Here is a 57,671-nt window from a genome sequence, read left to right on the forward strand (position 1 = left end):
CTGCTGCTGCATGCGCCCCTGGGCACGCAGCTGCGCCATCGCCTCGACGGCCAGGCGCTGCTGCTCAGCCAGCACCGCAGCGGCACGCCGGGTCGGCCGCCCGCGATCGTCGCGATGCTCGGCCTCCAATACGAACAGCATCTGGCCAGCAGCGACAACCTGGCCCTGCACGGCGCCGACCTGCACCACCACGCCCGACTGCGGCGTGGTGAGTGCGATCATTCCGTCTGCCGGGACAACCGTGCCATGCAAGGTCTTGCTACGGGCGAAGCCCAGACGGAAGAATCCGATCAGCAGCAGGATCACCGCTGCCATCAGCAGGCCTACGCACCAACGCAGCGCGCGATGCTGGCCCAGCACCACCGGCCCGAGCCGACTGCGCTGCCGGTAGTCCATTGCCTCGCGTCGGAACAGTGTCGTCATCCGCCCGCAGCCGCCGACGCCCGGCCGTGCTGCCCGCCTGCTCGGTAGTGCCGTCGGCGCGCCGCCGTGCGTTGCCAAGCCACGTGTCTGCTCATACCAGCAGGGCTCCATGCGAGGGTTCGCTTTCCCAGAAGGCAAGCTCCTGCAGCCGCTCGAACAGCGCCGGCGGCAACACACTGCGCCGGGGGACGTAATGCACCCCGCGACGGACACGATGCAGGCCTGGCATCTGCAGTGCGGTATCGAAGCGATCGGCCTCGGCCTGGACACCGGCATAATCGTGCGCGAACCCCGGCAGTTGCAGGAAGGCATAGACCTGCTCCATCGCCTGCGCCGGCCGCTGTGCCAGTGTGTCGTAGCGCAACAGCAGCAGGCGATCGGCATGGTCGCCGTAGAACGCCTGGCGCAACCCATCCAGCGCATAGCCGACCACGCCGCGCGGTGCGGTCAGCAGGTCAGCGCGCATCGAAACCGAGTCTTCCGGGTCGTAGCCGAACACCGCCGACAAGCGCAGGGGCTGGGTCTGCGCCAGGCGCTCGAAGCTATCGACGACCCAGCCGATATCACGCACGCAACAGATGATGCGGCTGTGCGGGAACAGCGTGGCCAGACCCGACAGGCGACTGCACCAGGCGCGATTGGTATCGAACACCGTGCCAAGCCCCTGGCGATCCCGGTAATAGGCGTCGAATACCGAACGCAACAGCCGCGACCGCTGCGCGTCGTCGATCTGCACGTTGGAGGGATGTTCCTCGCTCATGCCCATCAGCATCGCCGCATACAGCCGCGCGACCGGCGAGGTGACGTCGGCATGCACTCGCGGGTTCTGCCGCAGCAATGCGGCCAGCAACGAAGAGCCTGCACGCGGCAGCCCGGAGATGAAATGGTAGTCCACGTCGCGCTTCCCCTGTCCGATGCTGGTCGGCGGCGGCATGCCGGCTGAACGCATCGCTGACCAAGCTTGCATGGTGTGCCACAGCGCACGCGGACACGCTGCGCAAATACGCTGCGCTTTGCGAATGCCGACGCTCCGGCCATGCCGTGGCAGCGCTTGCAGTGACCGGCATCGCACTGCCTTGTAGCGCCGCGCACTTGGCAGATGCGACGTTCGTTACCGCACACACACCCTCGTGCGCCGGTGATGTGTCGCTCCGAAGACCGCGCAGGCTGGGGCGCATGGTCGTACCCCGCGCGGAAGGGCCAACGGTCCAGCGGTCCAGCGGTCCAGCGGTCCAGCCATATTTAGTCTCACCGGCCACCGGGCAGATGGCCGAGCGGTTACGCCGCCGTCCCTTCGGGCAGCGTGACGCTGCGTATGAAGGGCACAACCTGCGAGGACGTCAACATGAAACTATTGAAAAAATCGCCATCCAATGGCGCGGGATCGCTCCAGCGGTCGGCCGGCGCCAAGGGCCGGCTAGAGCCGCTGGACCAGCGTCTGTGGAAGCATGTCGGGGGTGGGGACTATGCCCCGCCGGGCTCGAATGACCGCCACGACCCACCAAAGCCGCCGCCCAAAAAAGGGAACCCTTGATCCGACTGCACTGGCAGGATCGAGCGGGCGCTGCAGTCGCCGGACCACCGGTTAGCGGAGGTGACCGCGGCCCCTGAGAACTTGGAGACCGGACGAGGCGACTCGCCCGGTCTCCGGCGGTCGATCGAGCCGCGCAGCATTTCGCCAAGCGGCTGGGCGCTGGCTATACTAGCCAGGCAACACGGTGGGAGAAGCGGCACTGCCGCTGCCGAAGGCGCAACAGCCCGTAATCGCTCAGGCCCGATACCATCCGCAGTACAACTCTGGAGAGACCGGCCGATGCCGGCGCCGAAGGGGCACGAAACGCAGGCAGGCCATGCGCCTTGCCGCGTTTTTAAACTCTCAGGCAAAAGGACAGAGGGGCGCGAGGAAGACCGTCGCTGCGGCAGGTCGTGGTGCGCACATGCGCGTCATGCCGGTTGCGGTGCGGGTCGACCATTCGTCTGCCCCTGCCCCGGATGCCCGCCATGTCCCAGACCCCGTCTTCCCTGCGCGACCTCGAACACCACAGCGCGTTCGTCGAACGCCACATCGGCCCCAACGACGCGGAAATCGCGCAGATGCTGGAGGTGGTTGGCCACGCGTCGCTGGATGCGCTCACCGACGCCATCGTGCCGGGCAACATCAAATTGCCGGCTGCGCTCGCGCTGCCCGACGCGATCACCGAAGAACAAGCGCTGGCCAAGATCCGCGCGATTGCCAGCAAGAATCAGGTGCAACGCACCTTTATCGGCCAGGGCTATTACGGCACCCATACGCCGAAGGTGATCTTGCGCAACATCCTGGAAAACCCGGCCTGGTACACCGCGTACACACCGTACCAGGCAGAGATTTCGCAAGGCCGCATGGAAGCGCTGATCAACTTCCAGACCTTGTGCGCCGATTTGACCGGCATGCAGATCGCCAATGCCTCGCTGCTGGACGAAGCCACCGCCGCGGCCGAAGCGATGACGCTGGCCAAACGCTCGGCCAAGTCCAAGTCCAGCACCTTCTTCGTGCACGACGCGGTGCACCCGCAAACGCTGGAATTGCTGCGCACGCGCGCCGAGCCGCTGGATATCGTGTTGCGCGTCGGTACGCCGGAAGAAGCGCTGCAGGCCGAATGCTTCGGCGTGTTGCTGCAATATCCGGACAGCTTCGGCCATATCGGCGATCACGCCACGCTGGCCGATGCCGTACATGCGCAAGGCGGCCTGGTCGCTGTGGCCACCGATCTCCTCGCACTGACGTTGATTGCCGCGCCCGGCGCATGGGGCGCAGACATCGTGGTCGGCAATTCGCAGCGCTTCGGCGTGCCGTTCGGTTTCGGTGGCCCGCATGCGGCCTTCATGGCGTGTCGCGATGCCTACAAGCGTTCGATGCCGGGCCGTTTGATCGGTGTGTCGGTCGATGCTGCCGGCAACCCGGCGTATCGCCTCACCTTGCAGACGCGCGAACAGCATATCCGCCGCGAAAAGGCCACTTCCAACATCTGCACCGCGCAGGTGCTGCTGGCGGTGATGGCCTCGATGTACGCGGTGTATCACGGCCCCGATGGGCTGACCCGCATTGCGCGCCGCACGCACCGCCTGGCTGCCATCCTGGCCGCCGCATTGCGTAGTGTCGGCGTTACCGTGGGCGAGCATTTCTTCGACACGCTGCACGTCAAGGCGATCGATGCCGAGGCCATCCACGCCCGTGCGCGTGCGGCCGGTATCAACCTGCGCGCCATCGATAGCGAAGCGGTCGGCATCAGCCTGGACGAAACCACCACGCGCGCCGATGTGGTTGCGCTGGCGCAGCTGTTCGGTGCCACTGCCGATGTGGATGCACTCGATACCGCCACCGCCGATGCCTTGCCGCAGGGTCTGCTGCGCACCAGTGCCTTCATGACCCACTCGGTGTTCAACACCCACCACAGCGAACACGAACTGCTGCGTTACATGCGCTCGCTGGCCGACAAGGACCTGGCGATGGATCGCACCATGATCCCGCTGGGCAGCTGCACGATGAAGCTCAATGCCACCGCCGAAATGATTCCGGTGACCTGGCCCGAGTTCGGCGCCATCCATCCGCTGGCACCGGCAGAACAATCGGCCGGCTACGCGCAGCTGATCGACGAGCTGGAAGCGATGCTGGTCGAATGCACCGGCTACGACGCAGTGAGCCTGCAGCCCAATTCCGGCGCGCAAGGCGAGTACGCCGGCCTGTTGGCAATCCGTGCGTATCACCGTTCGCGCGGTGAAGCGCATCGCGATATCTGCCTGATTCCCGAATCCGCGCACGGCACCAACCCGGCTTCGGCGCAGATGTGCGGCATGACCGTGGTGGTCACCAAGTGCGATGCCAACGGCAACGTCGATGTCGAAGACATCCGCGCCAAGGCGGAAAAATATTCCGACCGTCTGGCCGCGCTGATGATCACCTACCCCTCTACGCATGGCGTGTTCGAAGAGGACGTGGTGGCGATCTGCGAAGCGGTGCATGCGCATGGCGGCCAGGTCTACACCGACGGCGCCAACATGAACGCGCTGGTCGGCGTGGCCAAGCCCGGCAAGTGGGGCTCAGACGTGTCGCACCTCAACCTGCACAAGACCTTCTGCATTCCGCACGGCGGCGGCGGCCCGGGCGTGGGCCCGTGCGCGGTGAAGTCACACCTAGCGCCTTACCTTCCTCGTGCCGGCATCCATGCCGGCGAAGGTCAAGATGTCGCCGCCCATGGCGGCGGACTCAACTCCGAAAGCGGAGCTGCCGGCTCCTTGCGCACTGGGGGCATGGTCAGCGCGGCGGCTTATGGTTCTGCCTCGATCCTGCCGATCAGCTGGATGTACATGACCATGATGGGCAGCGCCGGTCTGCGCAAGGCAACGCAGGTGGCGTTGCTCAACGCCAACTACATCGCCAAGCGACTGGCCCCGCATTACAAGACGCTGTACACCGGCCGCAACGGGCTGGTGGCGCATGAGTGCATTCTCGACGTGCGCCCGCTGGAAAAGACCAGCGGCATCGGCGCCGAAGACATCGCCAAGCGGCTGATCGACTTCGGCTTCCATGCACCGACGTTGAGCTTCCCGGTTGCCGGCACGCTGATGGTGGAACCGACCGAAAGCGAATCGCAGCATGAGCTGGACCGCTTCATCGACGCGATGATCCAGATCCGCGAAGAGATCCGCGCCATTGAAGACGGCCGCCTGGACCGCGAGGACAACCCGCTCAAGCACGCACCGCATACCGCAACGCAGGTGTCGGCCAGCGAATGGACGCATGCCTACCCGCGCGAATTGGCGGCCTTCCCGCTGCCCAGCCTCAAGCAGCAGAAGTACTGGCCGCCGGTGGCACGCGTGGACAACGTCTACGGCGACAAAAACGTGATGTGCGCATGCATTCCGGTGGATGCGTATAAGGAAGACGCCGAGGCCTGATCGCAGCACCGGCGACGTCAGACAAGAGAGCCCAGCCGGTAACGCGGCTGGGTTTTTTATTGCGCTACGCGTGAATGGTGATCGCGATGCGCGCTCCACCATGTGGCCCTGGCACTGCGGTTTCAATGCGAGCCGCGAGCTCGCTAGTTGGAAAGAGTGTCCGTCGCTGTCGCTACAGATGTCATTACCGAAACATCTGCCTTGAGCGAGATGCGACGCATAGATGACGAATGAGCTCGCACGTCCGTTCGGCAAATGGCGCCTACCACACCCACCAACTGCTGCTCGGGCGCGGAAGCCTAGTTTGCCTGGCCTACACGTGCCATCAGGATGATGACGGACGCTCACTCCCACAACAGACCCTAGCGCATGCGTGAACTGAAATACTTTGGCGCCGTGCTGATGGCCGCCTGCCTGCTGATCGGCTGCGCACCACGTCGTCCCGGCGAAGTGCCGGCGCTGGTCCATGCGCCGGATGCACGCGCAGAGGTGGTGCAGACCGCAGCCGGTCCGGTACGCGGCGTTGCCAGTGCGCAAGCGATTCCAGCGTGCCGCAGCGCGAAGCAGAAAGCGGCGGTGTGCGCATGGCGCAGAAGTTGGGCTGCACGCAGACCAGCGATGTCGCCGCCTGCCTACGCGCATTGCCGGCCGACACGCTGGCCGATGCAAAACCACAACGACGCGGGCTGACCGGCAGCGATGCGTGGGCGCCGATGTCCGGTGGTGAGGTGTTACCGCTCCCACCGAGCGCTGCAATTGGCAACGGTCAACACGCGCAGGTACCGGTGCTGATCGGCAACAATCGCGACGAGGGGCGTTTGTTTGCGCAGCTGCTGTCGTACATCGGCAAGCTCAACCTGCGCAGCGGCTATGACGCACGCGTGCAGCGCATGCATGCGTCGCCCGAGCCGATCCTGGCGCAGTACGCGGATGTCGCCGCGCAATCGCGCTGGGAGGCGTTCGCCGACATCGTCACCGATGGTGGCTTCGCCTGCCCCACGCGTCGGCTTGGGCAGGCATTGCGCACGCATGCGCCGGTGTACGCCTATGAATTCGACGACCCGCAGGCGCCGTATGGTTTGTTGCGCCTGCCGTTTTCGCGTGCATTGGGCGCTTTTCATGCGTCCGAATTGGTGTATCTGTTCCAGCGCCCATGGGTACTCAGTGGCGATGCGCCGTTCACTCCAGCGCAACAGGCGCTTGCCAATACGCTGCAGGATTACTGGGGTGCGTTCGCACGCACTGGCGATCCCAACGGTGGTGGGCGGCCACTGTGGCCGCGCTTCGATGGTGAGACACCGCTGACGTTGTCGCCGCACAGGATCGGCACAACGCCCGACTTCGTGCAGCGTCATCGTTGCGCGTTCTGGGATGCGCATGCAGACACTGCGGCAACATCAGAGCAGCCATCGTCGCGGTAACTTGGCGACATCGGCGTCATGCAGTCGTCATTCTCATACCAACGCGACAGGAGCCACTCATGCCCGAATCCACTGCATCCCCCTGCGCACAGGTGCGACTGCGCAACGGCCGCAGAGTGCCCGCATTAGGCCTAGGCTCCTGGAATCTGGGCCAGGGCCGGCATGCGCCGCAGCAGGAAATCGAAGCGCTGCAACTCGGGCAGCAATTGGGCATGCAGCTGATCGACACTGCGGAAATGTATGGCAATGGCCGCTCGGAGCAATTAATCAGCCAGGCCATCGGCCGCGCGCAGCCGCCTTATGTGGTGTCCAAGGTATTGCCCAGCAATGCCAGCGCACGCGGGATTGCGCGTGCCTGCGAAGCCAGCTTGCAACGGCTGGGCGTGCGTACGCTGGATCTGTACCTGCTGCACTGGCGCGGCGGCAGTAACTTGGCCGAGGTGGTGGAGGCGTTCGAAGCATTATGCGATGCCGGCAAGATCCGCGATTGGGGGGTGTCGAACTTTGATGTCGACGATATGGAAGAGCTGTGGGCAATCGATGGCGGTTCGCATTGCCTGGTCAACCAGGTGCTGTATCACGCTGGCAGCCGCGGCATCGAATTCGATCTACTGCCATGGTGCGCCGCGCACGATGTCGCAGTGATGGCCTACTCGCCGCTTGGTAGCCGCGCGTTGCTCGATCATCCAGTGCTGCGCGCCATCGGCGACCGTCGTGGCGTGGCAGCAACCGCGGTAGCGCTTGCGTGGGCGATCCGCAGCGGCAGCGTCGTCGCCATTCCCGAATCCGGGACACCGGCTCATGTGCGTGCCAACGCCGCCGCCTGCACGCTGCGATTGAACGCAGAAGATCTTGCCGAGATTGATCGCGCATTCGCGCCGCCTACGCGTAAACAGCCGCTAGATTTGCTCTAAAGCTCGCAATGGTCGCGTTCGTTGCGTAACGCACTACATGGCGGTACGCAATGTGTGACCAATGCAGCATGCAACCGCGACGCCGCGCAATGTTGGCTATGCATGTGAGTATTCGTTCGCATGCAGACACATACACTTAACAGCACCACTCCCAGGCTCCATTGCTCAGCCCGCATCCCAAGCGCGCCAGAGTTGAGCCCCACATGACCAAGCTCCCCAATAAATCTGCGCAGATTTCTGCCCTCCCACCTGCAAGCGCAACGGCCGATGTGTCGCGCGGCACCGGCGATGAGTTGCACCAGAAGGCCGGCGGTACGCATCCGCAACTGACCACCAATCAAGGCATTCCGGTTGGCGACAACCAGAACTCGCTGCGCGCGACGCCGCGCGGACCGACGTTGCTGGAAGATTTCATCCTGCGCGAGAAGATCACCCACTTCGATCACGAGCGCATCCCTGAGCGCATCGTGCATGCGCGTGGCAGCGCTGCGCACGGCCACTTCGAGCTCACCAAGTCGTTGAGCCAATACACCATCGCCAAGATCTTTACCGAAGTCGGTGAAAAAACGCCGCTGTTTACGCGTTTTTCTACCGTTGCGGGCGGCGCCGGCTCGGTGGATACGCCGCGTGATGTGCGCGGGTTCGCGGTGAAGTTCTACACCAAGGAAGGCAACTGGGATCTGGTCGGCAACAATATCCCGGTGTTCTTCATCCAGGATGCGATCAAGTTTCCTGACCTGATTCATGCAGTGAAGATGGAGCCTGATCGCGGCTTTCCGCAGGCCGCTAGCGCACACGACACGTTCTGGGATTTTATCTCACTGACGCCCGAATCGATGCACATGGTGATGTGGGCGATGAGCGACCGCACCATTCCGCGTTCGCTGCGCATGATCGAAGGCTTCGGCATCCACAGCTTTCGCTTCCTCAACGAAAAAGGCGAGAGCACCTTCGTCAAATTCCATTGGCGTCCCAAGCTGGGCCTGCAGTCGACCATCTGGGACGAGGCCGTCAAAATCGCCGGTGCCGATCAGGATTTTCACCGTCGCGATCTGTTCGAAGCGATCCAAAGCGGCGACTTCCCGGAATGGGAACTGGGCGTGCAGTTGTTTACCGAGGCCGAAGCAGAAGCCTTCCCGTTCGATCATCTGGACTCGACCAAGGTCATTCCCGAAGAGTTGGTGCCGTTGCAGATCGTCGGCCGCATGGTGCTCGACCGTTGGCCGGACAACTTCTTTGCCGAAACCGAACAGGTTGCTTACTGCCCGGCCAACATCGTGCCCGGTATCGACTTCAGCAACGATCCACTGCTGCAAGGGCGCCTGTTCTCGTATCTGGATACGCAGCTGAGCCGATTGGGTGGGCCGAACTTCCATCAGATTCCGGTCAACGCACCCAAGTGTCCGTTCGCCAACAATCAGCGCGATGGTCACATGCAGATGGGCGTGCCGAAGGGCCGTGTTGCCTATGAGCCCAGCTCGCTGCAGGCCGATGCGCCGCGTGAAGCGCTGCGTGGATTCCCCAGCCATGCAACCCCGGCCGAAGAGGGTGCGAAGGGTCGCGTGCGTGCAGAGAGCTTTGCCGATCATTACAGCCAGGCAAGACTGTTCTTCCGCAGCCAGACTGCACCGGAACAAGCGCATATGGCATCGGCATTGGTGTTCGAATTGTCGAAGGTGGAAACCGCACACGTGCGCGAAGCCATCGTTGGGCATCTGCGCCACATCGACCAGGAGCTCGCACAGCGTGTGGCCGATGGCATGGGCATGACCACCTTACCGCCAGCACCGCCGGCTGCCGTGGCCCCGATCGACATGCCGCTGTCGCCCGCCTTGCAGGTCATCGGCAAGATGAAGGACACCTTGAAGGGACGCACGGTTGGCATCCTGATTCACGACGGCTCGGACGCAGCAGCGATCAAGGCAGTGCGCAAGGCGGCGGAAGCTGCAGGCGCAACGGTCAAGATCGTCGCCCCCAAGCTCGGTGGTGCCAAGCTCAGCGACGGCAAGCAACTGGCCGCCGATGGACAGCTGGCCGGCACGCCGTCGGTGGTGTTCGATGCCGTGGCGGTATTGCTGTCTTCGGAAGCGGCCAAGTTGCTGACCCGCGAATCGGCAGCACTGGATTTCGTGAGCTTTGCCTGGGCGCATTTGAAGGCCATCGCCTTCGACGATGGTGCGCAATTGCTGTTGAAGGCCGGTAATGTCGGCAAGGATGCCGGCGTCGTTCCCGCAGCCGATACCAAGGCGTTCATCACCGCCGCGAAGACACGCCAGTGGGCACGCGAGCCGAAGGTGCGCATGCTGGCGTAATCGCGCGCCCAGGGAAGGTCCGAGAACCCGGCTTAGAACCGAGGGACGCCACATCGCCGCGCCGGCGGCCTTACGCCCCTCGGTTTTCGCCGCTACCACGCGTTTGCGGGGCAGTGGCGGGTTACCGCGCCCATCCCAAGGAGAGCGTCACCTGTTTCGCTTTAGTCAAAGCTTTCGATAGTGCAAACAGCATGAGCATTTGCGCAATGTTCGCTACCAAGCCGCGATAGAGCATCTTGTCGCGAGCGATTTTTGCATGCCGCTCGCGTTCAGATCATGGGGTAGCGTTGATGATGATGCTCGGTCGATATTCGATTACCGGATGACGATTGCGCCAAGCGGAGTTGCTTGGGATTGGCCGCATTGCAGAATGTGCCGCTAGTCACTGGAGCACGGTATGGAACCTCGCATCACCCCGACCTCTGGCGCAGCAAGTTTGCCGCTCCCCGCAGCCTATGACGCGGCGTTACCACGCAGCCCGGCGACCGCCGACGATCGGCAACATGGCACTGCTTCCCGATTGGCTGGACTAACGCCCCGCCGCAACGTGGCGCAATCAAGCACGGCCGCCGTGCTTGATTGCGTAACTCCGGACGCAGCGTGCAGCAAAAGCATACTTGCGCTTGCCGCGGCTCCAGTCGTAAACCTGCGGATAAGCCTATATTCTCGATCATTCGGCCTATAGCGTTTCTATCAACCAAGGCCGACATTGGCGGCATTGGCCCCACGCTGAGCCTTTCCGGAAGCGCTGTTGTCTTCTCGCGCTCCAAGGCGACGTTGGAAGGCAGCGACGTGGGCATGGTCGGGATGCTCGATAGCCAGGCGCATCTTGTCAAAACCGGAATTTCCCGAAGCCTGTTGGGTTAAGCAGTGGAATGTTGCGCGATGGGGCAAGGCGCGGAGGACAACAAGCGCTTGGGTTACATCGTCGGCTCGGCAGTCAGGCTGGTTGAGGGCACCATGGACAAAGAGGCCACGCAACAATGGCTGACAGTGGCATTCCATGCTTTCTCGATACCGAGAAAGGTAAGAAATTGACGGAAAGGCGAAAACGGATGCACTGAACATCGACGATGTCTGCGAGATTCACGATAGCCTGGTTGCCGCTGATCCTCGCTTGCGCAATCCGCTTGGCATCCCTGTCTTATTTGACGTCATCCATGTCTGGCGCGGATTGGATGCCGGATGCCGCGCTGGTGAACCAGGTGTTGGAATGCAATTCCTCTTTCCTCAGCAACGTGGTTGAGAAAGCCCGGAAATGAAGACCGCAGCAAGTAGTATTGCAGACAGCGATATACATAATATCAGTCCTGCCGACGGCGACATCTCGCATGAGCCACGTCGCGCCTCACGTCAGCCAACCTTCGGGCTGCTTACAGCTTTTGACATCGGCTTTCTTCGTGCAAGTATTGTCAGGACAGAAAGACCCTAAGATCCCAACCTGCTCGATCCGGAGCTATCGGATGATTACAGTCTTCAGATCTTTGCCAAGCCTGCTGCAGCGGGGAGAGTACATGCAGTCGGCCACGTCTGTGTCTGTTGCCTCCCACGACGCCCAAGCACGCCACACCGCCCTTGCCTTCCTCACTCCTGCGCCCGTCCGACGGACACGAACGGGGACGCATTCGCTCAGGGCCAGCGCCTCAAGGCCTCAGGACGTAAACCCCGAGCAGATGGATGCGCTTGGCATCATGGATGCGCTTGGCATCATGGATGCGCTTGGCATCGACCACGCCAGCCGAATGGCAGAGCCGAACAACTATGTGGACATCATTCCACTCGAGATCAAACGGCACATACTATACGGGGATGAATCTGGAAGTGGTGGGCATATGTGGCCAGGACAGCAAGGAAAGAGCGTGTTCCCGCAGTCGTGGGGGGCAGATAAGATCATCCATCAAATTGGCGACATCGCCACATCTCCTGAAACGACCTGGTATGCGCAAACTGGTAGTGGCGAAACCTATACGCGCCGCGGTGATCCAGCGAAGTGGGTCGCATTTGAAGTGCGTGGGGGTGTTCGTATTCGCGTTATTTATCAGCCGGCGATTGGGAAGGTCATTACGGCCTTCCCTGACGACACGCCAATGCCTTGGTTAAAAAAGATTGAATAAATTTATGATTAATCAACTAATACATGACCTTGGGCGCAAATTCTCAGGCAGGCTTGAAAATTCGCTTATCGATGGCGCCCTGAATTATATTGATCATGGAGAAAGCGCACTGGCTTTCGAGATTCTATGCGACCATCTCTTGGAGCATAACGTCGATCTTGATCCAAACGAATATGAAGAGATTATGGAGCTGGTTTCACATTTGGGATTCGATCCAGGGCGTCCACCATTTATTCACTTGGCGGATTTGAGGATTTAGTTTTTCCGCTTGAAGAACATTCTCCTGGGCGGCGAGGCTGGCCATGCACGTTGAGTGAGTAGGCCGGTCGTGGGGCGTTCTTTTCCGGAGATCTCTTTCCTTGGCGAGGACAGACGGCGCGTCGTGGTTACTGTTGCCCACCAGTACCAGCCGCTAAAAGCTTGCCCAGCAGCTTGGAGCCGATGGTTGCCCGGTGCACCTTGGCCTCGGTATTTCCCAGGGCGCGCATCATCTCCTCCCAGCGTGCGCCCAGGTTGACTTCTCTCTCCGTCTTCAGGTGGACGGCGGCCAAGTCCTTATAGTGGAGCGCGCGCAGCCCGGCGGCGGTTACCGGTTTTCCGGTATGTACGTGGACGAACCAGGGCCGCGGGATGTCTCCATTGGATTGCGGCATGTGGTCGATACGCACTTCGAACAGCGTGCCACGGTCGCCAATGTCGTCCTCCGAGCGAAGGCGGTTCGGCGCCGTGACGCGTGCCAGTCCATGCATCGCCAACAGGCGCTCAAGGTGTGGCGCACGTGGTTGCGGATCGGTCTTGAGCGCATCGGCTTCGCGCCGTTTGAAATCGTGCTCGATCCTCTGGAGAAAACGCAGCCGCGTGTCGAGTTGTGCGATGCGCTCGTCTCCTGCGCGGAGCTTGCTTTTGAGCTGCAGCAGACGCTCACTCGATCCGAACCAGCCCTGCATGGTGATCCTGGCAGAATCGAAGGCCGTCGCCGCGTCATATCTGGAGTCGCCGATCAGGCGCTCTACGTCGGTCGTGTCCTTGCCAAGGCGCTTGGCGAGCGCGATGAAATCTCCCTCGAGTTCTGCTACTGGCAACGACTCCAAGGCGATGCTTTTCAGTATCTCGTCGGCCTGCTTTTGCGCCGCGCTGCGCTCATCGATGACCTGCCGCACAGGCACTGCCGCCGAGCTGGAAGCATCAGGCGTGCGTGTGCGTGCCTTGCGTGACCTGCTCGATTTGCCTGTTGTCGTCGTGGCTTTCGGCACGCTTGGTGTGATCGATGCCAGTGCTTGCTCTGGCGAAGGCGCTGCTGCGCCAATCAGCTGTCTGTCCTGGACGGCGAACTGGCACATATCAAGAATCGCCTGGCGTTGGTCGGCAAGTGCCTGTGCAAGATCGAGCATCGTTGGCCATAGATGATCTCTGGCATGCCCCCCGTCTTCGATGAGCGCGGCGGCATCCATACACAGCTGCGTCGCCGCTCGGCCACGCAGCTCGGCGTATTCGACAAGCACTTCCTTGTACATGGCCAGCATCTGCGGCGTCAGTGAGTGCTCGGTTGAGAGAAAGCGTTCAATATGAATCTTAGTCAGCTCCGTGAACGCTTGCCCGACCCTGGCTTCCATGCACCTGTCTACTTCATCGAGCGCGCTCAATCGATCCATCACCTGTGGCAAGCCGCAACGACTGGCTTGATCGAAAAGTCTTCTTGAATATATTTCGTACAGCACTGCACGAACGGTTTGCATCCGCGTGTGACAAGACCCCATCGTGATCCTGATGATCGGCAGCTGGGCCTTCAGCACGTCGGACGGCGCCCGATTCGTCATCGGCGACTTGATACGTCGGAAAACCTCTTCCAATGCTGCAATGACATCAAGAAGATGCGTGCGTAACGCATGCCATGATTCCGGCTGCTGCAAACGGATGGCCTGGACATTAAACCGCGCATAATGGCTGCTTTGCGCAAGCGCAGAACCCATTTACCGGGTCAATTTGTGATCGATCATTCTTTGGCACGACAAATAGTTCATCGCTGCGGCTTGTCCGAGAGACGAAACCAATCGATCCTCATGCGCTTCGATGTCGGAGCATGACATGCGGCGTTGAATCTCGAGCTCGCTCAGCGCCTGCAAGCCCTGTCGCGCGGATGCGATCGCCGATGCGCCGGACCTTAACCTTGCTTCAAGGGATCTGGTGTCTGCTACCCCCGTTGGCGCCACGTTTGTGGCCAGGTGATTGAACAGTTGCAGCCTGGCCGAAGCCGTGTGCAATACCTTGAGCTGATCTGGCCCTCCTGAGACAGGCGCCGGGTTGAAGGGCAGCGCCCTGACGCCCCTGGTGTTAGCGGATGATGCTGCGGGCGCACTCGCTCTGGACGCACTGGCCGGCCTGGGCGCTCTGATGGCAAGCCCACTGAATTGCGCGGAGGGCGCCACTAAGTCGTCAGGCACGCTCGCGTTGGTTGACGCATCCTGTGGCGGCGCCGCTGGTTGAGCGGACTGCGCGGGATCCACTGGGGTTTGATTGGTCGCTCGAACTCTCGGCACGGTGCATCCTCCGATATTGCCACCCATGACGCCCAGATGCGCCTGTTCTCTGCAGATGCGAGACCTGGTGGTCTAGGTGTGCGACGGCACGTGGACCGTTGTGGCTATCGCTGTCCACCAGAGCCAAGCGCCAAAAGCTGGCCAAGCAGCTTGGAGCCGACGGTTGCCCGGTGCACCTTGGCCTCGGTATTTCCCAGGGCGCGCATCATCTCCTCCCAGCGTGGGCCCAGGTTGACCTCACTGGCCGTCTTCAGATGGACGGCGGCCAGGTTCTTAGGGTGAAGCGCGCGCAGCCCAGCGGGCATCACCGGTTTATCGGTATGGATGTGGACGAACCAGGGCGCGGGAATGTCTCCATTCGACTGCGGCGCGTGTTCGATACGCACTTCGAACAGCGTGCCACGGTCGCCACGGTCGCCCTCCGAGCGAAGGCGGTTCGGCGCCGAGATGCGTGCCAGTCCATGCATCGCCAACAGGCGCTCCAGGTGTGGCGCACGTGGTTGCGGATCGGTCTTGAGCGCATCGGCTTCGCGCCGTTCGAAATCGTGCTCGATCCTCTGGAGAAGACGCAGCCGCGTGTCGAGTTGTGCGATGCGCTCGTCTCCTGCGCGGAGCTTGCTTTTGAGGTGCAGCAGGCGCTCACTCGATCCGAACCAGCCCTGCATGGAGGTCCTGGCAAAATCGAAGGCCGTCGCCGCGTCGTGCCTGGAGTCACTGATCAGGCGCTCTACGTCGGTGGTGTCCTTGCCAAGGCGCTTGGCGAGCGCGATGAAATCTCCCTCGAGTTCTGCTACTGGCAACGACTCCAGGGGAGCGGCTCTCAGTAACTCGTCGGCCTGTTTCTGCGCTGCGCTACGCGCATCGATTGCCTGCGGCGCTGGCACTGCCGCCGAGCTGGAAGCAGCAGGCGTGCGCGTGCGCGCCTTGCGTGACCTGCTCGACTTGCCTGCTGTCGTTATCGGCACGCTTGGTGTGACTGACGCCGGTGCTTGCTCGGGCGAAGGCGCTGCTGCGCCAATCAGCTGTCTGTCCTGGACAGCGAACTGGCACAAGTCAATAATCGCCTGGCGTTGGTCGGTAAGCGCCTGTGCAAGATCGAGCATCGTTGGCCATAGACGATCTCTGGCATGCCCCCCGTCTTCGATGAGCGCGGCGGCATCCATACACAGCTGCGTCGCCGCTCGGCCGCGCAGCTCGGCGTATTCGACAAGCACGTTCTTGTACATGGCCAGCATCTCCGGCGTCAGCGAGTGCTCGGTTGAGAAATAGCGTTCAACATGAATCTCGGTCAGCTCATTGAGCGCTTGTCTGACCTTAGCATCCATGCTCCTGTCTATTTCTTCCAGCGCGTTCAGTCGATCCATCACCTGTGGCAAGCCGCAATTGCTGGCTTGATCGGAGAGTCTTCTTGCATATATATCGCATAGGACTCCACGGACGGCTTGCATGCGCGTGTAACAAGATCCCATCGTCATCCTGACGAGCGGCAGATGGTCCTTCTGCGAGTCGGACGGCGCCCGATTCGTCATCGGCGACTTGATACGTCGGAAAACCTCTTCCAGTGCTGCAATGACATCAAGAAGATGAGCGCGTAACGCATGCCATGGTTCCGGCTGCACCAGTCGGATGGCTTGGGCATCAAATTGCGCTAAACCGCTGCTATCGGTAAGCGTCGCACCCAACTCCTGGGCCAATTTCTGATCGATCAGTTGTTCGCATGCCACATAGGTCATCGCTGCGGCTTGTCCGAGAGACGAAACCAATCGATCTTCATGGGCTTCGATGTCGGCGGATGAAATGCAGCGTTGAATCTTGAGCTCACTCAGCGCCTGCAAGCCTCGTCGCGCGGATACGATCGCAGACTTTCCGGTCCCGATTCTTGTTTCCAAGGCTCCGATATCCTTTGTATCCGTCCGCCCTATTGTTTGTGCCCAGTCGTTGAAGCGTATCAGTGTGGATGAGGCATTGTTCAATACTGCGAAAGGATCTGGTGCTTGCGGAACCGACGGCGCACCAAACAACGCCGCCATGACGTCCCTGGCGTTGGCAGAGGATGTCCCTGGAATATTGGCTCTGGAGGCTCGGACCGTTCTCCGCGGCCTGATGGCAAGCCCGCTGAGTTGCGCGGAGGGCGCCACTATGTCGTCAGGCACGCTCGCGTTGGTTGCCGCATCCTGTGGCGGCGCCGCTGGTTGAGCGGACTGCGCGGGATCCACTGGGGTTTGATTGGTCGCTCGAACTCTCGGCACGGTGCATCCTCCGATATTGCCATTCAATTGCCACGCATGACGCCAGATGTGCCTGTTCGCAGCAGATGCGAGACCTGGTGGTCTGGGTGTGCGACGGGACGTTGACCGTTGTGGCTATCGCTGCCCGCCAGCGCCGGCCGCCCAAAGCTGGCCTAGCAGCTTGGAGCCGATGGTCGCCCGGTGCACCTTGGCCTCGGTATTTCCCAGGGCGCGCATCATCTCCTCCCAGCGTGCGCCCAGGTTGACTTCTCTCTCCGTCTTCAGGTGGACGGCGGCCAAGTCCTTATAGTGGAGCGCGCGTAGCCCGTCTGGGGTTACCGGTTTTTCGGTATGTACGTGGACGAACCAGGGCCGCGGGATGTTTCCATTCGACTGCGGCATGTGGTCGATACGCACTTCGAACAGCGTGCCACGGTCGCCAATGTCGTCCGCCGAGCAAAGGCGGTTCGGCGCCGTGACGCGTGCCAGTCCATGCATCGCCAACAGGCGCTCCAGGTGCGGCGCACGTGGTTGCGGATCGGTCTTGAGCGCATCGGCTTCGCGCTGTTCGAAATCGTGCTCGATCCTCTGGAGAAGACGCAGCCGCGTGTCGAGGTGTTCGATGCGCTCGTCTCCTGCACGGAGCTTGCCTTTGAGCTGCAGCAGACGCTCACTCGATCCGAACCAGCCCTGCATGGTGATCCTGGCAGAATCGAAGGCCGTCGCCGCGTCGTGCCTGGAGTCACTGATCAGGCGCTCTACGTCGGTGGTGTCCTTGCCAAGGCGCTTGGCGAGCGCGATGAAATCTCCCTCGAGTTCTGCTACTGGCAACGACTCCAAGGCGATGCTTTTCAGTATCTCGTCGGCCTGCTTTTGCGCCGCGCTGCGCTCATCGATGACCTGCCGCACAGGCACTGCCGCCGAGCTGGAAGCATCAGGCGTGCGTGTGCGTGCCTTGCGTGACCTGCTCGATTTGCCTGTTGTCGTCGTGGCTTTCGGCACGCTTGGTGTGATCGATGCCAGTGCTTGCTCTGGCGAAGGCGCTGCTGCGCCAATCAGCTGTCTGTCCTGGACGGCGAACTGGCACATATCAAGAATCGCCTGGCGTTGGTCGGCAAGTGCCTGTGCAAGACCGAGCATCGTTGGCCATAGACGATCTCCGGCATGCCCCCCTTCTTCGATGAATGCGGCGGCATCCACACACAGCTGCATCCCCACTCGGCCGCGCCTCTCGGCGTATTCGGTGAGTAGCTTTTTGCCCAGAGCCAGATCCTCCGGCGTGAGCGAATGCTCGGTTTGGGACAGGCATTCAACATGGACCTGGATCACATGCTTTAACGCTTCGGCCACCTCATCATGGTTAAGGCTGTCGATTTCATCAAGCTCCATCAGTCCGTCAAGCACCTGGAGCAGGCCGCAATCGCTGGCCTCATCGGCAAGTCGCTTTTCATGTATTTTGAAGAGCATTGCGCGCACCGTCTGCATCCGTTCATAGCAGGATCCCATCATCCCCCTGACGACCGGGAGCTTATTCCTGAGCGAATCAAGCGACCCCGGACCCGTCATCGGCGCCTTGATGCGCTGGCAAAACTCCTCCAGCGCTGCAAGCGCATCAAGAAGATGATCGCGTAACGTAAGCCATGGTTCCGGTTGCTGCAGACGGATGGCATCAGCGGACACCTCCACCATCTCGACCCTTCGGGTGGTCACATGGCCCAATTCGGTGGCCATTTTCTGATCGATCATGTCCTTGCATGCGTCGAAGTGCAGGGATGCGGCTATTGCCAATTGCCGCGCCAAGTCACCCTCGTGTTCTGCGATTTTTTCGAGCGACATGCGTTTTTGGATCTTCAGCTCGGCCAGCGCCTGCAAGCCTTGTCGAGCGGATTCGATCGCGGACTTTCCGGTCCGGAGTCTTGCTTCCAGGGCTCTGATATCCATTGACCCTGTCGGCGCTATGTTTTCTGCCAAGTCGTTGAAGCGTTTCAGCCTGGATGTGGACTTGGTCAATACTTCGATAAGATCTGGCCCTTCCGGAATTGATGGCGCGGCAAAGAGCGCCGCCATGACGTCCTTTGCATTGGTCGACGATGTCGCTGGGGGATTGGCTCTGGAGGCTCGGCCCGGTCTGCGCGGTCTGATGGCAAGCCCGCCGAGTTGCGCGGAGAGCGCCACGCTGTCGGCAGACGCGCTTGTGGTTGCTCCCGAGCCCGATGGTGTCGGTGCAGTTTGAATCAATTGCGCGGGATCCGGTGCGGCCTGCTTGGTCGATTCAATTTTAGGCACGGTGCATCCTCCGATATTGCCATTCAATTTGCTCGCACACGACGTCCTGATGTCACCCAGTCCCGGAATGTGCGTGGAACGTGGTGGTGCAGTAAACCAGGCCTTGCGAGCCAGCAGCGACGCGTGTTGCCAATGCGTCGCGCAGTGATCGCGTTACCTGTGCCATGGTGCTCGATCCGACTGCCTTCTCGTGCTACATGTTGCGTGCCTGCGTCCCTCGCTGCCGGCTCCGCCAGGCATGTTTGATCATGCAATTCCGCAATGACGTGTGCGGCGAAATCCGTATTACCGTTTCAACGCAAGAAGCCCGACCCACTCATTTTGATGTGCGTGACATCGCTGCTTTAGTAAACCACCGAATGCCGCGCTGTTGGCATGCCGCGCGAATGCGTGGTGACTGATACGAAGACGACCCGGCTGCGCACGCCGTTATTCAAGGACCAGACAAGGCTATCAAGGTATCCCCCAATCACTTGGGCACCTATCAAGACCCGTTACCACGTCTGACGCCCTTTGGAGCGCGCTATGCACTTTGAGGTGAGTGCGAGGCGACCTGTGGCGCGTCGAGACAAGGCGTGCGCTGCTGCCCAGGCTCGCCGCCTGGGCCAGTTGCACAACGCGGTATCGGCGCCCCACAGGACACTTGTTTGAAAAACACCTCATCAGGCAGTGCAAGAGATTCAGGCTCAACCCACGTCTTGCGCATGCACGTTGAGGTTGCCCCGCCCTCTACACGGCTTCGGTTGAAAACTGCTGCGCATTCGCCAACGCACGATATTCGCGTGGCGTCATGCCCACCGCTTGCTTGAATTGCCGCGCAAAAGCGCTTTGATCGCTGAAACCGCAGGCATGGCCTATTTCGGTCAGGCTCTTGTTTCCATGCAGTAGATGCATGGCCATCTGCAGGCGCAGCTTGGCCAGCACTTGTTGCGGCGTCAGTTGAAACACCTTGCGGAACGAGCGTTGCAGCTTGGACATCGAAAACCCGGTGATCTCCACCAGAGCCTGCATGCGGACGTTCTGCGCGTAATTGGCGTTGAGATACGCCAGCGCTAGCCGCAGCTTTTCGTATTGCGATTCGTGGCCATCCTGCGGGCCCAGATCGCGCGAGATACCGATGATGCCCTGCACCTTACCGTTCACCAGCAACGGCCGCTTGCAGGTCAGGCACCAGCCGGGCTCACGGTTGGCGAACAAGTGGAGCTCCAGCAGGTTGTCGATCACCTCGCCGGCCAGCACCTGCTCGTCCTGATTGGCGTAATTGGCACCCAGGCCACTGGGATAGACCTCGGCAACACGCTTGCCGATCAGTTCCTTGCGCGATTTCAGCCCCAGCCGCCGCAGCATGGTCTGGTTGACGTGGGTGTAGCGGCCTTCGCGATCCTTGACGAAGAACAACACGTCCGGCACGGCATCGAACAACGCTTCCAGATCGGCAGGATCGATGCTCTTCATGCGCAAGGGTTCATGCAGTGCAATGGGCTCGGGAGCGGGGAAGGCGCATCAAACGCGGCGCGTGATCGTAACAATCCGCCCCTGCCGCGCCATGATACGCCGCATGCGCGATCGGCCTGCGGCCGGGGGACTCAGCGCGAGTTGTTGCCTGCGTGCACTCCTGCCGATGCAGGCTTGGCATCTCCCGCCGCAGCGGTCGGGTTGCCGATGCGATCCAGTGGCACCTGTCGTGCACGCCAGCTCTGCACTACCGCCGCACCGGCCTGCGAGCCCACCTGCACGCGCAAGCGCGCACTGCCACCGGGCGCAATGAACTCAACTTCGCAGTCGCCAGCGGCCATGCAGCTATCGGCCGCGAGTGGATCCACCAGCTGCCAGCCCTGCTCCATCATCGCCTGCGCAAACGCGCGATACCCCATGCCGGATGTCAGCGTGGCCGGCAATGGCACGCTCGCATCGCTGCCTGGCTCGGACGCAGGCAGCGCCACCGACGCACGCGCAGGCGCAGGCGCAACCACAGGCCGCGATGCGGCGCCCAGGGCAGGACTAAAGATGAGAGCGATTACCCACAATGCGGGGCGGAACGAGGTACGCATGCAAACGGTCCTTGCGATCCTGGCAGGGAACTGGGAAGAGGAAGATGCGCTAGTTTGACACGCCTGTGATGCAGTGCGGCAAAACGGATCTGGGATGCATTGGCCCGTCATCCGGATGGCAGTGCCGCGATGTATCCATCACAAACGAGCTCATCCGCATTTAGTGCGTCAGCGGAGTGACACGTCTGCGATGCGCCGCTCCGGATCGCAACCGCAGCCGCCGGCATCCGTCATTCCAGCGACTGATGACTTGATCGATACCATCGCAACTTGCGCTTGCAGGTCACCAAGCGCAAGGCACTCACTTAACGACCCGACACGCCGCACCAGGCGGCGTGTCGGTCGCACATTACTGGCCGATATGCTGCTTCAGCCAGCTGTTGACGGTGTCGTGCCACAGGATGCTGTTATCCGGCTTGAGCACCCAGTGGTTTTCGTCCGGGAAATACAGGAACTTGGAATCAATGCCCTTGCGCTGCAGCGCGGTGAACGCGGCCAGGCCCTGCTCCACCGGGATGCGGAAATCCTGCTGGCCGTGGATGACCAACATCGGCACCTTCCACTTGTCCACGTGCAGCACCGGGTTGAACTTCTCGTAGCCGGCCGGGTTCTGCCACGGCGTGCCGCCGTTTTCCCATTCGCTGAACCACAATTCCTCGGTGGCGTAGCCCATGGTGCGGTTGTCGAACACGCCGTCGTGGTCGACCAGGCACTTCCACGGGTGATTCCCGTCTTTGTCAAGCCACGTCCCTGCCATCCAATAGACCATGTAGCCGCCATAGCTGGCGCCCAATGCGCAGGCCTTGTCGCCGTTGAGGAAGCCGTATTGCTTCTGCGCGGCAGTCCAGCCTTTTTGCAGATCTTCCAGAGGGCGGTCGCCCCAATGCTGGCTGATGGCGTCGGTGAATTCCTGGCCGTAGCCGGTGGAACCATGGAAATCGATCATGACCACCGCATAGCCCTGGCCGGCGTAGGTCTGCGGATTCCAACGGTTGCTCCAACCATTGCCGAAGCTGCCCTGCGGGCCGCCGTGGATCAGGAACGCCACCGGGTAGGTCTTGCCTTCCTGGTAGTTGTAGGGCTTGACCACGTAGCCATGCACGGTGTCGTTGTTCCAACCCTTGAACTGGAACTGTTCGTAGTCGCCGAACTGCACGTCGGGCAGTAGTTCAGCGGCGCTCTGGCTGATCGCGCGCAGACTCTGGCCTTGCGTGTCGCTGACGAAGATCTGGTCGCCACTCTTGAGCGAGCTACGGGTAAACGCCAGCGTATTGCCGGCCAGCGTCGGGGCGTGCACGCTACCCTCGCCCACCAGCTTGGTCGCCTCGCCGCTGGCGATATCGATCTTGAACAGCGGGTGCTCGCCAAGATCGTCAGCGCTGGTGTAGAGGCTGCTGCCGTCGTCGCTCAACACGATTTCGCCAGCCGAGCGGTCCCACTTCGGCGCGATCTCGCGCGTCTTGCCGCTGGCCACGTCCATCGCCATCAGGCCGAAGCGGTCGGCCTCGAAGCCCGGGCGCTTCATGGCGCGGTAGTACAGCGTCTTGCCGTCGGTGCTGAACACCGGGCCGGCATCCCAGGCCGGGTTAGCCGCAGTCAGATTGACCGGCGCAGACTTGCCGCTTGCATCCAGGCGGTACAGATCGAAGTTGGTTTGCCACGGCTCGTCATTGCCGGTGGGCTTGGCGCCGGTCTTGGCATTCTTGCCTGCTTCCGGGCCATGCGACTGCGGAATGCGCACGCTGGCCACCACGCTGGCGCCATCGGGCGACCAGGTGTAATCGTCATTGCCACCGAACGGCTTGGACGGCGCATCGCCGGCCAGCGTGGCGCTGATCGCCGACGCCCCGACCACTGCCCTGGCACCAGCAGCGGGCAACTCGGCCACGAACAAGGTATTGCGGCGGCCATCGTTCCAGGTATCCCAGTGGCGCACGAACAACTGGTCGTACACCACGCCGCTGGCCTTTTTGTTCTTGAGCTCGCCTAACTTCTTCTTGGTGCAGCCCAGATCCGAACCGCAGTCCTGGAACACACCTGCACTGAAAGCGATGCGCTTGCCGTCGGGCGAGAGCTTGTAGCTATCCACATCCACCGCAAACGCGGTGAGTTGCTGCGGGGTGCCGCCGGCCATCGGCTGCGCGTAGAGCTGTTGGCTGCCGGTTTTGCTGCTGAGGAAGTACACCGTCTTGCCGTCCGGCGACAACGCCGGGCTGTTGACGTTCCAACCCTCCGGCGTGAGCCGCTTGGGCGGCGACAAATCGCGGGTACGCAGATTGCGCACCCACAGGCTGCTGGCCGGCTTGCCATTGGCGGTCTTGGCCTGGCGCTTGGCGAACAGCACCACGCTGCCATCCGGGCTGAGCGTGGGCGAGGACACCCGGTCCAGCGCCACCATGTCGCGCACATCGAAACCGCGCGCGGCGGCTAGGCTTGGCAGGGCAGCCAGCAAACACAGGGGCAATACGGCGTGACGCAGCTTCATCGAGCTCTCCGGCAACGGCAAAACGTCGATGTTAGGCGTTGCTGCGGCGCACGCGCAAAGGCAGGAGGTCATGCGGCGCGACATCGCGCGTCACGCCGTCAATCGCTTGCCCATGCCGCATCCCTGCGACATGGGCGACTGAGCGCTTTAGAGCGGCTAACAAAATGTAGCGAGCAGTCGTCAGGTAGGCGTGGACGGCGCGGAGTAACCGCGGTGTACGAGTGGTACATGCCGCACCGAGCACCGGCCGCGCCCGTCTGGCGGCTGCGCAGTAATTTTGTTAGTTGCTCTTAGAAGCGGTGCGACAGGCCTATGTAGACCTGCGTGTCGGGCGTGCGGTCGTTGAGGCCGAAATTGGCGCCCACATCCAGCTGCAACAGCGGGTTGAGCAGATACGACGCTGCGATATCGGCCGAGTATTGCTCGACGGTCTGCGCAGGATCGCGGTTGATCGAAGACCACAATTCCACCGCCATCGACAACTTCGGCGTGAGCGGACGCGCCAGATTGATCACGTTGACGATGGCGACATGCTTGCCGCTGCCATCGCTGTCGGCCAACCAATCCAGTTCCGGACCAAACGTCAGCGAGAAGCTGCTGGGCATCACGAAGTTGACCGGCAGCGCGAGGCCGCCTTCCCAGGTGTCGTTGCCCAGGCCGCTACGTGCGGTGGGTGCCTTGACGAACGGCAGCAACGCCACGCTGGCGGTGTCGCTCTCATAGACGCGTGCCTTCATACGCAGATACAGATCACCGCCGCCGCTCAGGCTGCTGCGTTCGCCGGTGGCGCGGTCGGTGGTCTTGACCTGCAGCTGCGGCGCCCAGTTGAGCTGCAGATCGATACGGTCGCTGACGCCGTACTTGAGCGTGGGGCTGGTGAAGTACGAGGTTTCCGTGCGTGTGCCGGGCTGGCTGTCGCGCGTGTAATTGCCGATGTCGGTTTCCAGCTGCCAATCGCCAGCCGGCACGGTGCAGGTGGCATTGGACTTGGTCGGCCGATCGGTGCAGAGCGCCGCTTCGGTGGCGTCTTGGGCGTGCGCCTGAACTGCGAGGCTGCCCAGCGCTGCAGTGACGATGACGGCGAGCAACGATGCAGGTGTCTTGCGGAACGACGAACGCGAGGTGATGGTGGGCATTGCGGTGATTCCAGGGCAAAGCGCGGCACAGATCGCATGACCGTGCAGCGTTGAAGAGTGGGATGTGTGAGGCGTTACTACGCACGGTATGGCGGCGCTGCGTCTTGGTCGGCGGTGCCGCAACTGCGTTTTTCAGGGCGGCGTCAGTGCGGTCGCTGTGCGATGCGTACGCCCACTGCAGAGAAGTGCGCAGGCTTGCACTGTCAGACACCTGCCTGCCTTTGCGGCGTCACGCAGCGCGTGAGCGCGCCATGGCCTACAGCGTGGTTGGGATCAGGATCAGTCCAGGCATGCAGCACTCATGGCGCACCGTTCGTGCGGTAGACGGCACGATAAGCAGGATCGGCATAAAGTCGCTATGCACGGCAGCTGCGCAGGGCGTAAAGCCGGCGCAAATGTTGAAAGCCGATGACTGGTAGCTGCGTATTTCTAAGGTCACACAGGTCAGCTAGCCGGTGACTGCGCGTGAATCCATCCCATCACTGATGGATCAAGCCTCGCATGCAGCAATGCGCGGCTTGGCGATGGCTCATGCACCCTGCATGCGCCATCCAACACCTGAGTTAGGCAGCTATGCGAGATCCCGCAAGAATTGACGAAATGCTGGAGTTGCTCGGAGAGGTCTAGCGACTCGAACCAGGTCTGCGCCTTGGTGAACTGGTCCAAAATGCGGCTCGCTTTCTGGATCCCGATCTTATCGACATACACGCGATAGAAGATGGGGATCTAAGGATGGTCTGATCAACGCGACCGGAAAACGAAGCAACCGCATCCGCCGCGCTGAGGGCGCTCAAATCGCCGATTTTTTGCCGGTTTCGGCACGTTTGCGGGGTGTTGCCTGGATTACAGGCACAGCTTCCCCGCAGCAGGCATTAACGCTTTGCGCGTCAGCCACAGATTCGATAGTGCAAACAGCGTCAGCACCTGTGCGGTGTTCTTCGCCAAACCGCGATAGCGCACCTTGACGTAACCAAACTGACGCTTGATCACCCGAAACGGGTGTTCCACCTTCGCACGCAGGCTGGCTTTGGTGTGCTCCCAGCGCTTGGCCAACTTCAGTTCGCGCTTATTCTTGATCTGCTTCAGCTTCGAGGGCTTCTCCGCGATCAGGTAGCGCAGCGTGCGCTTGCCCTTCATCTCATCGCGCTTGTCCAGCCCGGTGTAGCCGCTGTCGCCGCTCACAGTGTCTTCCTTGCCGTGCAGCAGCTTGTGCGCCTGCGTGATGTCCGCTGCGTTGGCCGCCGTGCATTCCACGTGGTGCACCAGGCCCGACTCATCGTCCACCCCGATGTGCGCCTTCATCCCGAAGAAGTACTGGTTGCCCTTCTTGGTCTGGTGCATGTCCGGATCGCGCTCGCCATCCTTGTTCTTGGTCGAACTTGGCGCCGCAATGATCGTGGCATCCACGATCGTCCCGCCCCGCAGACTCTGCCCTTTACGCGACAGGTGCGCGTTGACCCGGTTGAACAGCTTGCGCGCCAAATCATGCCGCTCCAGCAAATGCCGGAAGTTGAGAATCGTCGTTTCATCCGGCACCTCATCCAGCCCGCCGATCTTCGCAAAACGGCGCATCGACACCGTGTCGTACAGTGCTTCTTCCGCCGATGGATCGCTCAGTGCGTACCACTGCTGCAAAAAGTGGATGCGCAGCATCGTCTCCAGCCGATACGGCTGTCGCCCCGGCTGCCCCGACTTCGGGTAGTGCGGTTCGATCAGTGCCAGCAGATCCTTCCACGGCACGACCTGGTCCATCTCGGCCAAGAACACCTCACGCCGCGTCCGCTTGCGCTTGCCGTTGTACTCCGCATCGCCGAAGGTCAGTTGCATCGTCGTTGTCCCGTTGCGTCTGTGTGATTGTCGCAGGATCAAGGGGAGTTGTTCAGAGTTTCCTTAAGAAATATTTTTCTGTAGACATATAGGAACCTCAGTAGCGGAGGATAGGCACACTTAGCTCAAGATGCTTACGCAGGCTACAACTAGTGGTGATGAGGGGGGGGCAACGATGCCTGTTTAAAAACTTTTGAATAGCCAAATTGTGGCAGGCAACAAGTTGGTGTGCTGCAGTTGCTCTATATATAAATTTAATTAATATAAAATATGATGCATATCATGATATACGCACACACCGAGCCCAGTGTGCGGAGACATGTGATAATTTTGAGAAGAAACCGCGCGATGACGGGCTATGTAAAAATTACTCGATCTTCTTGGCCAGAGTATCGCGTTGCTGCTGCGTCGGGTTCAAATCGATGACGCTCGCAAACACAGGATCAGTGCGCTGGAGATCGGCGGCGCCGATCATTTTCTTCTTCAAAGGAATTGAAAAATCGGCAGCCGATCGCAACAGGCAGCCGATCGCAACAGTGATGTTACATGTCACCTCCGTGACGGCCACATCGGTTGACCAATCACGCTGGCCAACCTTCACCTTGTGAGCGGCTGCAATTTTCTCATCCAATGAGTAAGAGCACTCACAGCCAGATTTTATATGCCGCGACAACAATGTCAGCGGATTACTGAAGTCCTGGCGTCTGGCATGGCGTTGTTCAAGGGAAAAATTCATTTGGATAGCTCTCTGTCGGCATCAGCACCAATCACAATGTTCCTACTCTACCGAATCCTTTCTAATTTCAATAATTTCAATATTAGGTTAGCCTAGGTTTGATTATATGCTTCGGATGAGCTGGCGCAAGGTAATTTTGCAATCGCATACATGAGATTTTGTTATTAAAATTTTCGTCATGATCGTTGTGCGCGTCCCTTTAGCTTTTATATGAGATATCCATCTAATAATCTCCTGACAAACAGCTGAAATACCAACGCCGATCTACTGTGGCTGGAGCATTGCTGCGTGACCTCCCCCTGCGTTAGGGAACCTCTGAACAACACACCGCAGATGAGCGACACTCTCCGCTCACGTATAGGGACGCGACATACAACTGACGTAGGTGGCGCTGAGGACCTAGGGAAGGTCTGATCAACGAGGCCTGAGAGTGCGAGATGTCGCGTCGTTCCGAAGAGTGGCGTTTGGATCTTCGGAATTTCGCCATTTCTGGCGCTTTCCGCGGGAATTCCCCGGTTTACAGGCGCACGCTCCCCATAGCCGGCAGTAACTGCTTTCGCTTCATCCACAGATTGGAGAGCGCAAACAAGGTGTGGTGTACTTGGCCAGGCCGCGATAGCGGACCGTGGTGTAACCGAACTGGCGCTTGATCACCCGGAAGGGATGCTCCACCTTCGCGCGCACGCTGGCCTTGAAGTGTTCCCAACGTTGTTCCCGGGCACGCTCGCGCTTGCTGCCGATGCCTTGGATCGTCGAGGGCCTGGCGGCGATGAAGAATGCTGCTTCGCAGTCCTGCAGCTCTTCGCGTTTGTCTGCACCGGTGTCGCCGCTGTCGCCGAACACGCTGTCTTCTTTGCCATGCAGCAACGTGTGCATCACCGTGACATCGGCGACATTGGCCGCTGTGCAATGGACGTGGTGCACCAGCCCGGAAAACTCATCCACGCCGATGTGCGCCTTCATTCCGAAAGACCACTGATTGCCCTTCTTGGTCTGATGCATCTCAGGGTCACGCGCGTGATCGGCGTCTTGGTCGAGCTGGGTGCAGCGATCAGCGTCGCATTGACGATCGTGCCCGACCGCAGGCTCTGGCCCGTGCGCGCCAGATGCGCGTTGACCGCTTCCAGCATCCGCGCGGCAAGGCCATGGGTCTCCAGCAGACGCCGAAAGTTGAGAATCGTGGTCGCGTCGGGAATGTCGTCCAACCCGCCTGTCGACTTGTCGACTCCCCGCAGTTCAGTGCCAGCCAAAATTAGAGGTCTGCGGTTGATGTTGATCACGGAACTCGGCGGGCGTTAGCCCGCCCAGGCTGTCGTGCGGGATCTGCTGGTTATAGTCGGCCAGCCAGTGTTCGGTCTGTTGGCGGACCTCGCTGAGCGTGCGGAACAGATGCATGTCCAGCACGCCACGCCGGTAGCTGCCGTTGAAGCGCTCGATAAAACCGTTTTGCATTGGACGCCCCGGCTCGATGAAGTCCAAGGCGATGCCCTTGCGCTCGGCCCACTCGGCCAAGGCCAATGCGACAAACTCCGGGCCATTGTCCAAGCGAAGTTTGGCGGGGTAGCCGCGCCAGGCTGCGATGGGTTCCAAGGTGCGCATGACGCGGGCGGCCGGAAGATTCAAGTCCACTTCGATCGCCAACGCTTCCCGGCTGAAGTCGTCGATGACATTGAACGTACGGAAGCGCCGACCATCCCACAGCGCATCGGACATAAAGTCGATTGACCATCCAGCATTGGGTCGCTCTCCGCATGCCAGCGGCTGTGGATGACGGGTCGGGACCCGGCGCCTGCTGCGGCGACGTTGATTGAGCTTCATCAGGCAGTACACGCGCCACACCCTTTTATGATTCCACACATGTCCGCGACGGCGGATGATCTGAAAAAGCTTTCCAAAACCACGCTCGGGAAAGCGCTCGGCCAATTCGGACAACAGCGCAATGACCTCCTCGTCGCGATCGGGACGACGCCGATAGCGCGCTGTCGAGCGCGCTACGCCAACGACCGCACAGGCCCGGCGCTCGCTCCAGCCATGCTGCTCGACGAGCCAGGCAAGAAGCGGGCGCTTGTGCGCCGGGTCTACAGTTTTTTTGCGATGACATCCTTCAATGCATGGTTTTCCATCGCGAGCTCGGCATACATGCGCTTGAGCTTGCTGTGCTCGGTCTCCAGGTCGCGAAGGCGCTGCACATCAGCGGCCTCCATGCCACCGTACTTGGACTTCCAGACGTAATACGTCGCATCGGAAATACCCAGCTCTCGGCACACATCCTTGACCTGGCGGCCGCCCTCCACCTGCTTCAGCGTGGCGACAATCTGGCTCTCGGTGAACTTGCTCTTGCGCATCGTTGGTCTCCTTGGTGGCTAGTGTGCCGGAGACCTCTAACTATGGATGGATCAATTTTACGGGGAGTCGACACGCCGAGCTGGGCAAATCGCCGTAAGGTCGGAATCTCGTGCAGCGCTTCTTCCATTGCCGGATCGCTCAACGCATACCACTGCTGCAGCAGATGAATCCGCAACATCGTCGCCGGGGCGTATGGCTGCCGCCCTGGCCGCCCCGACACCGGATAGTGCGGCGCGATCAGCCCGAGCAGTTGCTGCCACGGAACGACCTGCACCATCTCGCCAGGAAGATCTCCCGCCGGGTCTGCTTGCGCTTGCCCAGGCCCTCCGCGTCACCGAACGTCAGTTGCATGGATGAATCCTCAACATGAGGCGGGTAGTGTCGCGTATCTGTGGTGCGTTGATCAGACCTTCCCTAGGCAAGCGCAAGCAGACCCGCCGCGAGATCTTCGTGGCCGAGATCGAGCAGGTCCCCTCGACATCCCCCGTCGCTGGTTGCAGGCAGTAGCACTTCTGCGTCGTGCACTGACCAAACTGTTCAAGCCTCCTAGAAAACAGCGCGAAGGAGGGTTGTCAGCGTTGCTTGGTATGCGGTGGCGCTTCGGCCTGCTGGGTTTCCGGCATCAATTCCAGTGCCGACGGCGTGGTGCGCAGCATCGGGCGGAAGGCGATCGGATGGGTGCGGCGGCGGGTGAAGCGTAACAGTCGCGACAGCGTGAATCCGGCCAGTGCCAACAGCATCACGGCGAAGTACACCGGCAACGCGGCTGGGCCGAATTTCTGCATCGCACCGCCGGCCAACGCTGGGCCGACCGCCGCACCCACACCATGCACCAGCAACAAACTGCTGCAGCCGGAAAGCAGGTCTTCGCGCGGCAGGTAATCGAGCATGTGCGCCACCGCAAACGGATAGAGCGAAAACGCCAGCCCGCCATAGACGAAGAACAGCACGAACAGCATGGTCGTCTGCGTCTGCACCATCGGCAATGCCGCAGCGATGGCGATGCCGGCGGCCATCACACTCACCGTCACCAGGCCGATGCGGCGGTCATGCCCGTCGCTGATGCGCCCGATCGGCCACTGCAGCACCGCACCGCCCACGATGGCGGTGAGCATGAACATCGCAACGCCGTCGGAATCCAGCCCGATCCGCTTGGCGTACACCGGCAACAAGCCCCAAAACGCGCCCATCGCCAGGCCGGAAAGGCCGGCGCCAATCGTCGCCACAGGCGCTAAGGCATACAACGTGACCAACCGCAGCCGCGATACATGCGGCACCTCGGGCGGGATCAGTCGCGTGGTCATCACCGGCATGACCGCTGCACAGAACAGGATCGCCGTCAGCGTAAACATCGCCGGCGCGCCTGCGTCGCCGATGGTGAGCAGGATCTGCCCCAGCGCTAGCGCCGACAGATTGATTGCCATGTACACCGAAAACACCCGGCTGCGCCGGCGCGCGTCCGGTTCGGCGTTGAGCCAGCTTTCGATCACGGTATACAGACCCACCAGCGCCGCGCCGGTCACCAGGCGCAGTACGCCCCAGCCCCAGGCATTCAACCAGATTGGATGCAGCAGCACCGCAATGGCCGCCAGCGCCGCATAAAACGCAAATGCGCGGATATGCCCGATGCGGCGAATCAGCGGCGGTGCAAAGAAGGTGCCGAGAAAGAAACCGGCGAAGTAGCCGGACATGATCAAGCCCAACGCACGCGCATCGAAACCGGCCTGATCGCCGCGCACGGCGAGCAGCGTGCCGAGCAGGCCGCTACCGGTGAGCAGCAGGGCAACGCCGAGCAATAAGGCAGTCAGCCGCAGCATGGATGCGGCCCTCGTGGGGGAAAAGGCGCGTCGATCACGTGTCCGAGTGTAACAGCCTGCCCGACGCAGCTTGACTGTGTTGGCGTGCTTCGATGGGGTTGTCGGCGATTGCCAGGTCGCTCTGTGATGTGATTCCTGCAACGTGTAGGACTTCTACGATTGGCTGCACGCTGCGCTGCCTGCATGGCTCATCCACGCACGCACTCACGCACTCACGCACTCACGCACGCGCATCGCGCGCGCAATGAAGCGGAACGTCATTCCACCACTGCGCACGCGGGGGCGGGACTGGGGGTATTGCGTCCGTACACGGAATCCATCCACGCGATGTTCTCGAAGCGGCCATCCATGGTCGCCGCCCGCTACGCGCCGCCGACCTTGATCGCCCACCGTGGCTGTCGCTGCGCACCGCCTACCCCCACTGCACCTGCCAGCCTGCATGCGTCTAGAATCTGCGCCCCTGCATCGTCTTCAACTGATCCTGCCATGCCCATCTACGGTTTCCAGTGCACCACCTGCGGCCACGCATTCGACCGCCTGCAGAAGATGTCCGACCCCGATCCGCAGAGCTGCCCGGCCTGCGCCGCGGCCACGATCAAGCGTCAGGTCACCGCGCCGTCGTTCCGCCTGTCCGGCAGCGGTTGGTATGAGACCGACTTCAAGTCGGCCGGCGAAAAAAAGAAAAACCTCACCGAAAGCAGCAGCGCCGGCGGCGATGCCAAACCGGCCGCGGCAGCAGAGAGCAAGCCTGCGGCCAAGCCCGCGTCCGATCCGGCGTAAGTGGTCACGGTGCGCAGATTGCGCCGGTTGGCGCGATGCCGCGCGCCAAATGCCCCCGCGTCGCGCATCGTGCTGTCAGCAGGGTCACGCTAGCCTGCGTTGTTGCTGGCCGCCAGGTCAGGTGGCTGTAAGACGCCAACGCAGTTCGCCGCCATCAGTGTTGTGCCCGCAGATTGATTTGTTCAAGCGCTCGCAATCGCCGCATCGCCGCCCTGGTGTGGGCGACTTGCTGTCTGCACGCACCTATGCCGGCGCGCTGCTGTCGATGGACGGCTACCGCGTGGTGCTGGCTGCCGACGGCGCTGCCGCACTGCATTGCGGGCGAGTATGGGCTGGCTGGGCCATGCTCGGTAAGTCTGGTTCCGCCATCACACCTGCATTCCCAGCAAACTTCTGACGAGGCATGCGCGCGCGGCTGCCAGGCTCTACGGCCCCGACGTGCGCGTCGCGCGCGCCGGTGTTGCCGCACTTCTTTATGGTTGCCCCGGCCGGGTTCGAGATCCGCACCGCCTGGAATACCTGCTGTTGTCGATAGCAATAGCCCGGTGCCTCGCCGAAGCGCGCAGGCCGATCCCACAACGCCGGCCTGCGCGACCGGCGCCTCAACGCGCTTCGAAGCGCGCCCGGCAACCATCGTTGACCCACACCGTGGCGCGGCGATCGTCGTAGCCCCAGGTGCGGCCTTCCTCACAACGCGTGTCGGAAAGCTGGCGGGTGAGCACCGGGCGGCCATAGCGGCCATCCCAGGCGCAGGTGCGCAGGCGGCGGTCGTCGCTGGCGCAGTTGATGGCGTAGTCGTTGCTGGGGCGGTCGTCGCCGCCGTCGCCGCGATCCCAGCCACCGCCACCGCGGGCCTGTGCAAATTCGCCCCGGCACCCATCGTCTACCCAGATCCGGCCGCCTTCCTGGCGCCAGTTGCCGCCTTCCACGCACGGGGTATTCGAGAGTTGGCGTACCAACATGGCGCGGCGCCAGCCGGTGTCGCAGATCTTCTGGCGCTGGTCGTTGCTTTCGCAGCGCACCGTCCCGGCGGCCCCGCCGTAGCCACCACCTGGGCCATTGCCGCCGCCCCAGCCGCCGCCGTTGCGGCCTTCGACAAAGCGACCGCGACAGCCGTTGTCCACCCAGACCCGGCCGCGGTCGCTGCCCCAGTTGCGGCCTTCGATGCAGCGTGTGCCGGAGATGTTTTCCACCAGCACGGCGCGGCCGCGGAACGGCGTATCGCACTCGCGGCGGCGGTTGTCGTTACTGGAGCAGGTGATGCTGGCGCCGTCCCAGCCGCGTTCCTGCGCGCTGGCGGTGGCGCTGGCAAACTCGCCGGTCAGGGTGATCAGGCCGAAGCCGGTAAGCAGCAGGGCGGTGCGCAGCATCGTGTCGTCCTTGGTGCGGGAGGGGCGTGGCGCCTATTCAGCCGGGCGCTGACTTAAGCGACCATGAGCGCCCGCGCATTTGCTCCTGTCGGCCGCCGGCCCCAGAATATCCGGCTTTCCGGTGCTGTCCTGCGTCGGGTTTTCAGCGGAGCTTTCGATGCGTACCCACTTCTGCGGCCTGGTCGATGAGACCTTGATCGGCCAAACCGTCACTCTCGCCGGCTGGACCGACGTGGCCCGTAACCTGGGCGGGGTGTGCTTCATCGACCTGCGCGACCACGAAGGCATCGTGCAGGTGACGGTGGAACCGGTGGCCGGCGACGACGCCAGCGCAGAGCTGTTCAAGGTGGCCGCCAGCCTGGGCTACGAGGACGTGTTACAGGTGGAAGGTGTGGTGCGCGCGCGCCATGCGGTCAACGACAAGCTGCGCACCGGCAAGGTGGAAGTGATCGCCACGCGCATCAGCATCCTCAACAAGGCCGCGCCGCTGCCGTTCCACGCGCATGAGAATCCGGGCGAAGAAACCCGCCTGAAATACCGTTACCTGGACCTGCGTCGCCCGGAAATGCAGCGCATGCAGCGCACCCGCATCAAGCTGGTGCAGGCGCTGCGCCGGCATCTGGATGCACGCGATTTCCAGGACATCGAAACCCCGATCCTGACCAAGGCCACCCCGGAAGGCGCACGCGACTTCCTGGTGCCGGCGCGCATGCATCCGGGCGAGTTCTACGCGTTGCCGCAGAGCCCGCAGTTGTTCAAGCAGATCCTGATGGTGGCCGGCTTCGACCGTTACTACCAAATCGCACGTTGCTTCCGCGACGAAGCGCTGCGCGCCGACCGCCAGCTGGAATTCACTCAGCTCGATATGGAATTTGCCTTCGTGCGCGAGCGCGACGTGCAGGATTTTGTCGAAGTCATGATCCGCGCCATTTTCAAGGAAGTGGTGGATGTGGACCTGGCCGCGCAGTTCCCGCGCATGACCTGGGCCGAGGCGATGCGTCGCTTTGGGTCGGACAAGCCGGACCTGCGCATCGCGCTGGAATTGGTCGACGTGGCCGAGCTGGTCAAATCCAGCGAATTCCCGGTATTTACTGCCGCCGCCAACGATGTCGATGGCCGCGTCGCCGCGCTACGCATTCCTGGTGGCGCCGGCCTGTCGCGCAAGCAGATCGACGAATACGCCGCGCACGCCGCTAAATATGGTGCCAAGGGGCTGGCGTATATCAAGTTGTCGGAGACCGGCGAGGTGAGTTCGCCGATCGCCAAGTTCTTCAGCGAAGAGGCGTTTGCTGCGCTGATCAAGCACGTTGGTGCCGGCAATGGCGACATCGTGTTTTTTGGCGCCGGCGGCTACACCAAGGTGTCCGATTTCATGGGCGCGCTGCGCCTCAAGGCCGGCAAGGAGTTCAATCTGCTCGCCGACGGCTGGGCGCCGCTGTGGGTCACCGATTTCCCGATGTTTGAATGGGACGACGAAGCCCAGCGCTATGTGGCCCTGCATCACCCCTTCACCGCACCGGCGGTGGACGATATCGCCGACCTGCGCGCCAACGCACGCATCGCGGTCTCGCGTGGTTACGACATGGTGCTCAACGGTAATGAAATCGGCGGTGGCTCGATTCGTATCCATCGCCCCGACATGCAGAGCGCCGTCTTCGAACTGCTCGGCATCGGCGCGGAAGAAGCGCGCGCCAAGTTCGGCTTCCTGCTGGATGCCTTGAACTACGGCGCACCGCCGCACGGCGGCATCGCGTTCGGTATCGACCGCATCGCCGCGCTGATGGCCGGCACCGAGTCCATCCGCGACGTCATCCCGTTCCCGAAGACCACCGGCGCGCAGGATCTGATGACCGACGCCCCCTCGCCGATCGCCGCCGACCAGCTCGCCGAAGTGCACGTGCAGGTCCGCCCGAAGCAGGTCTGACCAGCACTCAAGCACGGCCGCGTCCAATGCGTGGCCGTGTTTGTTTATGCGCAGCGGGCAATCTTCTGGGCAAGGCCTTAGCTTAGCGAATCTGCGCCGTGCTCAACGCCGGTATCGGACGGCTGCATGCGCAGCGTGGCGCGCAGCAGGTGAGCGCCCGCCAGTCGCGAACCGTAACTTTCCCAGTGCGATGACGCCATCGCGCGCGGCCAGGGTGCGGTTGATGATGCTCTCCGATTCCCGATTCCCCACTTGCAGCAGCGCCGCAGCATGCGAGAAGCTGCCCCGTCGATCTGTCCGAGAAGCCCGCATGACCCGCATTCGCCGCGCCACGCCGGATGATGCCGAAGCGCTGTCGCTTCTGGCCGCACAGACCTTTACCGAGACCTTCGGACATCTGTATCCGCAAGAAGACCTGCATGGTTTTCTGGAAGAGACCTATGCCGTGGAGCGTGCGCGTATCGTGCTGGCGCACCCGAATTACGCGATCTGGCTGTTGGAGATGGACAACCTGTTGGTCGGCCACGCAGCTGCCGGCCCCTGTGGGCTGCCGCATGACGAAGTGCGCCCCGGCGATGGAGAACTCAAGCGGTTGTATCTGCTGAAGGACTACCAGAACAGCGGCTGGGGCAGCCGGCTGTTCGAAACCGCGCTGCAATGGATGGAGCGCGACGGCCCGCGCAGCTTGTGGATCGGCGTGTGGTCGGAGAATTTCGGCGCGCAACGGTTCTACGCCCGCTACGGCTTCGAGAAGGTGGGCGAATGCGATTTTCCGGTCGGCAAGATCGTCGACCGCGAATACATTTTGCGGCGCAGGCCGGTGCTGGCAGCCGGCTGATCGCACCAGTGCTGCCGCTCAGTGCTGCCGCTCAGTGCGATTGCGCCTTCGCCCCTGCAGTCCCGCGCGCGCCAGGCACGCATCTGACGCCCATGTCCCGGTAACCACCGAAGTGTCCAACGCATCACCCATCAGCCCGGCCACGCCGCGGCGCAGTCCACGCGCCCAGGCGACCACCGCAACCGCCGACGTGTTGCTGGTACATGGCATCTGGAACACCGCGCACTGGCTGCTGCCGTTAGCGCGGCGGATGCGTGCCGACGGCCTGGCGCCTGCGCTGTTTGGCTACGCCAGCGTGCTCGGCGGGCCTGCGCAGGCGGTACCACGGTTGATCGAACGCCTGCGCGCCAGCCGCGCGCACTGGGTGGTCTGCCATAGCCTGGGCGGCCTGATGACCTTGCAGGCATTGAAGGATGCTCCCGACCTGCCGGTACGCCGCGTGGTGTGCCTGGGCTCGCCGTTATGCGGCAGTGCCGCCGCGCGCGGGCTGGCGCAACGTGGCGGGCTGTGGGCGATGGGCCGCAGCGCCGCGATCTTGCAACAGGGCTTCGCGCGCTGGGATGGCCAGGCCGAGATCGGTCAGGTGGCCGGCAGCGTCGCGCGCGGGGTCGGTCGTTGGCTTGCCCCGCTCGACGGCGGTTCGGACGGAACTGTTGCATTGGCCGAAACCCGTCTGCCCGGGTTGCGCGACCATTGCGTGGTGCGGGCAAGCCATAGCGGCCTGTTGCGCTCGCCCGAGGCCGCCGCACAGGCGCTGGCCTTCCTGCGCACCGGCCGCTTCCAGTCGTGAACATCTGCCAGCGGATGTTGTGGCCCCGGTGAGGGCAGGCAATCAGGTAAAATCCGCGCCCTGTCATCCAAGCCAGTCTGGAACCACCCATGGGTAGAGGCCCCTCGATCGAAGGCCGCAAGAACGCCTCCGACGCCAAACGCGGCAAGATGTTCACCAAGATCATCCGCGAGATCAGCGTGGCCGCCCGTGCCGGCGGCGGCGACCCGTCCAACAATCCGCGTCTGCGCACCGCCATGGACAAGGGTCTGTCGGCGAACATGTCCAAGGACGTGATCGAGCGCGCCATCAAGAAATCCACCGGCGAGCTGGAAGGCGTGGAATACGAAGAAGTGCGCTACGAGGGCTATGCCCCCGGCGGCGTTGCGGTGATCGTGGACTGCCTGACCGATAACCGCGTGCGCACCGTGGCCGACGTGCGCCATGCCTTCAGTAAATGCTGCGGCAACATGGGCACCGACGGCTCGGTGGCCTTCATGTTCAAGCGTCTGGGCGTGCTCAGCTTCGCCGCCGGCATCGACGAGGACACCCTCACCGACGCGGCAATCGAAGCCGGCGCCGACGATGTCGTGGTCTATCCCGAAGACGGCGCCATCGACGTGCTCACCGCCCCGGATGCCTTCGCCCAGGTCAGGGACGCCCTGGCCGCCGCCGGCCTTGAACCGGAGCACGCCGAAATCACCTTCCGTGCCGACAACGACATCGCCGTGGACGGCGACACCGCGGTGCAAGTGCGCAAGCTGCTGGACATGCTCGAAGACCTGGACGACGTGCAGGACGTGTATTCGAACGTCGATCAAGCGGCGCTTGGCGCCTAAATGAAGACGGGGATGGCAGGATTCGGCATTAGGGATTCGCAACAGCGATGCGACCGGCACGTTGCACGCGCTTTACCAATCCCTAATCCCCAATCCCCAATCCCGGCCGCTCGATGACCCGCATCCTGGGTATCGATCCCGGCTCGCAGCGCACCGGCATCGGCATCATCGATATCGACGAGGGCGGCCGCAGTCGGCATGTGCACCACGCGCCGCTGCTGTTGCTGGGCGAGGGCGACTTCTCGCAGCGGCTCAAGCGGCTGCTGCAGGGCCTGGGCGAGCTGATCGAGACCTACCGGCCGAACGAGGTGGCGATCGAGAAGGTGTTCATGGGCAAGAGTGCCGCTTCCGCGCTCAAGCTCGGTCACGCACGCGGCGCGGCCATCTGCGCGGTGGTCATGCGCGACCTGCCGGTGCATGAGTACGCCGCCAACGAGGTCAAGCTGGCGCTGGTCGGCAAAGGCGGCGCAGACAAGGTGCAGGTGCAGCACATGGTCGGCATCATGCTCAACTTGAAAGGCAAGCTGCAGCCCGACGCCGCCGACGCCTTGGCGGTCGCCATCACTCACGCTCACGTGCGCGCCACTGCGCAACGCTTGGGCGTCAATACCCAACAGGCCTGGAGCCGCAAGAAATGACAATCGGGATTTGGGATTGGAGATTTGGGATTCGCAACGGCGCGTCTGCGCGCGCTGTGCCGCTTCGGCGGTGCGTAGCCTTCGTTAACGGCAGCGAGGGAATTTGCCAATCCCCAATCCCGAATCCCGGATCCCGGCACCGCCACGGCGGTGCCCAATGATCGGCCGTCTGCGCGGGATCCTGGCCTACAAACAGCCGCCGTGGCTGGTGATCGATGTGGGCGGGGTGGGGTATGAGCTGGAGGCGCCGATGAGCACCTTCTACGACTTGCCCGATGTCGGTCGCGACGTGATCCTGTTTACCCATTACGCGCAAAAGGAAGACAGCGTGTCGCTGTACGGCTTTCTGCGCGAAGGCGAGCGGCGGCTGTTCCGCGACGTGCAGAAGGTCACCGGCATCGGCGCCAAGATCGCGCTGGCGGTGCTGTCTGGCGTGACCGTGGACGAGTTCGCGCGCCTGATCACCAGCGGCGACATCACCGCGCTGACCCGCATCCCCGGCATCGGCAAGAAGACTGCCGAGCGCATGGTGGTGGAGCTGCGCGACCGCGCGGCCGACTTCAGCAGCGGCGCGCCGATCACCGGTCAGTTGGGGCCGGACGCCATCTCCGAAGCCACCGTGGCCTTGCAGCAGCTGGGCTACAAGCCGGCCGAGGCCGCCCGCATGGCACGCGAAGCCGGTGCAGAAGGCGATGAAGTGGCCACGGTCATTCGCAAGGCGCTGCAAGCCGCGCTGCGTTGAGCGCAGCCGCCCCAGCACTGCGCTGCCGCCAAGCGAGCGCGGCCTTCACTCGGAATCGGGAGGGACGCCTCGTACACTGCGCATCCTTGCCCGCGGCCCGCCCGTACATTGGTCGCCTGCGCCGGTAGTGCAGCTGCCTTCGGCAGGCGCTGCGCCCCTCATCTTCTTCACGCTGTCTGGCGAAAACTGCTCACCTCATGTCCCACACCCCTACACCAGCAGCCGGCTCCGGCCACGCGCCCGCCAATAGCCAAACCGCCTTGGTCATCGGCGCCATCGGTGTCGTCTTCGGCGATATCGGTACCAGTCCGCTGTACACCCTGAAGGAGGCGTTTTCGCCGCATTATGGGTTGAACCCGGACCACGACACCGTGCTGGGCATCCTGTCGCTGGTGTTCTGGGCGCTGATGCTGGTGGTCACGCTCAAATACGTCACCGTGATCATGCGCGCCGACAACGACGGCGAGGGCGGCATCATGGCGCTCACCGCGCTTGCCCAACGCACGTTGCCGGGCGGTTCGCGCTCGATGTATGTGGTTGGCATCCTCGGCATCTTCGGTGCCTCGCTGTTCTTCGGCGACGGCGTCATCACCCCGGCCATTTCGGTGCTGTCGGCGGTGGAAGGCCTGGAGGTGGCCGCGCCCAAACTCGAACCGTTCGTCGTGCCGATCACCCTGGTGGTGCTGAGCATGCTGTTCCTGGCCCAGCGCTTCGGCACCGAGCGCGTGGGCAAGGCGTTCGGGCCGATCACGCTGGTCTGGTTCTTCGCATTAGGCGCAATCGGCGTCTACAACATGGCGCGCGCACCGGAAGTGCTGCACGCGCTGAACCCGTGGTGGGGCGTGCGTTTCTTCGCCGAACACAACTGGCATGCGGTATTCGTGCTCGGCGCGGTGGTGCTGGCCGTGACCGGCGGCGAGGCGCTGTACGCAGACATGGGCCATTTCGGCGCCAAGGCGATCCGTCGTTCCTGGCAGTTCGTGGTGCTGCCCATGCTGACCCTGACCTATCTGGGGCAGGGCGCGCTGGTGCTGCGCGATCCATCCGCGGTCAGCAATCCATTTTACGAAGCAGTGCCCGATTGGGCCTTGTACCCGATGATCGTGCTGGCCACTGCGGCCACGGTGATTGCCTCGCAGGCGCTGATCACCGGCGCCTATTCGGTGGCCAGCCAAGCCATGCAGCTGGGCTATATCCCGCGCATGCACATTCACCACACCTCGCACTCCACGATTGGTCAGATCTACGTGCCGGCGGTGAATTGGTGTCTGCTGGCGCTGGTGGCGGTGGCGGTGATCGGTTTCGGTGACTCGGCCTCGCTGGCGACCGCGTACGGCGTCTCGGTGACCGGCACCATGCTGATTACCACCGTATTGATGATCATCTATGCGCGCGCGAATCCGCGTATGCCGGCGCCGCTGCTGTGGCTGGTCGGGCTGGTGTTCCTGGCGGTGGACTGCGCATTCTTCTACGCCAACATCATCAAGTTCCTGGATGGCGCCTGGTTCCCGCTATTGCTGGGCCTGATCCTGTTCGTGCTGATGCGCACCTGGCGCCGCGGCCGCAAGCTGCTGCACGACGAGATCCGCAAGGACGGCATCAAGCTCGATACCTTTCTGCCCGGGTTGATGCTGGCGCCGCCGGTGCGCGTGCCCGGCACCGCAGTGTTTCTGACCGCCGACCCGATGGTGGTGCCGCACGCGCTGATGCATAACCTCAAGCACAACAAGGTGCTGCACGAGCGCAACGTGTTCCTGACGGTCGAAACGTTGCAGATGCCGTACGCGGCCGCTGGTAAACGGCTGAAGATCGACGCGATCGGCGACGAGTTCTACCGCGTGCATGTGCGTTTCGGCTTCATGGAGACCCCAGACGTGCCGCTGGCGCTGATGCGCTCCTGCGACCAGGGCGGGATCTATTTCGATCCGATGGACACCACATATTTCGCCAGCCGCGAAACCATCGTGGCCAGCGCCAACCGCGGCATGCCGATCTGGCGCGACAAGCTGTTCGCGCTGATGCATCGTAATGCCGCCCCGGCCACCGGGTTCTTCCGCATTCCTGGCAACCGCCTGGTCGAACTAGGTGCGCAAGTCGAGATCTAAGGAAACTCTGAACAACTCCCCTTGATCCTGCGACAATCACACAGACGCAACGGGACAACGACGATGCAACTGACCTTCGGCGATGCGGAGTACAACGGCAAGCGCAAGCGGACGCGGCGTGAGGTGTTCTTGGCCGAGATGGACCAGGTCGTGCCGTGGAAGGATCTGCTGGCACTGATCGAACCGCACTACCCGAAGTCGGGGCAGCCGGGGCGACAGCCGTATCGGCTGGAGACGATGCTGCGCATCCACTTTTTGCAGCAGTGGTACGCACTGAGCGATCCATCGGCGGAAGAAGCACTGTACGACACGGTGTCGATGCGCCGTTTTGCGAAGATCGGCGGGCTGGATGAGGTGCCGGATGAAACGACGATTCTCAACTTCCGGCATTTGCTGGAGCGGCATGATTTGGCGCGCAAGCTGTTCAACCGGGTCAACGCGCACCTGTCGCGTAAAGGGCAGAGTCTGCGGGGCGGGACGATCGTGGATGCCACGATCATTGCGGCGCCAAGTTCGACCAAGAACAAGGATGGCGAGCGCGATCCGGACATGCACCAGACCAAGAAGGGCAACCAGTACTTCTTCGGGATGAAGGCGCACATCGGGGTGGACGATGAGTCGGGCCTGGTGCACCACGTGGAATGCACGGCGGCCAACGCAGCGGACATCACGCAGGCGCACAAGCTGCTGCACGGCAAGGAAGACACTGTGAGCGGCGACAGCGGCTACACCGGGCTGGACAAGCGCGATGAGATGAAGGGCAAGCGCACGCTGCGCTACCTGATCGCGGAGAAGCCCTCGAAGCTGAAGCAGATCAAGAATAAGCGCGAACTGAAGTTGGCCAAGCGCTGGGAGCACACCAAAGCCAGCCTGCGTGCGAAGGTGGAACACCCGTTTCGGGTGATCAAGCGTCAGTTTGGTTACGTCAAGGTGCGCTATCGCGGTTTGGCGAAGAACACCGCACAGGTGCTGACGCTGTTTGCACTATCGAATCTGTGGCTGACGCGCAAAGCGTTAATGCCTGCTGCGGGGAAGCTGTGCCTGTAATCCAGGCAACACCCCGCAAACGTGCCGAAACCGGCAAAAAATCGGCGATTTGAGCGCCCTCAGCGCGGCGGATGCGGTTGCTTCGTTTTCCGGTCGCGTTGATCAGACCATCCCTAAGTCCGGAAAAACAAACAGAATACTTGCAAAAAGCGAACGAGACAGGCAGGCAGCTAAGCGAGCAACTGACTAATTTTGAGAAGCGCTACCCGCTTCCTAAATCCCGTTTTTCGCCGATTGCGCCAAAACAAGTGGGCAGTGAAAATACGCTTGATTTTGAATTGGATAAGGTCATGAGGGTTAAAGATCCATCCACGCAAAGGCCTAAGCTGTGAGTGCAAGGAGGGAAGCCCCAAAAAGCCGGGGCTTTTTCTTTCCCATCCATGCCCCTCCGGGGCGGGCGTGGCCATTGGCCACCTGCGGCCCGTCCTGGGCCTTGGCCGCCTTTGGCGGCTGGTTATCACGGAATAAATAGAAGAGAGCGTGACTTTTCTCACGCAAAAAATAACCCCGGGGTGATTGACTTAATCATTCCCGGGGTTACTATCTTGAAAGCGGCTCCAAAGACGACTAATCTTTGAAGCGAGCAATGTAGGCTCAAACTACGATTACCCAGGCGGCGCCCCTTGTGGCCATACTAACAAGCCTGACGAAATCCGCAAGTCCTTCCACATTACTCGCGCAAAGACTGATCCTTGAAGAGCCGGCGCGGTTGAGGCTAGGCGGGCACTCCAACAGAAAATTGGAGCTAAACGGTTCTCTCAATCTGTTTTCGATAACAAGCGTGTGGTATTCAGCCACTGGGGATTAACGATTTAGGGCACCCTTTTAAGCTGTCATCGAGTCGCGTCGATGGAATGTTGCCAAGGCCACCGGCAGAGAGAAAGCGTGATTCAAATCACGCGCGCTAACCTGGGCAGCGATGGCAACATCGTGAATAGCGCTAGTTTTATTGCGTTGCAGTGCAGTAAGACACACCCTCAGCCGTTTTCTTTGCGGCACTACAAGCGAGGGATAGAGTTTCAAACTCTCAGCCGTTTCCCGGCTGGGCTAGGGGCAGCTCTGCCTGCGGTTTCTTGCGAACGCAAGGCTTTCCCTAGCGCAAGCGTCAGGGCGTAGCCGCTCCTGACTGAGCGAAAGCGAAGAAACGGCGGCCTGCCAAGGGCCGCCACGGGGACTGGGGGCGGTGCCAGCCCCCAGCAAGGCGCGAAGCGCCGCAGGGCTTTCAGCCACTGAGCGGCAAAACAATGAGTCGCGTTGATAGGAGCAGCGCGACTGGGGGAGAGCTATCCCGAAAATCCGGGATCATTTTCCCCACGCATGTCACCCCTGCGCCGGACGCCCCCTGGAAGGGGGCTGGCTGTAACCCGGGCTTCGCCCATCCCACTGACGGCCTTGCCGTCAGCGCTTGCGCCTGTAACAATAGTAGTTTACATCGACCGGGCAGGGGGAAATTGTCATGCATTTGTATGGAGATAAATGAAATGAAACTGCTAAGGGGATTTTTGTTGTTGTTTTTGGTGATTTCATCTCAGGCGTGGGCTCAATCACCAACGATAAAAGCAGTAACGCCATTTGATGAGGTTGTGGCCACTGCGGGGATTGAGAATAGCCTAAGGGCAGTTCTCAATGGTCAATATGCTCCCTTCAAGGAAAACTTTGACGAGGTAGGTAATCCTACTCAGCTTAAAGACGGTGGTGTCTTAATTGATGGATGGAAAAAGGGGAGGTCGGCGACCGATGCAGCTGCTTTTGTCTACTACCCCGATGGACGGGTTTACGCCGCTTACTACACAGCCACTGCGGGACGCATTCGGTATTTTAGCTCCGACCATGGAAAAATCCATATTGCTATTCAAGCCTGGGCCAAGCGTTTTGCGCCTCAATTTGAAGTTGAGCGTAAAGCGACGTCCGTTTTCTCTGGCTCGCGCAATTCAGTGTCAGCGAGCGCGGCAGATCCTACTGCAGCAGAACAAGCCGAAATGCGCAAGGTAGCTGCCTCTATTTGGGGGCAGTCGCTTGCGGATGGTTGGGAGATGAATGCGGCGGTTGGCGATATTCTTGGAACTGTCACCAAAGAGATTATGGAGTGCTCTGAGGCATATAGTTTAGTTCCGAAGCCGGTCGGTTGGATCCCGGGATGGTCTTATGTCGCCAAAACCGCACTTCAAATTGTCACTTATGTAGCTGGCGTGCACAAAGACCGGCGCTATAAAGTGTGCGTTGATTCAGCGGCGCTTAACTGGCGAACCCCGATCGAAGCGGCCTCGTTAGGAATTTAGCTTTAATATGTTTGAATTGCTTGCTCAAATCGCTGATGTTATTTCAAGCTACTTCGGGCAAGCAAATAGTCGCCATGCTTGGCGTTATCTACTGATATCGCTGGTCATAGTCGTATTTGGCTGTCTGTATCTTTTGCTATGAAAAGGTGCGTCAGTGTCAAACTGACGCACCTTCTCTAAGTAGTTAAGGAAACTCTGAACAACTCCCCTTGATCCTGCGACAATCACACAGACGCAACGGGACAACGACGATGCAACTGACCTTCGGCGATGCGGAGTACAACGGCAAGCGCAAGCGGACGCGGCGTGAGGTGTTCTTGGCCGAGATGGACCAGGTCGTGCCGTGGAAGGATCTGCTGGCACTGATCGAACCGCACTACCCGAAGTCGGGGCAGCCGGGGCGACAGCCGTATCGGCTGGAGACGATGCTGCGCATCCACTTTTTGCAGCAGTGGTACGCACTGAGCGATCCATCGGCGGAAGAAGCACTGTACGACACGGTGTCGATGCGCCGTTTTGCGAAGATCGGCGGGCTGGATGAGGTGCCGGATGAAACGACGATTCTCAACTTCCGGCATTTGCTGGAGCGGCATGATTTGGCGCGCAAGCTGTTCAACCGGGTCAACGCGCACCTGTCGCGTAAAGGGCAGAGTCTGCGGGGCGGGACGATCGTGGATGCCACGATCATTGCGGCGCCAAGTTCGACCAAGAACAAGGATGGCGAGCGCGATCCGGACATGCACCAGACCAAGAAGGGCAACCAGTACTTCTTCGGGATGAAGGCGCACATCGGGGTGGACGATGAGTCGGGCCTGGTGCACCACGTGGAATGCACGGCGGCCAACGCAGCGGACATCACGCAGGCGCACAAGCTGCTGCACGGCAAGGAAGACACTGTGAGCGGCGACAGCGGCTACACCGGGCTGGACAAGCGCGATGAGATGAAGGGCAAGCGCACGCTGCGCTACCTGATCGCGGAGAAGCCCTCGAAGCTGAAGCAGATCAAGAATAAGCGCGAACTGAAGTTGGCCAAGCGCTGGGAGCACACCAAAGCCAGCCTGCGTGCGAAGGTGGAACACCCGTTTCGGGTGATCAAGCGTCAGTTTGGTTACGTCAAGGTGCGCTATCGCGGTTTGGCGAAGAACACCGCACAGGTGCTGACGCTGTTTGCACTATCGAATCTGTGGCTGACGCGCAAAGCGTTAATGCCTGCTGCGGGGAAGCTGTGCCTGTAATCCAGGCAACACCCCGCAAACGTGCCGAAACCGGCAAAAAATCGGCGATTTGAGCGCCCTCAGCGCGGCGGATGCGGTTGCTTCGTTTTCCGGTCGCGTTGATCAGACCATCCCTAACAACTTGCCACCCTTGAGCATGTTGTTGCTGTCTTTCATGAAGGCCGGCGCGCTCCACGGGCTGGCAAACGTGGTCAACTTGCCGCCGGCCGCCGCAATGGCTTGGCGCAACATCGGGATGCGGTACTTCGCATCGTGCTTGACCGAAAAACTCTTCAGCGCCGCATCGCCTTCCTTGATGTAGGTGTAGCTGCCGCTGCTGAAGTCCGAGCTATGGATGGTGGTACGCGCCAGCGTGTAGCCGATCCCCTTCTGCGGATCGTAATAGGCCGTGAGCAGCGCACGTTGCGCACGCTTGGGCAGCTTGGCGAAGGTCTCTGCGCTGGAATCGGTAATCGCGCCGCCGATGCCCAGCAGTTCCTGAAATTGCCGGTGCGGATTGACGAAGATGGAGTTTTCTTTCTCGGTCAGCGCATGCCCGGCGGCAGGAGCAGCAGCTGTGCTGACGCGCATCTGCTGCGTGGCGCCTTGAGAACTGGTGTAGATGCGCAGTGCACCAGTGCTGCTCACCGCTGGCGAGGTCTCATCTACCGCTGTTGGCGTCGCGGCGGATGCAACAGCCGTCGCTGCTGCACTCGCGCTGCCCAGCGTGCCCAGCCCAATCCCCAACACCCCCACCACCGACCACGTCATCGCTCGCTTCACTGCATACCCTCCCAGGTAGATCGCGCAAGCCTAACCGACCAACGCGCCGCAACATCGCGGGACAAACGGGCGCAAGCGCAAGAAGATGTAACATCAGACTGCCTTCTCCCGCCGGGACATTGTCCCCTTCATGGGGGAGAAGGTGGCGCGCAGCACCGGATGAGGGTACGTGTGCACGTGGCGGTGCCGGTAGGGCGTGATGCATCACAAACAGTGACACATGCAAATCTGCAATCTGCACTAATGCAAGCACCCGTACCCTCACCCCAACCCCTCGCCCGGAGGGAGAGGGGCCAAGCCGCGACGCCAGCATTTCCTTCTCCCATCGGGGCATTGCCCCCCCTTTATGGAGGAGAAGGTGGCGCAGCGTCGGATGAGGATACGTGTGCACTTAAAGGTGCCGGCCACGCGTAATGCATCGCGAACAAAACAACGCACAAGACTTCAATCTGCATCAATCCCAGCAACCGTACCCTCACCGCTCTCCCGGAGTGAGAGGGGCTCAATCATTTGCGCGACAAACGATCCAAGATCCCAGGCACTTCCGCGGGAATCTCGCGCGCGAGAAATCCCACAGTGCCAATCCGCTTCGACAGCTGCTTACCCGCAGCCGCGTGCACAAACACGCCCCATAGCGCAGCAGTCAACGCATCGCTACCCCGCGCAGCAAACCCTGCGATCAAGCCGGCCAAGGTATCGCCAGACCCGGATGTGCCCAACCCCGGCACACCACCGCGATGCACCCACAACACACCATCCGGCCCAGCGATAAAACTGTCCGCGCCCTTGACGATCACCACGCTGCGCATCTTCTGTGCGAAAGCCAGCGCGTACTCGCCCGGCGCTGCTTCCACCGCAGCCTTGTCGTCGCCAGCGAGGGTCGCCATCTCCCCCGCATGCGGCGTTAGCACAAATGGCCGCCCAGGCGGCGCACGCAAACTGCGCAACAATGCCCCCGCATCCAGCACCAAGGTGCAGACCGCCTTTGCAGCGGCCAGCTTGACCAGTGCCGCTGTTGTCGTGGAAGACGCCATACCCGGCCCGATCACGGCCGCGTCGCATGCTGCAAGCGCTGCATCCAAGGCACGATGCCCGCGCGTGATCTCGCCCTGCCCGTTCTGCCCCAGGCCCAGCACCAATGCCTCCGGCACCGCCAGCGCCATTGCGGGCGCCACACTCGCAGCAGTGGCGATCTGCAACTTGCCCGCGCCTGCGCGCAACGCGGCTTCGCCCGCCAGCAATGCAGCGCCAGGCACGCGCATCGACCCGCCCACCACCAGCACGCGGCCACGCTGCTCCTTGTCGCCGCCGGGCGATGGCAACGGCATCGCACGCAGTGCAGTGGCGGTGAGTGTGCGGATGCGCGCGGCAGCCATCAGCGTGCTCCGGCCGGGCGATCGGATTCGGTCGTCACCGGCTCATCGGCCAATTCGGGCGGCACGAATTTTGTCCGCACCAATTCCAGCGATTGCCCATCGACGGCGGCCGCATATTCGGTGACACCACAGTTCGGCACATCGCCTTGGCGATCGATGGCCAGGATGGTGGCCTCGTCCATCCGCTCGATCAGGTAGCGGAAGCAATTGACGATCACCTGATGCCCCACGATCAGCACGCGCGCGCCCACATGGTTGCGCTGCAGGTCGCCCACGATGCTGCGCAAGCGAAAGATCACATCGCACCAGCTCTCGCCACCGGGCGGGCGAAAATAGAATTTGCCGACCAGCGTGCGTTGCTCGGCCAACTCTGGAAACGTCGCCAGAATGCCGGCCGTGGTGTAACGGTCGAGCACGCCGAATTCCTTCTCGCGCAGCCGCTCGTCCACGCTCACCGCATCGGCCGGCTGCCCAAGCGCACGCGCAACCGCAGCAGCGGTCTGCCGCGCACGCACGTAGGTGGAACTCAAGATCAAGGTCGGCCGCTCGTGCGCGGGCAAGCCAGCCATCCAGGCGCCCAAGGCCTCCGCCTGCCGCTCGCCCAAGCCCGATAACGGCACATCCGCATCGCGGTGTTCCAGGTCGATCAACGCTGCCCCATTGGACTCGGCCAGATCGCGCGCCACGTTGCCCGCACTCTGCCCATGTCGCACCACCCACAACCGCGCCGGCCACTGCGCCGACACACCCGCAACCGCGCTGGTCTCACTCACACCCATCTCCTGCATGACGTCGCCACCACGTGTCGCACAGCTGCCGTGAACAGCTGGTCGACCACGCCGATGGCCACGTCATCGCCGCGCCACCGGTGTCATGCATGAGCCCGCAGACAGCCTCGCTGCGGCGGACACGGCACGACGCACACGCCAGCGCATTCCAATGGATGCGTAACCCTGCATCGGTATACTGCAGCCCCCTGCAGATCGCTCGCTCATGTCCAACGTCCTTCAGCTGCGCACCGCAAAACAACGCGAAGAGCTCCTGCTAGACGACGTACTGGACGCCGCCGAGCGCTGCATCGACGAGATCGGCCTGTCCGCCACCAGCTTCGAACTGATCGCCGAACGCGCGCGCCTGGCATGCGGCAACCTGCTGCAGCGTTTCGCAGACAAAGATGCCCTAGTGCGCGCACTGCTGGAACGCAACTACATGCGCGCCATCCGCCAGATGTGGCTGGTGGAACGACCGGCCAACGTGCACGTGGTGGACTTCATTGCCGGCCTGCTCGAAGACTGGCTGCTGCAGGAAATCAACATCAAGCGCACCCGCATCGACCTGGAGCTACACCTGGCCACCTTGCGCGACCCGGTGCTGGCCGCCTTCATGCGCCGGCAGAGCGCCTCGCTGATCGAACACCTCAGCGCCTTGCTCAAACGCCTGCTCCGCGGCCACACCGACACCGCCAGCAGCGAACAGGAATTCCAGGCCCGCGTCTTCGCCGTCGCCGCCATGTGCGGCGGCCTGCACAGCGTGATGACCAGCGGCATGGAACTCAACCGCATGCATCTGCAGCTGATCCTGCGCGAGAGCCTGTCAGGCATCCTCAAGTCGGCGCCGGTGTAGCCCTTAAGCGGCACCGGCTCGTCGATTGCGGACCGCATGCTTCCGCCATCTGCCAGCGCCCACTCAATTTGCCGACGACGTTGACGCTTCCTCCACTGCACGGGCCCTGGCTGCCTGCAAAAGCTGGGTGACCAACCTGTGCGCATCGCCGCCAACACCGCTGGCCGCGTTCCACAGATCCGGGGGCAAGCGAGAACGCTCCACCGTTATGAGGTGCAGCAGATCCCTGGCTAACGCAATCTGCTCGCCTACGTTCATGTCAGGACCGGGATTGTCGGCATCCGGCGTGCTCACCATTTCGAGCGCCGCATCCAGACACGCTTCGGTGGTCCCCAATTCCCGCGCCCGCTGGCCTTTTTGCCCACGCGCTTGCGCCCGTATGTACCCGTTAGCGAGATACTCAATGGCCTTTAAGCCACCGTATGCCGCCGCCGCGCCAAGCATTGTCTTGGCACCTCCCAAGGCCACGCTTTCATGGTAGCGAGGGTCAGCAGCAGAACCGGCTTGCATCGAGTTTTTGTAAAAAGTGTTTCCGCCATAAGCAAACACCAGTCCAGCGCCCACCACAGCTGCGCTATCTGCTAATTCACGCACCGCATTGGCCACGCGCACGCCAGCGGCTTGTTCCTGCGGCTGCGCGCCTTGAGCGGCCGCCCTCCCGGCCGGCCTGAGAGGCGCCTCACGTACAACCCGCCGCGGCAGACTCTGGGCCAGCTGCGTATTGGCATGCGGGTCATGGAAACGTGCAGAGGGGCCGGCATCTGACGCGGGAACCCTATCTTCCTGACTCTGCTTCGCCCCCCCGGCGCACTGCCGTCGTCATCGCCACAGGATGCATACATCACCTCTCATAGATAGATGGAACCCCATTGTTCCGTTGCCCAATCACGCACGCGCGGCATTGCCCGAATAAGCGTGACCGATGGCGAAACGCGCACCACAATTCCCGACACATTGGATGGCAAGCATGGTCGATCCAGGCAAAGCGCCCTGCTGGGCGATCGACTGCTGGCCATGTGCTGGCGATCTGCTACCACGCGTCGAACCGGGTGAAATCGCGCATCATGGGCCGACCGCTACGCATGCAGCACACATCCGAGAGCTACATGGCCAACGTCTCTTTGCCACCGCTAGCGCAGTGCTCTCACGCAACCCGTCTTCTGGCTGCCGAAGCAGCGGGCTCGCATCGCCACAGCGCGCGGTCGCTCAGGCGTCGCAATACAAAACCGTTGCTCTTGCCCCGGGGCCACGCGGTAAGGACTGTGGACCGCCAAGACGGTGACAGAGCCTGCTGACGCCGACGCGGGCAAAGGCTGTCCTCTGCATTGCCAGCGACTCAACGTCTATCGTTGTTTGATGGCCTGCTGTGCAGACCTCTTTGAAGATCGCTACGGCAGAAGTTGCTGTCGAGCGCCCTACAGCCGGTGCTACGCAGCAGCTCGTCGCGTATCTTGAAGTTGGCGGCGGTGACGCGTTAGCGCAGCGCTGGACGCCGATTGACGCCCGTGCACTCAGGACGTCGACGACGTGGACGCCGCCTTCGCTGCGCGGGCCGCTGCCGCTGCCAGAAGCCGTTCGACCAACACATGCGGGTCGCGCACGCCGCTGGCCGCGCTCCACAGTTCAGGCGGCAAGCGGGAACGCTCTGCGGTGATGAGATTCAGCAGATCCTTGGCCAGGGCCGTCTGCTCGCCAAGGGTCAAGTGGGCGTAAGGACCATCTTCCTCCGGCATAGTCACCATTTCGACCGACGTATCAAGACAGGCGACCGTTGTTTCCAGCTCGCTAGCCCTCTGTGCCTTCTGCACGGGCGGCCGTTGCGCATCCGCCCGCGCCTGCGCCTCAATGTAACGGTCAGCCAAATAATCCGCCAAGGTCACCCCACCGAACGCCACTGCAGAACCCACAGCTCCCAGAGCCGAGATCCTTGCATAGGTCTTAGAGTATTCATCGTGTGTTGCATACCCATAAGCGCCAACGCCTGCCGCACAGACAACATTAAAGCCGAAGACTGACACCACAGGAGCAGCGCAAATGTGCGCCGCTAGCCGCCCGAACCGCGCGATGCGGACGCCAGGAGGCGTGCGCGCCGCCCTGAGCGGCGCTTCACGCATGGGCAAGCGTCGCAACTCCTGAACCAGTTGCGTATTGGCATGCGGGTCACTGGCCGGTGCAGACGGGCCAGCATCTGCCACGGTCGCGCCCTCTTGCTGCTCGCGCCTGGCACCTCGCCGCGTGACGGATGTCAATGCTAAAGGTTGCATGGTCACCTCTCCGCTATCGATGCGCTCCACTGTTCACCAGCGTGATCGTGCATGATGCATCCTGCCGAAAAACCATTGCCGAACACGAAACAAGCGGCACTGCGCATGCCAAAGCGCGCAAACTGTCCAAGCCAGCACCAGCGCATCGCTGCAGACGAACGAGCAGGGTGGCTGGCGATCATGTTGAAAGCGCGCGTTGGCCACCACATCCGGCGCCTAGCCACCACGCCAGATGCAAGCACATGTAGTACTGGCGCAGCTTCGCCCACGCTTGCACAGCTTCGTTCATTGCTCCCTATGCATGCACCACCGCCTCAATGATGATGCCGGTGACGCTGCTGAGTGGCTGCTGGTTGCAGCGGGCTCCCACCAGCTGCCACATGCCGCGTGTTGCAACCGAACCGCCAGAGCCACCTCGGATGATCATTGACCAGACTGGCCTGGACCATGAAACAGATCTCCGGCAACTTCACTCTCCCTTCCACAGCGCTGCGCGCAGACGCAGAGCGCGATGCACCCGAAACTGCCCAGGCGACCGAGCAGCACACCCCGCCCCATCCCGTCGCAGACCATCCGCTCAACCTGCTGGAAAAAAGAAGAAGCACCACCGGCGTGCTCGCGGATGAAAGTACGCACCTGGAGGTCGTGGTGCCCCGCCTGCAGGCAGCATTGGCACCGCACACCTGGTCCTCATCCAGTAGCGACTCGCCAACGACGTCTGCCACCGGCCGCAGCCCTCGTCTGAGCCCGCAGCCCGGCTCACCGACCTGGGCCTGCCTGCTGGAGACGCCGGCGCACACATCGGCCCTTGCGGGCACCGACAGCAGTGACGCATTCCAGAACTTGCGCAACGCACGGCAGCTGGTCAGCGATATGCGTCATGCCAGGCAGCACGTCGTGCTGAGCCCGCGTCCGGTGAAATCGCTGACCAGCCGATCCGAACGCCCGGACCTGATCCAGAAGCTCTCGGCGTTGAAGCCCGGCGCCTCGGATGTAGATGGTGGGTTTCTCCACGTGGCGCTGGAAACCGGGCACGCAGGCACTGCAGGAACGCTGGACGCCATGCCAACCGTCGGCACCGGCGCATCCGCCTCGACCAACGCGGTGCGGCTGGCCGAAGATCTCTGGCAGGGCGGGCAAAATTGCGGACGCGACTTCATCTTCAAGGCCTTGTTACGCACCGACCCGCAACCGCCGACCCCACCGATACCGGGCGACCCCACTTCGGTTGCAGACGCACAGGCGCTGCAGCAACACATCGCTGCGCGCAAAGCCATGATCTTCCAGGAGTATCAAATAATCAGGTCGGTGGATGCGGTGCCGTATATCGTCCGCGCCCACGGCGTGGTGCAGATCGAACACACCTTCGGAATTTTGCTGGAGAAAATCGACGGCATCAGCGTGCGCAGCATGATTGCCCGCGCACGCACAGCGCTGCAGCAAGGCCATCAGCGCCATGGAGTATCTCGGCCTGGCCCGGCAGCTGATGGCCGATGTACTAGTGGGCATTGCCTGCTGCGAAGACGCCGGCATCGTGCATCAGGACATCTCGCACAACAACGTCATGTACGACCAACCCGCGAAGATCTTTCGGGTGATCGACCTGGGACTCGGCTCAGAGGAAGGCGACCCTAACCGCGGCGGCACACCGGGCTTTTACGACTTGAGCAGCCCTGCCAGGCATACGCGCGACGTCTACAGCGTGGCGCAACTGCTGGTGCATGTTCTCAAGCGCCCCGACTACAACATGGGCATGATCGGGATCAATCGCGCCAAGACCGCAGACAGCTTCCCCTTCATGGATGCGTTGCAGGCTCTCCCGGCCGACCACAAGCGCACGGTAGTCCGCTTCTTCAACAGCATGCTGGACGATGGAACCGGCCAGCGCACCAAGGCGGAGATCTTGCTGCGCAACCCCTTTTTCACCCAACAGCCGCTCCCGCCCCGTGATCGGATGCACCGCACCTACGAAAAACTGAGGCGCTTGCCTTCTTTTTAGCGGCAATTATTTTTAGCAGCGCCCACATTACAGGTGAGCGCGAGCCGATGGGCCACGCCGGGTGTAGTAGCCGGGTCTAGAAACGCGGGATTGAAAAACAGGTGAGGCAAGTGTGCACGCACGCGCGCAGTCTGAGCACTGATTCGGGCATTCAATCGGCACCGCTGCTTGCTGCCATACCCGTGCCGGTGATGCGCCCATTCGGCGGTGATCCAGACGTCAACAAGATTCAGACGGCACAACACGCCATGGCTGTGGATGCGTCCCTTCCATGACAGCGCACTCCACATCGTCCAGCACCCCGCCCAACTGCTCAGCGAGTAACTCCAGACAGACCGCCAGCTCGTCCATGCAGATATCCGGCTGCCGCGCCCGCTCTTCGGCCTGCGTGCGTGGCTGCGCCACCCGCGCCAAGAAGCGCATATGGTCGCGTAGTTGCTGCAGGCGGTACTGCGCGCCTTCTGGAAGGTAGTAACCCGGCTGTGACTGCACCTCGCGTACAACGTCCGACATGGCCTGCTCCTCATTCCATGGAATCGCCCCCGCCCGCCGCAAAGCGACGGACGGGAAGTCGGGAGGCTCGAAACCGCGAACAGCCGGCGGGCGTATTCCCCTTGCGGGTGTTGTATTAGCCGCCCTCCCGACGCAGAGCATCGCGTCGGTTGCACCTACAGAACATGCAGGCACAAAAAACCCACCGGTTTGTCGGAGGTGGGTACCGCTGTTAGCGGAGTTTCGAGGCTCCGCGAGGTGATCGTGCGACTACAGATTGCCGCCGTTAAGGATTACCGCCGCCAAGCCCTTCGGTACCTGGAATTTCATCTAAGCAGCAGGGCCATTCCGAACGAATCATCAGGCAGAAGCATCGATGCTGCCGCCAAATTTCATTGCGGCAACGACTTAGTTGCCGACAAAAAACTGGGAACTCATAGAAAAAACTTGCGCAGCTGCCAGCAAAGTCGCTGCGGACAGCCCAAGCCATCGCATATCGGTCCATCGCATCCGGCGTTAGAGTGACGACGGCAGCATCGGTGACCTATGATGGCTACCGCGAGATGCCATCCCGCCCGGCGCCAAGTACGGATACGCGTGTGACTGTCGACAGCAACTTTTCCTTCCTGCAGGAACACGATCCGGTCTTCTTCAAACTGGCCTCGATGGCCGAGCAGGTCTTTGCCAGCGATCCAAACACCACGCTGATCAAGCTCCGGCAGTTCGCCGAAGCACTTGCCCAGGATCTAGCTGGGCGTGCCGGCATCATCCACGACCAACGGACAACTCAGGCGGATCTGATCTACCAGCTCGCACGCGAGCTGCGCCTGGACCGGCGGATCCAGGAGCTGTTCCACGTGCTGCGGGTCGAGGGCAACAAGGCGACCCACGGCTTCACCACGCAACACCGCGAAGCGATGGATGGCCTGAAGGTCGCCCGCGACCTGGCGGTCTGGTACCACCGCGCCTTTGGCAAGAACGCCGCCGAGTTCAAGGCGGGTGCTTTCCTGCCCCCGAAGGATCCAGCCGCGCCGTTGCGTGAAGTGCAGGCCGAGGTCCATCGCCTCAAAGCGGAGCTGGATACCGCCCGCCAACAACACGACCAGAGCCAGGCGCTCGTCGAACTCAAGGACAGCGAGGCCAAGCTCAACGCTGAGCTCGCCGAAGCGATGGACAGTGAAGCGCGTGCGCAGGCGGCGCTGGCAGTCCAACGCGAACAGGAACTGCAACGGCTACGCCAGGACTTCGCACAACGCATCGCCAGCCTGCAGCAGCCGGACACCGCCCGCCAGGCCGCCACTCAACAGGTCGCCGGCGCCACCCAGCAGGCCAGCAACAACTTCGATCTCAGCGAAGACCTCACCCGCATCCTCATCGACCAGCAGCTGCGCGAGGCCGGCTGGGAAGCCGACTCGCTCGACCTCACCCATGCCAACGGCATCCGCCCGGAAAAAGGCCGCAACCTCGCCATCGCCGAATGGCCCACCAAGGCGCCACGTGCCAACGCCGACTATGTGTTGTTCGCCGGCCTCACGCCAGTCGCCATCGTCGAGGCCAAGCGCAAGCGGATCAACATCGCCGACCGGATTCCCCAGGCCGAGCGCTACGCGCGCGACTTTGTGATGCGTGGCGAGCTAGCCCCCGCCTACCCGGCTACCACCGCGATCGCAGGCTGGGCCGACGGCCAGGGTGGCCATTTCCAGGTGCCGCTGGCATTCGCCTGCAATGGCCGTCCTTATGTAAAACAGCTGGCCGAGCAATCGGGCATCTGGTTCCGCGACCTGCGCTCACCGGCCAATCTGCGGCGCCCGCTGCAGAAGTTCCACACGCCCGAGGACATCGCCGATCTGCTCACCCGCGATCGCGACCAGGCCGAGCGCGACCTGGCCCAGGAAGGCATGGCCTACCTCAACCTGCGCGACTACCAGCAGCGCGCGATCCAGGCTGTGGAAGGCGCGCTGGCATCGGGCTCACGCAACTGCCTGCTGGCGATGGCGACCGGCACCGGCAAGACGCGCACAATGATTGGCCTGATCTACCGTTTGCTCAAGGCCGAGCGCTTTCACCGGGTTCTGTTCCTGGTCGACCGCTCCGCGCTCGGCACCCAGGCCACCGAGACGATGCAGGATATGCAGCTTGAGCAGAACCAGACGCTGGCGCAGATCTACAACCTCGATGGCCTGGACGACACCCGCACCGCCGATGAGACCCGCGTGCAGGTCGCCACGGTGCAGGCCATGGTCCGGCGCATTTTCCAGTCCGATGACCCGCCACCGATCGGCACCTTCGACTGTATCGTCGTCGACGAGGCCCACCGCGGCTACACGCTCGACCAGGAAATGACTGACGGCGAGCTGGCCGTGCGCGACCACGCCCAATACCTGTCGCAATACCGCCGCGTGCTCGACTACTTCGATGCCTGCCGTATCGGCCTGACCGCCACGCCGGCCAAGCACACCACCGAGATCTTCGGCAAGCCGATCTACACCTACAGCTACCGCGAAGCAGTGGCAGATGACTGGCTGATCGACCACGAGCCGCCCATCCGCTACACCACCGCGCTCGGCAAGAACGGCATCCACTTTGATCGCGGCGAGCGCGTCAGCGTCATCAACACGCAGACCGGCGAAGTCGACACCGCAGACCTGGAAGACGAACTCGACTTCAATATCGAGTCGTTCAACCGGCGTGTGATCACCGCAGACTTCGACCGGGTCGTCTGCGAGCAGCTCGCCATCGAACTGGACCCGGACGGCGATGAAAAGACCCTGATCTTCTGCGTCAGCCAGCCGCACGCCGAACGCGTCAAGCACCAGCTGGACGAGGCCTTCAAACAGGTCCATGGCAATTACTACAACCAGGCCAGCGTCGCGGTGATCACCGGTAAAAGCGACAAGGTCGACCAGCTGATCCGCAACTACAAGAACGAGCGCTACCCCAATATCGCCATCACCGTCGACCTGTTGACCACCGGCATTGATGTGCCGCGTATCGCCAACCTGGTGTTCATGCGCCGGGTCC

38 protein-coding genes, 1 other RNA gene, 8 pseudogenes and 1 riboswitch (2 of these 48 cut by a window edge) are annotated in these 57,671 nt (G+C 62.0%); of the genes and pseudogenes, 24 read left to right on the plus strand and 23 right to left on the minus strand.

Going from position 1 to position 57,671, the window contains the following annotated elements:
- On the minus strand, window positions 1-534 hold the 5' end (the start) of the coding sequence (locus KWO_RS15835; RefSeq protein ID WP_026113264.1) for an HlyD family secretion protein. It extends 816 nt beyond the left edge of the window; the window shows 534 of its 1,350 coding nt (coding positions 1-534); the start codon lies at window positions 532-534; the stop codon falls past the left edge of the window.
- A complete protein-coding gene (gene raxST, locus KWO_RS15840; protein WP_019768459.1) occupies window positions 515-1,318 on the minus strand; it encodes a RiPP modification sulfotransferase RaxST in 804 nt (267 codons plus the stop codon). Before raxST ends, KWO_RS15835 begins: the two co-directional genes overlap by 20 nt.
- 450 nt (window positions 1,319-1,768) lie before the next feature.
- Between raxST and raxX the strand changes: the two genes are divergently transcribed.
- The 8 genes and pseudogenes from raxX to KWO_RS15885 all read left to right on the plus strand — a co-directional run bounded on the left by raxX (window position 1,769) and on the right by KWO_RS15885 (window position 12,378).
- On the plus strand, window positions 1,769-1,957 hold the full coding sequence (raxX, locus tag KWO_RS15845; RefSeq protein ID WP_124943973.1) for a RaxX family RiPP: 189 nt from the start codon (window positions 1,769-1,771) through the stop codon (window positions 1,955-1,957).
- Window positions 1,958-2,210: 253 nt separating this feature from the next.
- Window positions 2,211-2,325: riboswitch (glycine riboswitch) on the plus strand.
- A gap of 99 nt (window positions 2,326-2,424) precedes the next feature.
- Entirely contained in the window at window positions 2,425-5,358 is a 2,934-nt protein-coding gene (gene gcvP / locus KWO_RS15850; RefSeq protein WP_017112711.1) for an aminomethyl-transferring glycine dehydrogenase, read from the plus strand.
- Window positions 5,359-5,891: 533 nt separating this feature from the next.
- Window positions 5,892-6,779: pseudogene (locus tag KWO_RS15855) on the plus strand (carboxylesterase family protein); the annotation flags it as partial.
- 59 nt (window positions 6,780-6,838) lie between these two features.
- Window positions 6,839-7,693 (plus strand): aldo/keto reductase, encoded by an 855-nt coding sequence (locus KWO_RS15860; RefSeq protein ID WP_010379087.1) that lies wholly within the window; start codon window positions 6,839-6,841, stop codon window positions 7,691-7,693.
- A 203-nt stretch (window positions 7,694-7,896) separates the two neighbouring features.
- Complete coding sequence (locus tag KWO_RS15865; RefSeq protein ID WP_010379083.1) at window positions 7,897-10,005, plus strand: catalase; 2,109 nt, start codon at window positions 7,897-7,899, stop codon at window positions 10,003-10,005.
- Window positions 10,006-10,812: 807 nt separating this feature from the next.
- Window positions 10,813-11,170 (plus strand): annotated as a pseudogene (locus KWO_RS15875) (hypothetical protein); the annotation flags it as partial.
- A gap of 166 nt (window positions 11,171-11,336) precedes the next feature.
- Window positions 11,337-12,119, plus strand: coding sequence for an EndoU domain-containing protein (locus tag KWO_RS15880; protein WP_017113620.1), 783 nt, complete (start codon window positions 11,337-11,339; stop codon window positions 12,117-12,119).
- Entirely contained in the window at window positions 12,112-12,378 is a 267-nt protein-coding gene (locus KWO_RS15885; protein WP_010371611.1) for a MafI family immunity protein, read from the plus strand. The genes KWO_RS15880 and KWO_RS15885 overlap by 8 nt, the downstream gene beginning before the upstream one ends.
- Window positions 12,379-12,505: 127 nt before the next feature.
- Here KWO_RS15885 and xopP (KWO_RS22605) read toward each other — a convergent pair.
- The 14 genes and pseudogenes from xopP (KWO_RS22605) to KWO_RS16000 all read right to left on the minus strand — a co-directional run bounded on the left by xopP (KWO_RS22605) (window position 12,506) and on the right by KWO_RS16000 (window position 31,568).
- Window positions 12,506-14,656 (minus strand): annotated as a pseudogene (gene xopP / locus KWO_RS22605) (type III secretion system effector XopP).
- Between the two features lie 104 nt (window positions 14,657-14,760).
- A complete protein-coding gene (gene xopP, locus KWO_RS15905) occupies window positions 14,761-16,905 on the minus strand; it encodes a type III secretion system effector XopP (RefSeq protein WP_165444891.1) in 2,145 nt (714 codons plus the stop codon).
- Window positions 16,906-17,019: 114 nt separating this feature from the next.
- The gene (gene xopP, locus KWO_RS22610) at window positions 17,020-19,170 is read right to left on the minus strand and encodes a type III secretion system effector XopP (protein WP_182913290.1); all 2,151 of its coding nucleotides are present in this window, start codon (window positions 19,168-19,170) and stop codon (window positions 17,020-17,022) included.
- A gap of 729 nt (window positions 19,171-19,899) precedes the next feature.
- On the minus strand, window positions 19,900-20,625 hold the full coding sequence (locus KWO_RS15940; protein ID WP_010371630.1) for an AraC family transcriptional regulator: 726 nt from the start codon (window positions 20,623-20,625) through the stop codon (window positions 19,900-19,902).
- 131 nt (window positions 20,626-20,756) lie between these two features.
- Window positions 20,757-21,221 carry a hypothetical protein gene (locus KWO_RS15945; RefSeq protein WP_010379062.1) on the minus strand — a complete coding sequence of 155 codons (465 nt, stop codon included), beginning with the start codon at window positions 21,219-21,221 and terminating at the stop codon, window positions 20,757-20,759.
- A 349-nt stretch (window positions 21,222-21,570) separates the two neighbouring features.
- Window positions 21,571-23,706 carry a S9 family peptidase gene (locus tag KWO_RS15950; protein ID WP_010379061.1) on the minus strand — a complete coding sequence of 712 codons (2,136 nt, stop codon included), beginning with the start codon at window positions 23,704-23,706 and terminating at the stop codon, window positions 21,571-21,573.
- Between the two features lie 154 nt (window positions 23,707-23,860).
- A non-coding RNA gene (locus KWO_RS15955) (sX9 sRNA) lies at window positions 23,861-23,936 on the minus strand.
- A 60-nt stretch (window positions 23,937-23,996) separates the two neighbouring features.
- Window positions 23,997-24,842, minus strand: coding sequence for a transporter (locus KWO_RS15960; RefSeq protein ID WP_010379060.1), 846 nt, complete (start codon window positions 24,840-24,842; stop codon window positions 23,997-23,999).
- 843 nt (window positions 24,843-25,685) lie between these two features.
- On the minus strand, window positions 25,686-26,669 hold the full coding sequence (locus tag KWO_RS15970; RefSeq protein ID WP_017113471.1) for an IS5 family transposase: 984 nt from the start codon (window positions 26,667-26,669) through the stop codon (window positions 25,686-25,688).
- Between the two features lie 367 nt (window positions 26,670-27,036).
- Entirely contained in the window at window positions 27,037-27,405 is a 369-nt protein-coding gene (locus tag KWO_RS15975; protein ID WP_124944079.1) for a hypothetical protein, read from the minus strand.
- Window positions 27,406-27,922: 517 nt separating this feature from the next.
- Window positions 27,923-28,616 (minus strand): annotated as a pseudogene (locus tag KWO_RS15985) (IS5 family transposase); the annotation flags it as partial.
- Between the two features lie 25 nt (window positions 28,617-28,641).
- Window positions 28,642-29,750, minus strand: a protein-coding gene (locus KWO_RS15990) for an IS3 family transposase (RefSeq protein WP_126709081.1) whose coding sequence is annotated in 2 segments (ribosomal slippage) — window positions 28,642-29,498 and window positions 29,498-29,750 — 1,110 coding nt in all. Because the reading frame shifts where the segments join, the coding sequence is not laid out codon by codon here.
- A gap of 74 nt (window positions 29,751-29,824) precedes the next feature.
- Window positions 29,825-30,102 (minus strand): annotated as a pseudogene (locus KWO_RS15995) (transposase); the annotation flags it as partial.
- Window positions 30,103-30,323: 221 nt separating this feature from the next.
- Window positions 30,324-31,568, minus strand: a complete 1,245-nt coding sequence (locus KWO_RS16000; protein WP_010363943.1) for an MFS transporter — start codon at window positions 31,566-31,568, stop codon at window positions 30,324-30,326.
- A 486-nt stretch (window positions 31,569-32,054) separates the two neighbouring features.
- On the opposite strand from KWO_RS16000, the gene KWO_RS16005 reads away from it, so the two are divergent.
- Both KWO_RS16005 and KWO_RS16010 read left to right on the plus strand, forming a co-directional pair.
- A complete protein-coding gene (locus tag KWO_RS16005; protein ID WP_010379621.1) occupies window positions 32,055-32,348 on the plus strand; it encodes an FmdB family zinc ribbon protein in 294 nt (97 codons plus the stop codon).
- A gap of 157 nt (window positions 32,349-32,505) precedes the next feature.
- Window positions 32,506-32,745 carry a response regulator gene (locus KWO_RS16010; protein WP_017112579.1) on the plus strand — a complete coding sequence of 80 codons (240 nt, stop codon included), beginning with the start codon at window positions 32,506-32,508 and terminating at the stop codon, window positions 32,743-32,745.
- 205 nt (window positions 32,746-32,950) lie between these two features.
- Here KWO_RS16010 and KWO_RS16015 read toward each other — a convergent pair whose 3' ends face one another.
- Window positions 32,951-33,718: a DUF3011 domain-containing protein gene (locus KWO_RS16015; protein ID WP_010379624.1), complete on the minus strand. Its 768-nt coding sequence runs from the start codon at window positions 33,716-33,718 to the stop codon at window positions 32,951-32,953.
- Window positions 33,719-33,875: 157 nt separating this feature from the next.
- Between KWO_RS16015 and aspS the strand changes: the two genes are divergently transcribed.
- The 11 genes from aspS (at window position 33,876) to KWO_RS16070 (ending at window position 46,134) form a co-directional block, all read left to right on the plus strand.
- On the plus strand, window positions 33,876-35,642 hold the full coding sequence (gene aspS, locus KWO_RS16020) for an aspartate--tRNA ligase (RefSeq protein ID WP_010379625.1): 1,767 nt from the start codon (window positions 33,876-33,878) through the stop codon (window positions 35,640-35,642).
- Window positions 35,643-35,952: 310 nt separating this feature from the next.
- On the plus strand, window positions 35,953-36,480 hold the full coding sequence (locus tag KWO_RS16025; protein ID WP_010379628.1) for a GNAT family N-acetyltransferase: 528 nt from the start codon (window positions 35,953-35,955) through the stop codon (window positions 36,478-36,480).
- A gap of 112 nt (window positions 36,481-36,592) precedes the next feature.
- Window positions 36,593-37,270 (plus strand): alpha/beta hydrolase, encoded by a 678-nt coding sequence (locus KWO_RS16030; protein WP_017112578.1) that lies wholly within the window; start codon window positions 36,593-36,595, stop codon window positions 37,268-37,270.
- Window positions 37,271-37,359: 89 nt separating this feature from the next.
- The gene (locus KWO_RS16035; protein ID WP_010379631.1) at window positions 37,360-38,088 is read left to right on the plus strand and encodes a YebC/PmpR family DNA-binding transcriptional regulator; all 729 of its coding nucleotides are present in this window, start codon (window positions 37,360-37,362) and stop codon (window positions 38,086-38,088) included.
- A 113-nt stretch (window positions 38,089-38,201) separates the two neighbouring features.
- Window positions 38,202-38,726, plus strand: coding sequence for a crossover junction endodeoxyribonuclease RuvC (gene ruvC, locus KWO_RS16040; RefSeq protein ID WP_010363966.1), 525 nt, complete (start codon window positions 38,202-38,204; stop codon window positions 38,724-38,726).
- A gap of 157 nt (window positions 38,727-38,883) precedes the next feature.
- A complete protein-coding gene (ruvA, locus tag KWO_RS16045; protein ID WP_010363969.1) occupies window positions 38,884-39,468 on the plus strand; it encodes a Holliday junction branch migration protein RuvA in 585 nt (194 codons plus the stop codon).
- 197 nt (window positions 39,469-39,665) lie between these two features.
- A complete protein-coding gene (locus tag KWO_RS16050) occupies window positions 39,666-41,573 on the plus strand; it encodes a potassium transporter Kup (RefSeq protein ID WP_010379632.1) in 1,908 nt (635 codons plus the stop codon).
- A gap of 63 nt (window positions 41,574-41,636) precedes the next feature.
- On the plus strand, window positions 41,637-42,620 hold the full coding sequence (locus tag KWO_RS16055; RefSeq protein ID WP_017113471.1) for an IS5 family transposase: 984 nt from the start codon (window positions 41,637-41,639) through the stop codon (window positions 42,618-42,620).
- Between the two features lie 71 nt (window positions 42,621-42,691).
- Window positions 42,692-42,952, plus strand: coding sequence for a hypothetical protein (locus KWO_RS16060; protein ID WP_125168843.1), 261 nt, complete (start codon window positions 42,692-42,694; stop codon window positions 42,950-42,952).
- 1,149 nt (window positions 42,953-44,101) lie between these two features.
- The gene (locus tag KWO_RS23100; RefSeq protein ID WP_227254246.1) at window positions 44,102-44,899 is read left to right on the plus strand and encodes a hypothetical protein; all 798 of its coding nucleotides are present in this window, start codon (window positions 44,102-44,104) and stop codon (window positions 44,897-44,899) included.
- A 251-nt stretch (window positions 44,900-45,150) separates the two neighbouring features.
- Window positions 45,151-46,134, plus strand: a complete 984-nt coding sequence (locus KWO_RS16070; protein ID WP_017113471.1) for an IS5 family transposase — start codon at window positions 45,151-45,153, stop codon at window positions 46,132-46,134.
- A gap of 114 nt (window positions 46,135-46,248) precedes the next feature.
- Here the strand turns inward: KWO_RS16070 and KWO_RS16075 are convergent.
- The 3 genes and pseudogenes from KWO_RS16075 to KWO_RS16085 form a co-directional block, all read right to left on the minus strand.
- A pseudogene (locus KWO_RS16075) lies at window positions 46,249-46,863 on the minus strand (glycosyl hydrolase); the annotation flags it as partial.
- Window positions 46,864-47,402: 539 nt separating this feature from the next.
- Window positions 47,403-48,272: an NAD(P)H-hydrate dehydratase gene (locus KWO_RS16080; RefSeq protein WP_010368470.1), complete on the minus strand. Its 870-nt coding sequence runs from the start codon at window positions 48,270-48,272 to the stop codon at window positions 47,403-47,405.
- Entirely contained in the window at window positions 48,272-49,051 is a 780-nt protein-coding gene (locus KWO_RS16085) for a histidine phosphatase family protein (RefSeq protein ID WP_010376197.1), read from the minus strand. Before KWO_RS16085 ends, KWO_RS16080 begins: the two co-directional genes overlap by 1 nt.
- A gap of 214 nt (window positions 49,052-49,265) precedes the next feature.
- Here KWO_RS16085 and KWO_RS16090 point away from each other — a divergent pair, with 214 nt between their 5' ends.
- A complete protein-coding gene (locus KWO_RS16090) occupies window positions 49,266-49,895 on the plus strand; it encodes a TetR/AcrR family transcriptional regulator (RefSeq protein ID WP_010376195.1) in 630 nt (209 codons plus the stop codon).
- A 63-nt stretch (window positions 49,896-49,958) separates the two neighbouring features.
- Here KWO_RS16090 and xopAV (KWO_RS16095) read toward each other — a convergent pair.
- Together xopAV (KWO_RS16095) and xopAV (KWO_RS16100) are read right to left on the minus strand one after the other, a co-directional pair.
- Window positions 49,959-50,718, minus strand: a pseudogene (xopAV, locus tag KWO_RS16095) (type III secretion system effector XopAV).
- Between the two features lie 688 nt (window positions 50,719-51,406).
- A complete protein-coding gene (gene xopAV, locus KWO_RS16100; protein ID WP_017114053.1) occupies window positions 51,407-52,189 on the minus strand; it encodes a type III secretion system effector XopAV in 783 nt (260 codons plus the stop codon).
- A gap of 396 nt (window positions 52,190-52,585) precedes the next feature.
- Here xopAV (KWO_RS16100) and xopAU point away from each other — a divergent pair.
- Window positions 52,586-54,158 (plus strand): annotated as a pseudogene (gene xopAU, locus KWO_RS16110) (XopAU family type III secretion system effector serine/threonine kinase).
- Window positions 54,159-54,377: 219 nt separating this feature from the next.
- Here the strand turns inward: xopAU and KWO_RS16115 are convergent.
- Window positions 54,378-54,671: an XAC0095 family protein gene (locus KWO_RS16115; RefSeq protein ID WP_017113068.1), complete on the minus strand. Its 294-nt coding sequence runs from the start codon at window positions 54,669-54,671 to the stop codon at window positions 54,378-54,380.
- A gap of 578 nt (window positions 54,672-55,249) precedes the next feature.
- Here KWO_RS16115 and hsdR point away from each other — a divergent pair.
- Window positions 55,250-57,671, plus strand: the 5' portion of a protein-coding gene (gene hsdR, locus KWO_RS16125; RefSeq protein WP_017113666.1) for a type I restriction-modification system endonuclease. The gene runs 1,052 nt beyond the window's last position; only the first 2,422 of its 3,474 coding nucleotides appear in the window; the start codon lies at window positions 55,250-55,252; the stop codon falls past the right edge of the window.

Origin of the sequence: Xanthomonas vasicola pv. musacearum NCPPB 4379, assembly GCF_000277895.2 — a bacterium.
In the GTDB taxonomy this organism is placed as follows: domain Bacteria; phylum Pseudomonadota; class Gammaproteobacteria; order Xanthomonadales; family Xanthomonadaceae; genus Xanthomonas; species Xanthomonas vasicola.

What these genes read in the sequence shown, in the direction of transcription:
- raxX (WP_124943973.1), top strand. Translation starts at nt 1,769, where the DNA reads ATGAAACTATTGAAAAAATCGCCATCCAATGGCGCGGGATCGCTCCAG.
- gcvP (WP_017112711.1), top strand. Translation starts at nt 2,425, where the DNA reads ATGTCCCAGACCCCGTCTTCCCTGCGCGACCTCGAACACCACAGCGCG.
- KWO_RS15860 (WP_010379087.1), top strand. Translation starts at nt 6,839, where the DNA reads ATGCCCGAATCCACTGCATCCCCCTGCGCACAGGTGCGACTGCGCAAC.
- KWO_RS15865 (WP_010379083.1), top strand. Translation starts at nt 7,897, where the DNA reads ATGACCAAGCTCCCCAATAAATCTGCGCAGATTTCTGCCCTCCCACCT.
- KWO_RS15880 (WP_017113620.1), top strand. Translation starts at nt 11,337, where the DNA reads ATGAGCCACGTCGCGCCTCACGTCAGCCAACCTTCGGGCTGCTTACAG.
- KWO_RS15940 (WP_010371630.1), bottom strand. Translation starts at nt 20,625, where the DNA reads ATGAAGAGCATCGATCCTGCCGATCTGGAAGCGTTGTTCGATGCCGTG.
- KWO_RS15945 (WP_010379062.1), bottom strand. Translation starts at nt 21,221, where the DNA reads ATGCGTACCTCGTTCCGCCCCGCATTGTGGGTAATCGCTCTCATCTTT.
- KWO_RS15950 (WP_010379061.1), bottom strand. Translation starts at nt 23,706, where the DNA reads ATGAAGCTGCGTCACGCCGTATTGCCCCTGTGTTTGCTGGCTGCCCTG.
- KWO_RS15960 (WP_010379060.1), bottom strand. Translation starts at nt 24,842, where the DNA reads ATGCCCACCATCACCTCGCGTTCGTCGTTCCGCAAGACACCTGCATCG.
- KWO_RS15970 (WP_017113471.1), bottom strand. Translation starts at nt 26,669, where the DNA reads ATGCAACTGACCTTCGGCGATGCGGAGTACAACGGCAAGCGCAAGCGG.
- KWO_RS15975 (WP_124944079.1), bottom strand. Translation starts at nt 27,405, where the DNA reads ATGAATTTTTCCCTTGAACAACGCCATGCCAGACGCCAGGACTTCAGT.
- KWO_RS16000 (WP_010363943.1), bottom strand. Translation starts at nt 31,568, where the DNA reads ATGCTGCGGCTGACTGCCTTATTGCTCGGCGTTGCCCTGCTGCTCACC.
- KWO_RS16005 (WP_010379621.1), top strand. Translation starts at nt 32,055, where the DNA reads ATGCCCATCTACGGTTTCCAGTGCACCACCTGCGGCCACGCATTCGAC.
- KWO_RS16015 (WP_010379624.1), bottom strand. Translation starts at nt 33,718, where the DNA reads ATGCTGCGCACCGCCCTGCTGCTTACCGGCTTCGGCCTGATCACCCTG.
- aspS (WP_010379625.1), top strand. Translation starts at nt 33,876, where the DNA reads ATGCGTACCCACTTCTGCGGCCTGGTCGATGAGACCTTGATCGGCCAA.
- KWO_RS16025 (WP_010379628.1), top strand. Translation starts at nt 35,953, where the DNA reads ATGACCCGCATTCGCCGCGCCACGCCGGATGATGCCGAAGCGCTGTCG.
- KWO_RS16035 (WP_010379631.1), top strand. Translation starts at nt 37,360, where the DNA reads ATGGGTAGAGGCCCCTCGATCGAAGGCCGCAAGAACGCCTCCGACGCC.
- ruvC (WP_010363966.1), top strand. Translation starts at nt 38,202, where the DNA reads ATGACCCGCATCCTGGGTATCGATCCCGGCTCGCAGCGCACCGGCATC.
- ruvA (WP_010363969.1), top strand. Translation starts at nt 38,884, where the DNA reads ATGATCGGCCGTCTGCGCGGGATCCTGGCCTACAAACAGCCGCCGTGG.
- KWO_RS16050 (WP_010379632.1), top strand. Translation starts at nt 39,666, where the DNA reads ATGTCCCACACCCCTACACCAGCAGCCGGCTCCGGCCACGCGCCCGCC.
- KWO_RS16055 (WP_017113471.1), top strand. Translation starts at nt 41,637, where the DNA reads ATGCAACTGACCTTCGGCGATGCGGAGTACAACGGCAAGCGCAAGCGG.
- KWO_RS16060 (WP_125168843.1), top strand. Translation starts at nt 42,692, where the DNA reads ATGCGGTTGCTTCGTTTTCCGGTCGCGTTGATCAGACCATCCCTAAGT.
- KWO_RS23100 (WP_227254246.1), top strand. Translation starts at nt 44,102, where the DNA reads ATGAAACTGCTAAGGGGATTTTTGTTGTTGTTTTTGGTGATTTCATCT.
- KWO_RS16070 (WP_017113471.1), top strand. Translation starts at nt 45,151, where the DNA reads ATGCAACTGACCTTCGGCGATGCGGAGTACAACGGCAAGCGCAAGCGG.
- KWO_RS16080 (WP_010368470.1), bottom strand. Translation starts at nt 48,272, where the DNA reads ATGGCTGCCGCGCGCATCCGCACACTCACCGCCACTGCACTGCGTGCG.
- KWO_RS16085 (WP_010376197.1), bottom strand. Translation starts at nt 49,051, where the DNA reads ATGGGTGTGAGTGAGACCAGCGCGGTTGCGGGTGTGTCGGCGCAGTGG.
- KWO_RS16090 (WP_010376195.1), top strand. Translation starts at nt 49,266, where the DNA reads ATGTCCAACGTCCTTCAGCTGCGCACCGCAAAACAACGCGAAGAGCTC.
- KWO_RS16115 (WP_017113068.1), bottom strand. Translation starts at nt 54,671, where the DNA reads ATGTCGGACGTTGTACGCGAGGTGCAGTCACAGCCGGGTTACTACCTT.